The following is a 40678-nucleotide window of genomic DNA, read 5'->3' as shown; positions in this document are numbered from 1 at the left end:
TTCTTTATGTATCCGGCACTTTGCAGATGGCCTGAGAACAGCGAAGAAAATTTTTAGCGATTTCAGTATGATAAAAATCATCGCTTACCACTTTTTCAGATAGACCTTACCTCTAAATCCTCTTAGTCATTTTGGTTATTTATTATTTCCATCACTTCTTTAATTGTTATTATCCGCCTCGTTAACCTACATCCTCTGAAAGGTCTTTCCCGCGCGAAAACACACTGTAAAAGGCGCAGGGGGCCGGATTGATGACTTGCTTTTGCATAAGGGAATTCGTACCGCGATGACGACTCAGGCTCCTCCAACTTCACTGCTCCCGCTGACCCCCGAGCAAATGGCCCGCCTTCAATCGGCGATTGGTGATTACTCACCGACTCAGATGGCCTGGCTGTCCGGATATTTCTGGGGCAGGGTGAATCAGCAACCGGGCGCGGTTGCAGCGCCTTCTCCGGCACAGACTGCCGCGTCGGTAACCCTGATTTCCGCCTCGCAAACGGGTAATGCCCGCCGTGTTGCCGAGCAACTGCGTGATGACCTGATCGCCGCGAAAATTAACGTTAATCTGGTGAATGCCGGTGACTATAAATTCAAACAAATCGGCCAGGAAAAGCTGCTGCTGATTGTGGCCTCTACTCAGGGCGAAGGCGAGCAGGCGGAAGAAGCGGTCGCGCTGCATAAATTCCTGCAATCCAAAAAAGCGCCAAACATGAAAGACACTGCCTTTGCGGTGTTTGCGCTGGGTGATACCTCTTATGAATTCTTCTGTCAGGCGGGTAAAGACTTCGATACCCGTCTGGGCGAACTGGGGGCAGAACGCCTGTTAGACCGCGTTGATGCTGACGTTGAATATAAAGAAGCCGCCGAAAACTGGCGTAAACGTATTGTCGATGTGCTCAAACAGCGCGTACCGGCTGACACTGCGGCGCAGGCGGCTCCGACGCTGGCAGGCAGTGTGAATCAGGTCGACAGCAGCCCTTATACGAAAGAAGCGCCGCTGACCGCGACACTTTCCGTTAATCAGAAAATTACCGGCCGCGATTCTGACAAAGACGTTCGTCATCTGGAAATTGATCTCGGCGATTCCGGTCTGCGTTACCAGCCGGGCGATGCGCTGGGGATCTGGTTTGAAAACGATCCGCAACTGGTGCAGGAAATCGTTGAACTGCTGTGGCTGAAAGGCGATGAAATCGTTGAGGTGAACGATAAAAAACTGCCGCTTTCACAGGCCCTGCAACATCACATTGAACTGACCCAGAACACGACACCGATTATTGAAAAATACGCCGCGCTGTCCCGCGACGAACATCTGACCGGTTTTCTGGCCGATAAACCTGCGCTTCAGCAATACGCACAGACCGTACCGTTTGCTGACATGATCCGCCGCGCACCGACGGAGCTGGATGCACAGCAACTGGTGGATTTACTGCGTCCGCTGACACCGCGCCTGTATTCGATTGCCTCCTCGCAGGCTGAAACCGAAACAGAAGTGCATATTACCGTGGGGGTGGTGCGTTACGAAATCGACGGGCGTTCACGCTCCGGTGGCGCTTCAGGTTTCCTGGCCGATCGCCTGGAAGAAGACGGCGAAGTGAAAGTTTTCATCGAGCATAACGACAACTTCCGCCTGCCGGCGGATCCTGAAAAGCCGGTCATTATGATCGGGCCGGGCACCGGTATTGCGCCGTTCCGCGCTTTCATTCAGCAGCGAGATAACGACGGAGCTACCGGCAAAAACTGGTTATTCTTCGGTAACCCGCACTTTACCGATGATTTTCTCTATCAGGTTGAATGGCAACGTTACGTCAAGGACGGCCTGCTGACGAATATCTCCCTGGCATGGTCACGCGATCAGGCTGAAAAAGTATACGTACAGGACAAACTGCGTGAGCAGGGAGCCGAAGTCTGGCAATGGTTGCAGGAAGGCGCGCATGTGTATGTTTGTGGCGATGCCAACCGTATGGCGAAGGACGTCGAGCAGGCATTACTGGAAATCATTGCGCAATATGGCGAAATGGATTTGGAAACGGCCGACGAATATCTCAGTGAATTGCGCCTTGATCGCCGTTATCAGCGTGATGTGTACTAATGCCCTGCATCCTTCAAATTACAGGGGTGTTGGCTTCCTTCAATCACCCGAATCACTGACTTGAGTCAGCCCATCGGGATTCCTTCAGTTGCCGCCTACCTGCAACTCGAATGATTTTGGGCATAATGTTATGAGTGAAAAAATGATGAGCAATAAGTTGTGGAGTGAACTCAATCCCGGCCCCGGCCCGCTGATCGTCGATGCCCCGCTGGCTGACGCTGAACGTCTGAAGAAGGAAAGTAATTTCCTGCGCGGGACGATTGCCGATGATTTAAAAGACGGCCTGACCGGCGGCTTCAACGGTGACAACTTCCTGCTGATCCGCTTCCACGGCATGTATCAGCAGGATGACCGTGATATCCGTGCTGAACGCGCTGAACAGAAACTGGAACCGCGCCACGCCATGATGCTGCGTTGCCGCTTGCCGGGCGGAGTGATGACACCTGCGCAGTGGCTGGGGATCGACAAATTTGCCGAAGACAGCACGCTGTATGGCAGCATCCGTATTACTAACCGTCAGACATTCCAGTTCCACGGCATCCTGAAACCGAACGTTAAACCGGTGCATCAGTTGCTCAATAAACTCGGACTGGATGCGCTGGCGACCGCCAATGACGTTAACCGTAACGTATTGTGTACGTCTAATCCGGTGGAATCTGAACTGCATCAGGAAGCGTATCAGTGGGCGAAGAAAATTTCCGAGCATCTGCTGCCGCGCACCCGTGCTTACGCTGAAGTGTGGCTGGATCAGGAAAAAGTTGAAACCACCGATGAAGAGCCGATTCTGGGTGCGACTTATCTGCCACGTAAGTTCAAAACAACGGTCGTGATCCCGCCACAAAATGACGTGGATTTGCACGCCAACGACCTGAACTTCGTGGCGATTGCGGATAACGGTAAACTGGTCGGTTTCAATGTGCTGGTCGGCGGCGGGCTTTCTATCGCCCATGGTGATAAAGCCACTTATGCGCGTACGGCCAGCGAACTGGGCTTTATTCCGCTGGAGCACACGCTGGCCGTGGCCGAAGCCGTGGTGACCACGCAACGTGACTGGGGTAACCGCACCAACCGTAAAAATGCCAAAACCAAATACACGCTGGAACGCGTCGGCGTACCGGTATTCAAAGCCGAAGTTGAAAAACGCGCCGGTATTCAGTTTGCTGATATCCGCCCTTACGAATTCACCGGTCGCGGCGACCGTATCGGCTGGGTAAAAGGTATCGACAACCAATGGCATCTGACGCTGTTTATCGAAAATGGCCGTATTCTCGATTACCCGGGCAAGCCGCTGAAAACCGGACTGGCAGAAATTGCTAAGATCCATAAAGGGGATTTCAGGCTTACTGCTAATCAGAATCTGATCGTGGCCGGTGTGGCTGAAAAAGACAAAGATGCGATCGAAACTCTGGCACGTAATCACGGCCTGATCGACGACAGTGTCACTGAGCAACGTAAAAACTCGATGGCCTGTGTGTCTTATCCGACCTGTCCGCTGGCGATGGCGGAAGCGGAACGTTTCCTGCCTGAATTTGTCACCAAAGTGGAAGGCATCATGCACGGACACGGTGTGGGCGATGAACACATCGTTCTGCGCGTGACCGGTTGTCCGAACGGCTGTGGCCGTGCGCTGCTGGCGGAAATTGGTCTGGTAGGGAAGGCGTTGAACCGTTACAACCTGCACCTCGGCGGTAACCGTGCCGGAACACGTATTCCGCGTATGTATCGTGAAAATATTTCTGATGCAGAGATCCTGAGCATCATTGACGAACTGGTCGGTCGCTGGTCGAAAGAGCGCGAAACCGGTGAAGGCTTTGGTGACTTCGTGATCCGCGCCGGGATCATTAAGCCGGTGCTGGATCCGGCACGCGACTTTTATGACTAAGCGCGATAACCGACTGGAGGCAATATGAGTTTGCTGAATCTTACTCTGGCTGAACTGAATGACATGCCGAAGTCCGGACAATCTATGGCGCTGGCGGAAATTAACGTCAGCCTGGAGAAACTGTCCGCGCAGGAGCGTGTGCAATGGGCGCTGGAAAACATGCCCGGCGAATTCGCGCTGTCTTCCAGCTTCGGCATTCAGGCGGCGGTCTGTCTGCATTTAGTCACTCAGCAAAAACCGGACATTCCGGTGATCCTGACCGATACCGGTTATCTGTTTCCGGAGACGTATCAGTTTATTGATACGTTAACTGAACAGCTAAACCTGAACCTGCAGGTATTCCGCGCTGAACACTCGGCTGCCTGGCAGGAAGCGCGTTACGGCAAACTGTGGGAGCAGGGCGTTGAGGGTATCGAAAAATACAACCACATCAACAAAGTCGAGCCAATGAATCGGGCGATTCAGACGCTGGGTGTGCAGACCTGGTTCGCCGGTCTGCGTCGTGAGCAATCCGGCAGCCGTGCGCATCTGCCGGTGCTGGCGGTACAACGTGGGGTGTTTAAAATCCTGCCAATTATTGACTGGGATAACCGTCAGATTTTCCGTTATCTGCAAGACAACGGCCTGAGCTATCACCCGCTGTGGGATCAGGGCTATCTTTCCGTCGGTGACACGCATACGACGAAAAAATGGGAAGAAGGGATGAAGGAAGAGGATACGCGATTCTTCGGACTCAAACGCGAATGCGGCCTGCACGAATAAATCCCCGTCATACTTCGGGTTGCAGATGCGTTGGCTGCGTTCAGTCGCCCGAATCACTGACTCATGTCAGCTCATCGGGACTTCTTCGCTTGCCGCCTGCCTGCAACCCGAATTATTTAGGGGATTCCTGTTATTAGCGTCTCAATTACCCCTAGTTAATCAGGCGTGTTTTGCCGGTTTTGCCAGATCCTTCAGCAGCGGGAATAACACTTTTACCGTGTCGCGCGAGCGCTTCTCAATGCGGCCCGGCAACGCTTTATCGAGATATTGCAGACTATCAAACTGGCTCTGATAACGGGTGTTGCCCAGCGGGAAGTGGCGGGTGATCGCACGTTGCTGCACGCCGTCTTTCTTACCCAGCGCAAAGTTAGTCGCCGTCACATTCAGCAGCGGCAGGTGCGCGTCATCCAGCGCTTTTATGCCATCGCAGCAATGTGTGCCTTCATGGCTTTGTGCCGGAATACCCAGACTGCGGGCAATACTCAGCGCCTTAATCCGGGTCAGTTTCGCCACAGCCACTGAAGTATTCTCGCCGCTATTGAAATACAACCGGTCGCCGGTGATCAGCGAATCCATGTTGATCACCAGCAGCGTATTTTTCTTCTCTTCAGCGCTCATCCGGTTTACAAAGTCTTCCGCACCTTTAGCGCCGGTTTCTTCCGCGCTCAGTGCCACGAAACGCAGGCTATAGTGTGTCGGGATGGCCTGCATGCGTTCGGCCAGCTCAAGCATCACACCGACGCCGGAGGCGTTGTCATCGACACCCTGCAACGTCAGGCCGCCGAGATTGTGGTTGGTATCATTGTCACTTTGCGGCACATAGGTATCTAAATGCGCCATCACGATGATTTGTTGTGGTACTTCACCGGCACGAGCGGCAATCACCGACGTGGCGTGAATATTTTGCCAGTTCTTTTTCCCCGTATTGCTGGTGTAAAGATAACGGGTATCGAAGCCACGTAAATCGCTCTTATAGCCTAATTTGTTGAATTGCTGGTTCAGATAATCCGCCGCGATCAGCTCTGCCGGGCTGCCGGCCATGCGCCCGGGGAAATAAGTCGCGATATGGCGAATTTGCTGACTGGCGATCATACCCATCGCCGGAAGCGGGACGGATGACGCCATCGCATGACCCATACAGACACCGCTCAGGCTCAGCGCCAGCAGCGTCTGTTTCATGCGTGAAAAAGAAAACATAGCCAAAAATCCTTATTTGCCGGTCAATACGACCGGAAGGCAATCAAACAACAGGCCGCGTGTGGCGGTCTTTCTGGGGCATACAGTATGCGATTGTCTGCGCGATTAGACAATTTCCCGTTATCCCAAACCGCTCTTTTTGCCGGGCTATATTCCATTTAGTAACTAATCATTCTTTTTCGTCATTTCAGATCAATTATTGCCTGCACGTATAGTTTGTTTATTAATCCTGATAATCATTTAAGGCTTTCGTGGACTATCTACCAATATTTGCCGACCTAAAACAACGCCCTGTTCTGGTTGTTGGGGGTGGCGAAGTCGCTGCCCGCAAAATCGATCTTCTCCTGCGGGCGGGTGCGCAAGTACGGATAGTCGCACAGGCACTTTCTCCCGAGCTGGAACAACGCAGACAGGCCGCCGAAATTAGCTGGTCAGCACAGGCATTTTTGCCGGAACAGCTCGACGATGTCTTTCTGGTGATTGCCGCTACAGACGACGCTGCGCTGAATGCTGAAGTTTTTGAGCAAGCTAATCTGCGACATGTGCTGGCTAACGTGGTTGATGATCAGCCGAAATGCTCTTTCATTTTCCCTTCGATTGTCGACCGTTCGCCGATTGTGGTGGCGATTTCTTCCAGCGGTAAAGCACCGGTACTCGCCAGAATGCTGCGCGAGAAGCTGGAAACTCTGTTGCCGAACAGCCTGGGGCAAATGGCCGATATCGCCGGACGCTGGCGTGAAAATGTGAAAGCGCAGTTCAGCTCCATGCGTTCACGTCGTCGTTTTTGGGAGCATGCATTTGCCGGACGCTTTGCCAGCCTCGCTTCTGCGGGAAAGCTCGCAGAAGCAGAACGGGCACTGCAACAACAGTTAGAAAATGCGGAAGACATCTCGCATAGCGGACATGTCACGCTGGTCGGTGCCGGGCCCGGTGATGCAGGATTGCTCACCCTTCGCGGGCTGCAGGTGATGCAGCAGGCTGATGTGGTGCTTTACGACCACCTGGTCAGCGAAGAAGTGCTGGATTTAGTGCGCCGCGATGCGGACAAGATTTGTGTGGGTAAACGTGCGGGCAGCCATTCTGTTGCGCAGGAAGAAACCAACCGTCTGCTGGTCGAACTGGCGCAGCAGGGGAAAAAAGTCGTGCGCCTCAAAGGCGGTGATCCGTTTATTTTTGGACGCGGCGGCGAAGAATTACAGGCAGTGCAGTCGGCGGGTATTCCTTTCCAGGTTGTGCCTGGCGTAACCGCTGCTGCCGGCGCGACAGCTTATGCCGGGATCCCGCTGACGCACCGCGATTATGCACAGAGCGTGATCTTCGTGACAGGGCATTGCCGCCCGGAAAATAACGGCGTGCAGTGGGAGACTCTCGCGAAAGGCCAGCAGACATTGGCGATTTACATGGGCACGCTTAAAGCGGCAGAAATCAGCCAGCAATTGATCGCTCATGGTCGCGCAGCGCATACACCCGTTGCGGTCATCGGACGGGGAACACGTTCTGATCAGCAGGTGCTGACCGGAACACTCGATAATCTTGAACATCTGGCTCAACAGGCGCCGACGCCGGCGTTACTGGTGATTGGTGAAGTGGTGTCACTTCATCAGCAACTGGCCTGGTTTGGGCATCATCCTGAGACTGACGGCACCCAACGCCCGTCGGTTGTGAATTTGGCTTAAAGGATCTGTTATGGACGAAAAACGACTGACTCATTTGCGGCAACTGGAGGCGGAGAGTATCCATATCATCCGTGAAGTGGCTGCTGAATTCGCCAACCCGGTGATGATGTATTCCATCGGGAAAGATTCCTCGGTGATGCTGCATCTGGCACGCAAAGCCTTCTTCCCGGGAACCTTGCCCTTCCCGCTGCTGCATGTGGATACCGGCTGGAAATTCCGCGAAATGTATGAATTCCGCGACCGCACGGCGAAGAATTACGGCTTTGAGCTGCTGGTGCATAAAAACCCGGAAGGTGTGGCGATGGGCATCAACCCGTTCGTGCACGGCAGCGCGAAACATACGGATATCATGAAAACCGAAGGTCTGAAACAGGCGCTGAATAAATACGGCTTTGATGCCGCTTTCGGCGGCGCGCGCCGTGACGAAGAAAAATCCCGTGCCAAAGAACGTATCTATTCGTTCCGTGACCGCTTCCACCGCTGGGATCCCAAAAATCAGCGCCCTGAGTTGTGGCATAACTACAACGGCCAGATTAACAAAGGTGAAAGCATCCGCGTGTTTCCGCTCTCCAACTGGACTGAGCTGGATATCTGGCAGTACATCTATCTGGAAAATATTGAGATTGTTCCGTTATATCTGGCCGCGCCACGTCCGGTGCTGGAGCGTGACGGTATGTTACTGATGGTGGATGACGATCGTATCGATCTGCAACCGGGTGAAGTGATCGAGAAGAAAATGGTGCGTTTCCGCACATTGGGTTGCTGGCCGCTGACCGGGGCTGTTGAATCCGAAGCTCAGACGCTGCCGGAGATCATCGAAGAGATGTTGGTGTCGACCACCAGTGAACGCCAGGGACGCGCGATCGACCGTGATCAGGCCGGGTCGATGGAACTTAAAAAGCGTCAAGGGTATTTCTAAGGAGCCGCAGCTAATGAATAACGCAATTGCACAACAAATCGCGGAGCAGGGCGGCGTTGAAGCTTACCTGCACGCTCAGCAACACAAAAGCCTGCTGCGCTTTCTGACCTGCGGCAGCGTCGATGATGGCAAAAGTACCTTAATCGGACGCCTGCTGCATGACACCCGTCAGATCTACGAAGATCAGTTATCTTCACTACATAACGACAGCAAACGTCACGGAACACAGGGTGAAAAACTCGATCTGGCACTGCTGGTGGATGGCTTGCAGGCCGAACGCGAGCAGGGTATTACCATTGATGTGGCATACCGTTATTTCTCTACCGAGAAACGTAAATTCATCATTGCCGATACCCCGGGGCACGAACAGTACACCCGTAATATGGCGACCGGTGCATCGACTTGTGATCTGGCGATCCTGCTGATCGACGCCCGTAAAGGCGTGCTGGATCAAACCCGCCGTCACAGCTTTATTGCGACATTGCTCGGGATCCGTCATCTGGTGGTAGCCGTCAACAAAATGGATCTGGTGGATTACAGCGAAACGGTTTACGAGCAATTCAAACAGGATTATCTGGATTTCGCTCAGCAACTGCCGACCGATCTGGACATCAAATTTGTACCGCTTTCTGCCCTGGAAGGCGACAACGTCGCCACGCCGGGAGATAAAATGAGTTGGTACACCGGCCCGACTCTGCTCGACGTACTGGAAACGGTCAACGTTATTAACATCCGTGAACAGCAACCGATGCGCTTCCCGGTGCAGTATGTTAACCGCCCGAACCTCGATTTTCGCGGCTATGCGGGAACGCTGGCATCGGGTTCAGTGCGTGTTGGCCAGAAGGTGAAAGTGTTGCCATCGGGTGTGGAATCTACCGTGGCACGCATTGTGACCTTCGACGGTGATTTACAGGAAGCCTGGGCGGGTGATGCCATTACGCTGGTGCTGGCCGATGAACGTGATATCAGCCGTGGCGACACGCTGGTTGATGCGCAAGAAACGGTTAAACCGGTACAACATGCCAAAGTCGATGTTGTGTGGATGGCTGAGCAGCCACTGAGCGTCGGTCAAAGCTATGACATTAAAGTCGGGGGTAAGAAAGCCCGTGCGCGTGTTGAGAATATCGAATATCAGGTTGAAATTAACTCACTGACTCAGCGTGTGGTTGAAAATCTGCCACTTAATGGTATCGGACTGGTGGAACTGGCCTTCGACGAACCTCTGGTGCTGGATAGCTATCAGAGCAACGCGGTGACCGGCGGCATGATTTTTATCGATCGTCTGACCAACGTCACTGTCGGAGCCGGTCTGGTGCGTGAGGCGATTGAACAGGTGTATCAGGAGTCGGATAAATACAGCGCATTTGAGCTGGAACTGAACAGCCTGGTTTGCCGTCACTTCCCGCACTGGGGCGCACGCGATTTACTGGGTGGTAAATAAGATGGTGTCACCGGATGGCGCTTTACGTAAAGATGACAACGTTGTCTGGCATCCGCACGCGGTGACACGTGCGGATCGTGAAAAGCAGCAGGGTCATCGCGGTGCGGTGCTGTGGTTTACCGGGCTTTCGGGCTCAGGGAAATCCACCGTGGCCGGTGCGCTCGAGCAAGCGCTGCACCGGCAGGGGGTCAGCACTTATCTGCTCGATGGTGATAATGTCCGCCACGGGCTGTGCCGTGATCTGGGCTTTACCGATGACGACAGGCGCGAAAATATTCGTCGCGTGGGTGAGGTGGCAAAACTGATGGTGGATGCCGGGCTGGTCGTGCTGACGGCGTTCATTTCACCTCACCGCGCCGAGCGTGACATGGTGCGTGATTTGCTGGAAAACGGTCAGTTTGTTGAGATATTTGTGGATACGCCGCTGGCTATCTGTGAGGCACGTGATCCGAAAGGTTTATATAAAAAGGCCCGTGCGGGTGAACTGAAAAACTTCACCGGTATCGACGCAGAATATCAGCCGCCGGAGACCCCGGATGTGCATCTTGATGGTGAACAATTGGTAACACAATTGGTGCCTCAATTATTAGAAGTGATGCGCCAGCGCGCTATTATCAATCCCTGAATGTTACCGGCCAAACGCCACAGAGCGTGCCGGTTTACACTGAAATACAGGGATCAACTATGCAGGCGTTATTGAGCAGACTTGTCAGCCGGAACCGCGTCGATCGTACCGGGGAGATCAGCCTCCGGACACGTGCGCCGATCACGACAACAGACAGTGCAGATACCGAAGAACCGTCCTATTCCATGCAGGGTGGGTTTATCGGTTTTGTCTTCTACTGGCTGGCGTTTGCGATCCCTTTTCTGGTTTATGGTTCTAATACCCTTTTTTTCCTGCTTTACACCTGGCCGTTCTTCCTGGCGCTGATGCCCGTTTCCGTACTGATAGGCATTGCGTTAAGCATGTTCTTTCGCGGTGGCTGGTTCAAAACCTCGGCCGCCAGCGGCATCTGTGTGATTGGCATGTTTTGGACCGTCTTCTCATTCTTGTCTGGCTGGTGATTTTTTCTGGCGGTTTTCCCGGCAAATTCCCTTCACGATGTAACCCATTGTGTCATTCTCACCCATAATTGCGTGCGTAAGTCTGATTCTCACTGGCAATTACCTTGCCACAGTGGAGTCAGAGGGAAAGTTGTGGGATGATTGTCCAGCTTTTTTAGGGGGCGGGGATGGGCAAACTAACACTGCTATTACTGATTTTACTTGGCTGGCTACAGTATTCGCTGTGGCTGGGTAAGAATGGTATTCACGATTATGTACGTGTAAATGATGACGTTCAGGTGCAACAAGTTAATAACGGCAAACTGAAATCACGTAATGATCAACTTTTCGCAGAAATCGACGATTTAAACGGCGGTCAGGAAGCGATCGAAGAACGTGCACGCAACGAACTGGGCATGATTAAACCCGGCGAGACTTTCTATCGTCTGGTGCCTGACAATAAACGTGCGCCGGGCAGCACCGTTTCGCAAAACAACCTGAATCAATAGCCATGAGCCATACCGCAGTTTCCCTTCCAGAGGTCATCGCTGTGTTACCGGCTGCCGGTATTGGCAGCCGTATGCAGGCCGAATGCCCCAAACAATACCTTTCTGTCGGCGGTAAGACGCTGATAGAACATTCAATTTATGCACTGCTGCAAAGCGGCAGCGTCCGTCAGGTTATCGTGGCGCTTAGTCCGCACGACACGCAGTTCGCCCAACTTCCCATTGCCAGCGATCCGCGTATCCGCGTGGTGGCAGGCGGTGCTGAACGGGCTGAATCGGTTATGGCCGGGCTGGATGTTGCCGGAGATAACGGCTGGGTGCTGGTGCATGACGCTGCGCGCCCGTGCCTGCATCCTGATGATCTTAATAATCTGCTGGCGATTGCCACCACCAGCAAAATCGGCGGGATCCTCGCCGCGCCGGTGCGTGACACCATGAAGCGCGGTGAACCCGGTCTGGCAGCAATTGCACATACAGTGGATCGTCAGGATCTGTGGCATGCGCTGACGCCGCAGTTTTTTCCGCTCGAATTATTGAAAACCTGCCTGCGCCGTGCACTCAATGAAGGTGCGGTGGTCACAGATGAAGCCTCTGCAATGGAATATTGCGGTTTTCATCCTTTGCTGATCCCGGCACGGGCCGATAATATCAAAGTCACCAGACCAGAAGATCTGGCCCTGGCTGAATTCTATTTAACCCGCTTATCCCAGGAGGAAAACGCATAATGCGTATCGGTCACGGTTTTGATGTCCATAAGTTTGGCGGAGAAGGCCCGCTGGTGATCGGTGGTGTGCGTATCCCTTATCCGCTGGGTTTACTGGCGCATTCAGATGGCGATGTTGCCTTGCACGCGGCAACTGACGCGCTGCTTGGCGCGGCTGCGCTGGGAGATATCGGCAAGCTTTTCCCGGATACGGATCCTGCATTCAAAGGTGCTGACAGTCGCGAACTGCTGCGCGAAGCGTACCGCCGTATCCGAGCAAAAGGCTACAAGCTGGGCAATCTGGATATCACTATCATTGCACAGGCACCGAAAATGGCTCCGCACATCCCGCAGATGCGTGTGTTTCTGGCCGAAGATCTGCAATGTCATATGGATGACGTCAATGTAAAAGCCACGACCACCGAACAACTGGGCTTTACCGGCCGTGGCGAGGGTATTGCCTGCGAAGCCGTTGCCCTGCTGGTTAAGGAATGATGTTGTGGAAGATTACCGCATGATAGATATGTCCCGTCTCACCTGGTTACTGGGTGAGCCTGTCGCCAGCGGTCAGCTGAAAGCCAATCCCGAAGACTTTATCGTCGAAGAGGATCTGGGTTTTGAGCCGGACGGTGAAGGTGAACATCTGTTGGTGCGGATCCGCAAAAATGGCTGCAATACCCAATTCGTCGCGGAGCAACTGGCGCGTTTCGCCAAAGTGCATCCGCGCGACGTCAGTTATGCCGGTCTCAAGGATCGTCATGCGGTCACGGAACAATGGTTTTGCCTGCATTTGCCGGGCAAAGCTGACCCTGATTTAAGCCAGTTTGACCTCGAAGGCTGCGAAGTTGTCCGCGTCTCGCGCCATCGTAAAAAGATGCGTATCGGCACGCTGAAAGGCAACGCATTTACACTGGTGCTGCGACAGTTAAGCAATATTGCTGATGTTGAAGCACGTCTGGAAAAAATCACCCGGCAGGGCGTACCGAACTATTTCGGTACCCAGCGTTTTGGCCGTGGCGGCAATAATCTGGTGCAGGCGAAACGGTGGGCAACCAACGAAGCCCGTCCCAAAGAACGTGCGAAGCGCAGTTTCTATCTTTCCGCCAGCCGTAGCGCGATGTTCAACATTGTTGCCAGCCAGCGTCTGGCTGAAGGTTACGTGCGTGAGCCGATGTTGGGCGATGCCCTGCAACTCAGCGGCCGTGGCAGCTGGTTTGTTGCGAAAGCCGAAGAGTTCGTGTCGCTGTTACCGCGTGTTGAAAGCGGTGAATTAATGATCACGGCACCTTTACCGGGTGATGGCCCGCTGGGCACACTCGAAGATGCCGAAGTTTATGAACAGGCCTGTCTCAAGGATCAGGGAGATTTACTGTCGCTGCTCAAGCGCGAGCGAGTCGAACCGGCACGACGTGCCATCATGCTGCAACCGTTGCAGATGCAGTGGCAGCGCTGGGATGATGTCACTCTGGAACTCAAATTCTGGTTACCGGCCGGCAGTTATGCCACCAGCGTGGTGCGTGAACTGATGAATCTGGATGAAAGTGATGCGGATATTACTGAGTAACGACGACGGCGTACTGGCTCCCGGCATACAGGCGCTGGCGTCCGCGCTGCGTGAGTTTGCTGATGTGAAGCTGGTGGCCCCTGATCGTAACCGCAGCGGTGCATCTAATGCGTTGACGCTGGATGGCCCGTTGCGTATTCAGTCTTACCCTAACGGTGATACCGCCGTGATTAACGGTACGCCGACCGACTGTGTGTACCTTGGTGTGAATACGCTGATGCGCCCGAAGCCGGATATTGTGGTTTCTGGCATCAATGCAGGGCCAAATCTGGGCGACGATGTGATCTATTCCGGCACGGTTGCCGCCGCGATGGAAGGACGCCATCTGGGCTTTCCTGCGTTGGCGGTGTCGCTGGACGGACATCAGCATTATGACACGGCAGCAATCATCACCTGCCGGCTCCTCAGGGCACTGGCACGTGAGCCTTTGCGCACCGGCAAGATTTTGAACATTAACGTCCCGGATCTGCCACTTTCGCAGGTCAAAGGGATCAGGGTGACGCGTTGCGGTAGCCGTCATCCGGCCGAGCAGGTATTTTGTCAGCAGGACCCGCGGGGTCAGGACTTGTACTGGATAGGCCCGCCGGGAGATAAATTTGATATCGCACCTGATACTGATTTTGCTGCTGTAGCGCAAGGTTATGTTTCAGTGACGCCACTACAGGTGGATTTAACCGCCTATGCGGCTCAGGATGTCGTGGTCTCATGGTTGGAAAAGGCCGGGGTGAGCGCGAATGGTGAATAAACCGATGTACAACCTGCTGGAACAACTGCGCCTGCAGGGTATTCATGATGAAAAACTGTTGCATGCCATCGAGTCTGTGCCGCGTGAGCGTTTCGTGGATGAGGCCTTTCAGCATAAAGCTTACGAAAACACGGCGTTGCCTATCGGGTCCGGTCAGACCATTTCTCAGCCTTATACCGTGGCGAGAATGACCGAGTTATTGCGCCTTACGCCCTCGTCCCGCGTGCTGGAAATTGGCACCGGTTCAGGCTATCAGACGGCCATTCTGGCACATCTGGTTGAGCATGTTTTCTCGGTTGAGCGCATCAAAGGGTTGCAATGGCAGGCGAAAAGACGTCTCAAGCAACTCGATTTGCATAATGTTTCCACCCGTCATGGTGACGGCTGGCAGGGCTGGCCTTCGCGTGGCCCGTTTGATGCCATTATTGTCACCGCCGCACCTCCTGAAATACCTCAAGATCTGTTGCAACAACTCGATGATGGCGGTGTATTAATTCTGCCAGTGGGCGAAGAAAATCAGACATTGCAACGGGTCACCCGGCGTGGTGGTGAGTTTGTTGCAGAGACTATCGAAGCTGTTCGTTTTGTCCCGCTGGTGAAAGGCGAACTCGCCTGACACCGGCCATACGCCGGTACCTTCAGGACTAACTCCTTAAAATTTAAATACAACTGATATATGGTGCTGTACTGGCGATGTTGATAGCATCCACTACAGTTTTTTATGGCACTGCGGCATTCGGGCGAAGACCTGAATGAGTATGTTGCCTGCCCGCACCGTGTCCGGTGACACGAAAAGCGCCAGCTGGCGCGGTGTGCGCGGTTAAAGAGATATTCTGAGATTGCCGTAACGGGGGAAATATGAGCACGGGAAGCCCAATAAAAACACTAAGCCGCATTGCAATGTGTACTTTTATCAGTGCCTGGATGGCGGGATGTACGAACAATTCAACGACATCCGCACCCATCAGCAGCGTCAATGGCGGCGGTAACAGCGGCAATAGTAGTCAGAATACTCTGAATTCTGCTCCGCAAATGGCACCTGCCGTCGGACCCGGCGGACATATTGTTTACAACCGCAGCTATAACTCGATCCCTAAAGGAAGTTATAGCGGCAGCACCTACCAGGTGAAGCGCGGCGACACCCTGTTCTATATTGCCTGGATCACGGGCAATGACTTCCGCGACCTGGCCGCACGCAATAATATTCCTGCGCCATACAGCCTTGAAGTTGGCCAGACAATTCAGATCAATAACGTTTCTTCTGCGGCGAGCACCGGGGGTACGGTAGCGGTCGCAGATGCTACAAATGGTGGTGTTCCGAAAGCTCCAACCGGGGGCATGCTCACAGGTTCTGTGGTTGCATCTCAACCAACTACCACGTATTCTGATTCTTCTGGTAAACAGAATGTAGGCAGGATGTTGCCTTCATCAGGTGCAGTTACTACCACCACAACACCTGTTGCTGTAGCCAGCACTCCCGTCGCCACCTCAACAAATAATGGCGGTCCGGTTTCCTCCTGGAAATGGCCGACTGACGGGAAAATTATCGATAATTTCTCTGCTTCTGAAGGGGGAAATAAGGGGATCGATATTGCTGGTTCGCGTGGACAGTCTGTCGTAGCAACCGCCTCGGGGCGTGTGGTTTACGCGGGTAATGCTCTTCGCGGTTACGGTAATCTGATCATCATTAAACACAATGATGATTACCTGAGCGCCTATGCACATAACGATACAATGCTGGTCCGGGAACAACAAGAAGTGCAGGCGGGACAAAAAATAGCGACTATGGGTAGCACCGGAACCAGTTCAGTAAGATTGCATTTTGAAATTCGTTACAAGGGGAAATCCGTAAACCCGCTGCGTTATCTTCCGCAGCGATAAATCGGGGCAGAGCATCGATTCTGCCCTCGGGACCACGGGTAGGAGCAGCTTATGAGTCAGAATACGCTGAAAGTTAACGAGTTACATGATGATGTAGATTTCGATGAGAACAGCGCTGAAGCCTTTGACGAGAAAGCAATAGTCGAAGAGACTGCCGACAACGATGCTGAAGAAGAATTGTTGTCGCAGACTGTAAGCCAACGAGTGCTGGACGCCACTCAACTGTACCTCGGTGAAATCGGTTATTCCCCTCTGCTTACTGCAGAAGAGGAAGTTTATTTTGCACGACGCGCGTTGCGGGGAGATGTTCCTTCCCGCCGCCGTATGATTGAAAGTAATCTGCGTTTAGTGGTTAAAATTGCCCGCCGCTACAGTAATCGCGGTCTGGCACTGCTGGATCTGATCGAGGAAGGTAACCTGGGTCTGATCCGTGCGGTTGAAAAATTTGATCCTGAGCGCGGTTTCCGTTTCTCTACCTATGCAACATGGTGGATCCGTCAGACGATTGAACGGGCGATCATGAATCAAACCCGTACTATCCGTTTGCCCATTCACATCGTTAAAGAACTGAACGTTTACCTGCGTACTGCACGTGAACTTGCACATAAACTGGACCATGAACCGAGTGCTGAAGAGATTGCTGAGCAGCTCGACAAACCGGTACATGACGTCAGCCGTATGTTGCGCCTGAATGAACGCATTACTTCTGTGGATACTCCGTTGGGCGGTGACTCAGAGAAAGCGTTGTTAGATATTCTGGCGGATGAGAAAGACAACGGCCCGGAAGACACCACACAAGATGACGATATGAAACAAAGTATCGTTAAGTGGTTATTCGAGTTGAATGCAAAACAGCGTGAAGTTCTGGCGCGCCGTTTCGGCCTGTTAGGCTATGAAGCAGCGACGCTGGAAGATGTAGGCCGCGAGATTGGCCTGACACGTGAGCGTGTTCGTCAGATTCAGGTAGAAGGTTTGCGTCGCCTGCGTGAAATCCTGCAGGGGCAGGGACTGAGCATCGAAGCATTGTTCCGCGAATAACTTATTCGCCGGGCAGTGGTTGCATCATGTTCTATCCTGTAAGAACAACACATAAAAACGGTGGGTCAATCCCACCGTTTTTTTATGCTTCCTGTTCTGACCAGCGGATATCTACACCATATCTTTCAGACGATATATCCATTCCAGCGCCTGACGTGGCGACAGAGAATCTGCATCGAGAGATTCCAGCGCTTCAACCGCCGGAGACACTTCTTCCGTCAGTAATGCCAATTGCGGGCCATCGACTTTGCTGGCTGCAGCGTTGTTGGACAACGTTTCCAGCTCTTTCAGTTTCTGACGCGCACGCTTAATCACATCTCGCGGAACACCCGCCAGCGCCGCAACGGCCAGACCGTAACTCTTGCTGGCCGCGCCATCCTGTACGCTGTGCATAAAGGCGATCGTGTCGCCGTGTTCAATAGCATCCAGATGAACATTGACCGTGCCTTCCATTTTTTCCGGCAGGGTAGTCAGCTCGAAATAATGGGTGGCGAACAGCGTCATGGCTTTAATACGGCTGGCGAGATTTTCCGCACACGCCCATGCCAGCGACAAACCATCATACGTTGACGTCCCTCTCCCGATTTCATCCATCAATACCAGACTGTTTTCGGTGGCGTTATGGAGGATATTGGCGGTTTCGGTCATTTCCACCATAAAGGTAGAACGCCCCGAAGCCAGATCGTCCGCCGCACCGACACGGGTAAAAATGCGATCCACAGGCCCGATAACAGCGGTTTCTGCGGGCACATAGCTGCCGATATGCGCCATCAGGACGATCAGCGCCGCCTGACGCATATAGGTACTTTTACCGCCCATATTCGGACCGGTGATGATCAGCATGCGCCGTGCCGGAGACATATTCAGCGGGTTGGAAATAAACGGTTCGCTCAGTACCTGTTCAACCACAGGATGGCGGCCACCGGTAATATTAATGCCCGGTTTTTCACTCATCGTCGGACAGGCGTAATTCAATGTGTACGCACGTTCTGCCAGGTTGCTCAGAACATCCAGTTCCGCCAGTGCACTGGCGCTTTGCTGTAATGCGGACAGGTGTGGCATCAGTAGATCGAACAGCTCTTCGTACAGCGCTTTTTCCAGAGACAAGGCTTTGCCTTTTGAAGTCAGCACTTTGTCTTCGTACTCTTTCAACTCAGGAATGATGTAGCGCTCAGCGTTTTTGAGCGTCTGGCGACGGACATAGTGGATCGGCACCAGATGGCTCTGACCGCGGCTGACCTGAATGTAATAACCATGCACGCCGTTGAAACCGACTTTCAGCGTATCCAGCCCCAGTTTCTCGCGTTCGCGGATCTCTAATCTGTCGAGATAATCGGTCGCGCCGTCTGCCAGGGCTCGCCATTCATCCAGCTCGGCATTGTAGCCCGGTGCGATTACACCGCCATCACGTACCAGAACCGGCGGCGTTTCGATGATTGCGCGCTCGAGCAGTTCCACCAGTTCGGTGAACTCACCGGTTTGTCCGACCAGTGTTTTTACATGTGCGGCGTCGGTTTCCTGCAATATTTCCCGGATTTCCGGCAGTTGCTGCATCGCATGACGCATACGAGCCAGGTCACGCGGGCGGGCGCTGCGCAATGCGAGCCGTGCCAGTATACGTTCGAGGTCGCCGACCTGTCGCAGTACCGGTTGCAGATCTGCCGTGAGATCCTGCAATGCACCGATCGCCTGCTGGCGATGTGTCAGCAATTTGATATCGCGGCTTGGCATGTGGATCCAGCGTTTGAGCATGCGGCTGCCCATCGGCGTGACAGCCTGATCGAGCACGGCCGCCAGCGTATTTTCTATACCACCGGCCAGATTTTGCGTCAGTTCCAGGTTACGGCGGGTAGCCGCATCCATAATGATACCGTCCTGCTGGCGTTCCATCGTGACGCCCCGGATATGCGGCAGGGCAGTACGCTGGGTATCCTTAACGTATTGCAGCAGACAACCGGCAGCGCGCAGTGCCTGAGTGGCCTGCTCAACGCCGAAGCCGCTTAAATCGCGTGTGCCAAATTGCAGGTTCAGCTGCTGTTTGGCAGTTTCCAGCTCGAATTCCCACATCGGACGGCGGCGCAGGCCACGGCGGGAAGAAATCAGCGACATGGCTTCAAAGCTTTCCGGGTAGAGTAACTCCGCCGGATTGGTGCGTTGTAATTCGGCCGCCATGGTTTCCGGATCATCAGGCTGTGCGACGCGGAAACGTCCGGAACTGATATCCAGCGTGGCGTAACCAAACCCGCGTCCGTCCTGCCAGATCGCCGCCAGCAGGTTATCGTAACGCTCGCTCAGTAATGCTTCGTCACTGACGGTGCCTGGCGTGACGATGCGTACCACTTTGCGTTCAACCGGCCCTTTGCTCAGTGCCGGGTCGCCAATTTGTTCAGCAATCGCAACGGATTCACCGAGCTGGACCAGCTTCGCCAGGTAACCTTCTACTGCATGATAAGGCACACCTGCCATCGGGATCGGCTCACCGGCAGATGCACCGCGTTTGGTCAGGGAGATATCCATCAGTTGCGATGCGCGTTTCGCATCGTCATAAAACAGCTCGTAGAAGTCACCCATACGGTAAAACAGCAGAACATCCGGGTTCTCTGCTTTAAGGCGCAGGTATTGCTGCATCATTGGGGTGTGGGCATCCAGTCCGGTCATATTGTTTTGTTTTTCATTGAGTTGATTCAATTTTAAATCATCCTGTTGGCTCTTACCGCCTGGGGCAACGACTTTACAACGGATCCTAACGTGAGTAGAGCCAAAAAACTACGCTGCGTTCTGAACTTGCGTAACGTCACGCAACTTATCTGAAAATGTAACCTTTCTGCTGTGGTGTAAAGACGGTGATTTTCAGTTTTTTCGGCCTTGATAATGCTCTACCATATCCGCACCTCTTTTTTTGCATGGTTACGGATATCCGATGCGCCATCTGGCAGTCATTCTTCCCCTGGTTCTTATACTTTCTGCATGTAGCAGTCATAAAAGCGCACCTCAGCCTGCAGGTCCGCGAAATCCTTTTTCCGATGGAAGAAATGCCAGCGCGAGTACCGTGCCTGACGGTGGCTTTCTGCTCCAGCCGGAGCATACCGGTGCCGTCCAGACCGGCGATTTCGCCTATGATCCGGCCATGAACCAGTTTGTTGACAAAATGGTACGCGAGCATGGATTTGACCGTCAGCAACTGCATGACGTCCTGTCGCAGACTAAGCGTCTGGCCTTTGTCTTAAGACTGATGGATCAGCAGGCACCTTCCGGCCCGCCATCGACCGTGCCGAACGGGGCGTGGAATCGCTACCGCAGTAAATTCATTACGCCGGATAACGTGCAAAATGGCGTGGTGTTCTGGAATCAATATCAGGATGCGTTACAGCGTGCAGAGCAGGTTTACGGCGTGCCGCCGGAAATCATTGTGGGTATTATCGGTGTGGAAACCCGCTGGGGGCGCGTAATGGGTAAAACCCGTATTATTGATGCGCTGGCGACCTTATCCTTTGCCTATCCGCGTCGGGCTGAGTACTTTTCCGGCGAACTGGAAACCTTCCTGTTGATGTCGCGCCGTGAAGGCGACGATCCCCTGAGCCTGCGCGGTTCTTTCGCGGGCGCGATGGGCTATGGTCAGTTTATGCCTTCGTCTTATAAAGATTATGCCGTCGATTTTAATGGCGACGGTCATGCTAACCTGTGGGATCCCATTGATGCCATCGGCAGTGTCGCCAATTATTTCAAGGCCCATGGCTGGACGAAGGGCGCGCCGATTGCGGTACCGGCAGCGGGGCAGGCACCCTTGCTTGAAAATGGCTTTAAAACCAAGTATCCGTTATATACGTTGAAAGCGGCGGGGCTGAGCCCGTTGGGTTCACTGGGTAACTACCAGGAAGCCAGCCTGCTGCGCCTTGATATGGGCACTAATTATCAGTACTGGTACGGACTGCCGAACTTTTACACTATTACCCGTTATAACCACAGCGTTCATTATGCGATGGCGGTATGGCAGTTAGGTGAGGCAGTAAAAGCGGCACGTTAATGCCGGTTCGGGAATTGTTCATGGGGGCCGCAAAACGCGGCCCTTCTTTTTTGTTTTTATGCCAATTCGGAATACATCGCGCAAAACGCGTCGACATGACTCACAGACCTGAAGAGAAATGCTAACATCAGGTCAGTTTCAGATGACCTGCCAGGAGGGAATATGGACGAGAAACGTTTACATGAGCTGAGTGTGGAAATCGGCGCTGCGCTTAAAGCACACGGACTATGGATCACATGCGCAGAATCCTGCACTGGCGGGCTGATTGCTAAATCCATCACGGATATTGCTGGCAGTTCCGCCTGGTTTGATCGCGGATTTGTCACTTACAGCAATGCGGCCAAGCATGAATTGCTGGGTGTGCGCGAAAGCACGCTTGAACAATATGGTGCGGTGAGTGAGCAGGTGGTGCATGAAATGGCAGTGGGTGTTCTGCACGCAGCGGGCGCGGACGTTGCCGTTTCGGTAAGCGGTATTGCCGGTCCTGATGGCGGTTCCGAAGAAAAACCTGTCGGCACTGTCTGGTTTGGTTTTGCCGGTAAAAACGGGCATGTTCTGATGGTTAAACAGCATTTTTCCGGCGATCGCGAAGCGGTGCGTTTGCAAGCCGCTGTTTTTTCGCTACAAACAGCATTGGATGAGTTTATTAAAAATTAGTCTTGATACTGTATGAGCATACAGTATAATTACTGCCAATTACCTGTACATAAATTATATTCAATGATGCAGGCGGGATGTTCCCCTGTATCAGACGAGGAGTAAAAATGGCTATTGATGAGAACAAGCAAAAAGCGTTAGCTGCAGCACTGGGCCAGATCGAAAAGCAATTCGGTAAAGGCTCCATCATGCGTCTGGGGGAAGATCGCTCCATGGACGTCGAAACGATCTCTACCGGCTCTTTGTCTCTGGATATCGCGTTAGGTGCTGGCGGCTTGCCAATGGGCCGTATTGTTGAAATTTATGGTCCTGAATCGTCCGGTAAAACCACACTGACCTTGCAGGTTATCGCGGCTGCACAGCGTGAAGGCAAAACCTGTGCGTTCATCGATGCAGAACATGCGCTGGACCCTATCTACGCTAAAAAACTGGGTGTAGATATTGATAACCTGCTGTGTTCACAGCCAGATACCGGAGAGCAGGCGCTCGAAATCTGTGATGCGCTGACCCGTTCAGGTGCCGTTGACGTTATCATCGTTGACTCTGTGGCAGCACTGACACCAAAAGCTGAAATCGAAGGCGAAATTGGTGACTCTCATATGGGCCTTGCAGCACGTATGATGAGCCAGGCAATGCGTAAGCTTGCCGGTAACCTGAAAAACGCCAACACCCTGCTGATCTTCATCAACCAGATCCGTATGAAAATCGGCGTAATGTTCGGTAACCCGGAAACGACTACCGGCGGTAATGCCCTGAAATTCTACGCCTCTGTACGTCTGGATATCCGTCGTATTGGTGCTATCAAAGAAGGTGATGTGGTTGTCGGTAGCGAAACGCGTGTGAAAGTTGTAAAGAACAAAATCGCAGCGCCATTTAAGCAAGCTGAATTCCAGATCATGTACGGCGAAGGTATCAATATCAACGGCGAACTGATCGACCTGGGCGTGAAGCACAAACTGATCGAGAAAGCCGGTGCCTGGTACAGCTACAACGGTGAGAAGATTGGTCAGGGTAAAGCAAACTCTTGCAACTACCTTAAAGAAAACCCGAAAGTCGCTGCAGAGCTGGACAAAAAACTGCGTGATATGTTGCTGAGCGGTACCGGTGAGCTGAGTGCTGCGACCACTGCTGAAGATGCTGACGACAATATGGAAACCAGCGAAGAATTTTAATTTCGCGGTTGTCTGACAGAGACATTTGAAGGCAGGGGATAGTTATCCGTGACTTTCAGAAGTCGTTAAAATGCCAGTCTGGTTTCCAGACTGGCATTTTGCATATCAGGGGAAACCTTATGCACGATGAAAAAGCGCCCAATGAAAAAATTATCGACCTGAAAAAACTGCTGGAAGAAGTGGCGCAGAACAGTGAGTCCACGCTGTTTGAGCCCCCAAAAAAAGAGGGTGATGCGGCTAAAATCAACACGCTGATGAACCGCGCTATGCGTTTGCTTTCTCAGCGTGATCACGGTGAAGCCGAGTTGCGTCGTAAGTTGCTCACTCCACCGATGCCTTTTGTTAAACCTCAGAATAAGAAAAACAGTGGGTTATCGCGTAAAAAGCCGGAGCAAAGTGCATTTGCTGACGAAGAAGCGGTGAGAGGTAAACCTGAGCCACGGCCTGTGCCAGAAGCCATTTCGGAAGAACATGTGCAGGCGGTGATTGATTACTGCTATCAACATCATTGGCTCGATGATGCCAAATTTGCCAGCCGCTATATCTCTGGTCGCAGTCACAAAGGTTACGGTGCGGTGCGCATTCGTTCGGAATTACTGCAAAAAGGTGTCGATAAAGAAATCATCACCGTGGCGCTGGAAAATACTGATGTTGACTGGTGTGTTCTGGCACGGGATTTAGCAGTCAGGAAATTTGGTGAAAATTTACCGACCGACTGGAAGGAAAAATCGAAAGTTCTGCGTTATTTACTCTATCGGGGCTTCTTTCAGGAAGAAATACAGTCTATTTATCGCGATTTTGACGATTGACCGCATACGGTATTTTACTTCCCCGCGCAGAAATTTTATCTTATCCGCACTTTTTCGTTCGTGAGCTGTACAGATTGCTGTCATATACAGCGTTATCCGGCTCAAGAGCCGTTCTTCCAGCATGATTCCGGGACATTTATGAGCAAGAGCACCGCTGAGATCCGTCAAGCGTTTCTCGATTTCTTCCATAGTAAGGGACACAACATTGTTTCAAGCAGTTCGCTTGTCCCGACAAACGATCCGACACTGTTGTTTACCAATGCCGGGATGAACCAATTTAAAGACGTTTTCCTCGGTCTGGATAAGCGCGATTACAACCGCGCCACCACGTCTCAGCGTTGTGTACGTGCGGGCGGTAAGCATAATGACCTCGAAAATGTCGGCTATACCGCACGTCATCATACCTTCTTCGAGATGCTGGGTAACTTCAGCTTCGGTGATTACTTTAAGCACGATGCCATCAACTACGCCTGGGAATTACTGACCGGCGAAAAGTGGTTCAACCTGCCGAAAGAGAAGCTGTGGGTCACCGTCTATGAGACTGATGACGAAGCTTTCGACATCTGGGAGAAAGAAGTCGGCGTTCCAAAAGAACGTATTATCCGCATTGGCGATAATAAAGGCGGTGCATTCGCTTCTGATAACTTCTGGCAGATGGGCGATACCGGTCCGTGCGGCCCTTGTACTGAGATATTCTATGATCATGGCGATCACATCTGGGGCGGCCCTCCGGGTTCTGCTGAAGAAGATGGCGACCGTTATATAGAAATCTGGAACCTGGTGTTCATGCAGTTCAACCGTCAGGCTGACGGCACGATGTTGCCTCTGCCAAAACCATCTGTAGATACCGGGATGGGGCTTGAGCGTATCACGGCGGTTATGCAGCATGTGAACTCCAACTACGATATCGACCTGTTCCAGAAACTGATCGCGGCAGTGGCAGACGTCACTGGCGCGACCGATCTGACCAACAAATCACTGCGCGTTATTGCTGACCATATCCGTTCATGTGCATTCCTGATTGCGGACGGTGTGATCCCATCGAATGAAAACCGTGGCTATGTGCTGCGTCGTATCATTCGTCGTGCAATCCGTCACGGCAATATGCTGGGCGCGAAGGACACTTTCTTCTACAAACTGGTTGCTCCGCTGATTGAAGTTATGGGTCCGGCTGCGACGGAACTTAAAGAACAGCAGGCGATGGTTGAGCAACTGCTGAAAACCGAAGAAGAACAGTTTGCCCGTACCCTGGAACGTGGACTGGCGTTGCTGGACGAAGAATTGTCCGCATTGGAAGGCGACACTCTGGACGGCGAAATTGCTTTCCGTTTGTATGACACCTTTGGTTTCCCGCTGGATCTGACTGCTGACGTGTGCCGGGAGCGTAATCTGAAAGTGGATGAGGCCGGTTTCGAAAAAGCGATGGACGTTCAACGCCGCCGTGCGCGTGAGTCCAGTGGTTTCAGCGCGGACTATAACAGCATGGTGCGTGTTGATGGCGTCACTCAGTTCTCCGGTTACGAACATCTGCAGCGCCATTCCAAAGTCGTGGCGTTGTTTGTCGATGGTCAGCCCGTGAATGATATTCAGGCTGGCGTTAATGCTATTGTGGTTTTGGATGATACGCCGTTTTACGGTGAGTCTGGTGGCCAGGTGGGTGATAAAGGCGTTCTGAAAACGGCTGCTGGCATCTTCTCTGTTTCTGATACCCAGAAATATGGTAAAGCGATCGGCCATCAGGGCGCACTGAACGCGGGTAAACTGAGTGTCGGCGACAGTGTCGAAGCAGAAGTTGATGCCGCACGCCGTGACCGCATCCGTCTGAACCACTCTGCAACGCACTTGCTGCATGCTGCGCTGCGTCAGGTGCTGGGCAGGCATGTGGCTCAGAAAGGCTCTCTGGTTAACGATAACTATCTGCGTTTCGACTTCTCGCATTTTGAAGCAATGAAACCAGAAGAAATCCGTCAGGTAGAAGATCTGGTGAATGCTCAGATCCGTCGCAATTTGCCTATCCAGACCACCATCATGGATCTGGACGAAGCGAAAGAAAAAGGGGCAATGGCGCTGTTTGGTGAGAAGTATGAAGACAGCGTTCGTGTACTGAGCATGGGGGATTTCTCTACCGAATTGTGTGGCGGTACGCACGCCAGCCGTACTGGCGATATCGGTTTGTTCCGTATTCAGAGTGAATCCGGTACTGCAGCTGGTGTTCGTCGTATTGAAGGGATTACCGGTGAAAACGCGATTAATGCACTGCATCAGCAAAGCGATTTGCTCCAGGATGTGGCGCATTTGGTGAAAGGCGATGTGAACAGCATCACCGATAAAATCCGTTCTTTGATTGAACGTTCACGTGTACTGGAAAAAGAACTTCAGCAGGTGAAAGGTCAGCAAGCCGCGCAGGAAAGTGCCTCACTGTCCAGCCAGGCGAAAGAAGTGAAAGGGGTTAAGCTGTTGGTTCGTCAACTGGATAACGTAGAGCCTAAAATTCTGCGTACGATGGTTGATGACCTGAAAAATCAGCTGGGATCAGTGATTATCGTTCTGGCAACCATTGCTGATGATAAAGTCAGCCTGATTGCTGGTGTCACGAAAGATCTGACCGATCGTGTTAAAGCCGGTGAGCTGATTGCTTCTGTGGCACAGCAGGTCGGTGGAAAGGGCGGCGGTCGTCCAGATATGGCTCAGGCAGGCGGCAGTGATTTGCAGGCATTACCTGCCGCTCTGGCGACGGTTGAAGCCTGGGTTGAAGCTAAGCTGTAATAAGAAATAAATAGCTAACCATGAAAACGCCATAATCTATTGTGCTGTATGGCGTTTTCAGTCTTAATGGCGCTGTAAGCTTCGCGATTAAAGTCGCGACAATGATGATATCGGCTAAACTTAAAGTACACATGGCTGAAGTTGCAGGCTGCTTACATTTTATGTAGGGGTCATGGCTTACGTTTTACCCGCTTATGATCGATAATGGCCGGGAAACTGAGAGACCCGACTCTTTTAATTATTCAAGGAGCAAAGAATGCTTATTCTAACTCGCCGAGTTGGTGAAACCCTCATGATTGGCGATGAGGTTACTGTTACCGTTTTAGGTGTTAAAGGTAATCAGGTGCGCATTGGTGTGAATGCGCCGAAAGAGGTCTCTGTTCACCGTGAAGAGATTTATCAGCGTATTCAGGCTGAAAAGTCTCAACAGTCGAGTTACTGATTTACGAGGCGTCTCGCTAATGGCGAGGCGCTGAACCTCTTTTATGTGCCTTATCACTTATCCCTCCTTCGTTTCCCTGCATTTTCTTTTTTAATTTCTTCGTGTGTTTTATCTCCCGTGTTGTCTTTTCCTGAAAATGAAGGCGTTTTTTTCGCGTTCACGGTCATTTTTTGCATTCAAACTGCTCAGGTTGCGCGTGAAATGTCCAAACGGGTGATTGTTAGGAAAAAAGGGTTTGACTTATAAGGGCCAGAAAGTAATATGTGCGCCACGCAGTGCCGATGAGCTTGAACAAAGTTAGTCAGCACACTCGAAAGAGGCGTATGGTGAGGTGGCCGAGAGGCTGAAGGCGCTCCCCTGCTAAGGGAGTATGCGGTCAAAAGCTGCATCCGGGGTTCGAATCCCCGCCTCACCGCCATTTAAAATGCACCCATAGCTCAGCTGGATAGAGTACTCGGCTACGAACCGAGCGGTCGGAAGTTCGAATCTTCCTGGGTGCACCATACTTTCCTGAACGTATGTTGATTTGCAATCAAATGAGCGTGACGGGCAAACGCAAAAGCGGATGCAGTAAGGAAAATGGTCAGGTAAATCTGCAGTAAGAATCAAAATGCACCCATAGCTCAGCTGGATAGAGTACTCGGCTACGAACCGAGCGGTCGGAAGTTCGAATCTTCCTGGGTGCACCATATTTTGTGTATGTTGAAGCGATGATAAGATTTTACATTGTTCTCAACATGCAGATAGCACGAAGGAAGATAACGTTGCTGAAGCAACGGCCCGCAGGGCGAGGCGATAGCCGAGTAATCTTCCTGGGTGCACCATTCTTTCTCTAAGTATTTCCCGAAAAAAAATCAGTATTACCCCCCTGCACCCATAGCTCAGCTGGATAGAGTACTCGGCTACGAACCGAGCGGTCGGAAGTTCGAATCTTCCTGGGTGCACCATATTCTAAACATGTTTGAGCGACGGCTTTCGTATAGAGTCCTCCGGCATGAAGGTAGCACGAAGGAAAATAACGTTGCTTTAGCAACGGCCCGCAGAGCGAGGCCCTGCCGAGTAATCTTCCTCGGTGCACCAGATTAGAAAACCCGCTTCGGCGGGTTTTTTGCTTTTTACATTTCGCAGCTGTTTCTCCCTCTTCTTTTTCATTTTTCTGGCCTTTCTGACGTGTTCGTATGTGCTGTGTACGTGGACAAAATGCGACTTTCTACAGACTTTGCGATAAAGTAGTTTTCCAGTTTTTTCGTGATCACGGAGCATCCCGATGTACGATCGATACGAAGGGCTAATATTTGATATGGATGGCACCATATTGGATACCGAACCTACGCACCGTAAGGCATGGCATCAGGTATTGACCAAATACAATATGCAGTTTGATGTCGCATCCATGGTTGCTCTGAATGGTTCTCCGACCTGGCACATCGCCAGGTTTGTTATAGACAGTAATAATGTTGAGATGGATCCCCATCTTCTTGCAGCTGAGAAAACGGCTGCAGTGCAGGAAATGTTACTCGATACCGTGCGGCCTTTACCGCTAATTGATGTCGTCAAATCCTATCATGGGCGCCGGCCAATGGCGGTAGGAACGGGCAGCGAGCACTGGATGGCGGATGCATTGTTACGACATTTAGGATTGCGCGATTACTTTGATGCGATTGTAGGTGCCAACGATGTGAAGAACCACAAACCGGCACCGGACACGTTTTTGCGCTGTGCGGAGCTGATCGGCGTGCCTCCTGAAAAATGTGTCGTCTTTGAAGATGCAGATTTCGGTATTGAGGCAGCAAAACGCGCCAATATGGATTTTGTGGACGTACGTAAGCTGTGAGTAGCGCCCTGGCGCTGGCTTCCTTATTCGGCAGCAGCTTTTTAAGCGCCACATTACTGCCTGGAAATTCAGAAGTTTTATTAGTGGCTTTATTGTCAGCTGGCAGCGCAATGCCAGCTGCACTGGTTTTGTCTGCATCTGTTGGCAATACCTTAGGCGGCATAACCAACGTCATCATCGGACGCTTTCTGCCACAGCTTAAGCCTCAGCGTGGACTCAATATTGCACAAGGCTGGCTGAAGCGCTTCGGACCCCCGGCATTATTGCTAAGTTGGTTACCGGTGATGGGTGATGTGTTGTGTGTATTAGCAGGTTGGCTGCGAATGCCGTGGGGGCCTGTAGTCTTTTTCATGTTTATCGGAAAAGCGGTGCGTTACATACTTTTGACTTTTGTAACGCTGGAGGGGCTCTCATGGTTCGGTTAGATTGGCATCAGCTATCAATTATGGTCACATCTATGCAGATTCAGTATGCTTGCAAATTAATGGTTTCACCGAACGGGAGGTCAATTTGATCCCGGATGTATCTCAGGCGCTTTCCTGGCTGGAAGCCCACCCTCAGGCATTAAAAGGTATTCGTCGTGGTATCGAGCGTGAAACGCTTCGGGTTAATCCTGATGGTTCATTAGCGACGACGGGACACCCGGAATCTTTAGGTTCAGCTCTGACGCATCGCTGGATCACCACCGATTTTGCTGAAGCCTTATTAGAATTCATTACGCCCGTCGATGACAATATTGAACATCTGATGGCGTTTCTGCGTGATATTCATCGTCACGTGGCCCGTGAGCTTGGTGACGAGCGTATGTGGCCGTTCAGCATGCCGTGCTTTATCGAATCAGGGCAGGATATTGAACTGGCACAATATGGCGCCTCGAATGTCGGGCGTTTCAAGACGCTTTATCGCGAAGGCCTGAAAAACCGTTATGGCGCACTGATGCAGGTAATTTCCGGCATCCATTACAATTTTTCGTTGCCAATGACGTTTTGGCAGGAGCGGTTGGGTGTTACCGATACCGAAAGCGGGAAAGAGGCCATCTCTGCAGGTTATTTCAAACTCATCCGAAACTATTACCGTTTTGGTTGGGTGATCCCGTATCTGTTTGGTGCGTCGCCTGCAATCTGTTCCTCATTCCTGAAAGGCCGTGTAACGGATCTGCCTTTTGAATATACCGAAGGCGGTTTGTGTTATCTGCCTTATGCGACATCGTTGCGCCTGAGTGATTTAGGGTATACGAATAAGTCGCAGAGCAATCTGGGTATCACTTTTAATGATCTGAACACCTATGTTCAGGGTGTGAAGAAAGCGATCCGCACACCGTCTGCTGAATATGCGGAAATGGGGGTGAAAAAGGACGGCAAGTATCTCCAGCTGAACACCAATGTGTTACAGATTGAGAACGAACTTTATGCGCCAATCCGGCCTAAGCGCGTCACCAAATCGGGTGAAACCCCTTCGGATGCGCTGATGCGCAGCGGGATTGAATACATTGAAGTCCGTTCGCTGGACGTTAATCCGTTCTCGCCAGTCGGTATCGATGCAACCCAGGCGCGTTTCCTGGATCTGTTTTTGGTATGGTGTGCTTTAGCCGATGCGCCGGAAATGAACAGTGATGAGTTGCTTTGTACGCGCAAAAACTGGAACCGCGTCATCCTTGAAGGGCGTAAACCGGGTCAGACAATTGGTATTGGGTGTAACGATGAACGTCAGCCATTAGCCAGCGTCGGCAAAGCATTGTTTGCTGATCTGAATCGGGTGGCTCAGGTCATGGATAATCAAAACGGTGATCATCTTTACCAGGATGTGTGTAAAGAGTTAGCTGCTGCGTTTGATGATCCTGAACTGACTTATTCTGCCCGCATCCTCAAAGATCTGAAACAGCAGGGCCTCGGTAACCTCGGGCTGGACTTGGCGGAAAAATATCGGCAGATGCTGGTGAGTGAACCGCTGGAAGTGTTGGATGAAAGTGCCCTGCTGGCTGAGCAGGATGGTTCATGGCAGCGTCAGCGCAACCTGGAAGCCAGTGATAAGCTAAGCTTTGAAGAATACCTGGCTGCAAATGCAGGCAGTAGTGATAAGTAGAAAAGAAAAAGGCCACAATTAATGTGGCCAAATAAACATCTCTGTTTACAGGGATGATGATAACAAATGCGCGTCTTTCACTAATTAAGACCCGCATGCTGGGAAAAGGTTTCCTGAGTTCGCAAAAAAAATTAATTTATTTAGGAGAGGTGACGATATGCCACTGTTGGATAGCTTTACCGTAGACCATACCCGTATGGCAGCACCTGCTGTTCGCGTCGCAAAAACCATGAATACCCCGCACGGGGATACCATCACTGTGTTCGATCTGCGTTTCTGCCGCCCGAACATTGAAGTGATGCCGGAACGTGGTATCCATACGCTTGAGCACCTGTTTGCGGGTTTCATGCGTAATCATCTGAACGGTAACGGTGTGGAAATCATTGATATTTCTCCGATGGGTTGCCGTACCGGTTTTTACATGAGCCTGATCGGTGTGCCGGAAGAGCAACGGGTTGCTGACGCCTGGAAAGCAGCAATGGCTGACGTTCTGAAAGTGAAAGAACAGCGCCAGATCCCAGAGCTGAATGAATACCAGTGCGGGACTTACGAAATGCATTCCCTGCAGGAAGCCCAGGAAATCGCACAACACATTATCGATCATGATGTTGTCGTGAACCGTAACGATGATCTGGCTCTGCCAAAAGAGAAATTGTCTGAACTGCACATCTAGTTTTTAGTTGGTGTTGATGACAAAAAAGACGCAAAGTTCGCGTCTTTTTTATGTCTGAAATTCAGAAGGTTAGTGCTGATTTACAGTGCTTTGCAACGGTTGTAATGGCCGGACCTGCACCTGTTTAATCATGTTGTCATGTACATCCAGGATCTCAACTTCATAATCTTCAATGCGCAGGCTGGTTCCGATTGTCGGGATCTCTTCCAGTACTTCCAGCAGCATGCCGTTGATCGTTCTTGCTTCTTCGGCGGGAAGATGCCAGTTAAAGGCTTTATTCAGTTCCCGCACGTTCGCACTGCCTTCAATCAGCACTGAACCATCGCTTTGTGGCGTGACTTCTTCAGCCAGCGTCGGTGACATTGAGGTTGTGAAATCGCCGACGATTTCTTCGAGGATATCCTCAACCGTGACCAGCCCCTGAATATCACCGTATTCATCAACCACGATGCCCACTTTCTTTTTATTCCGCTGGAATTTTACCAACTGAATGTTCAGCGGGGTGCCTTCCGGAATGTAGTAAATCTCATCAGCGGCGCGCAGCAGATTTTCTTTGGTAAACTCTTTTTTCTCGGTCATCAGGCGATAAGCTTCGCGCAAACGCAACATCCCAATTGCGTCGTCGAGTGAGTCCCGATAAAGCACAATACGGCCATGAGGCGAGTGAGTAAGCTGACGAATAATCGACTTCCAGTCGTCGTTGATATCAATACCAACGATTTCATTGCGCGGCACCATGATGTCATCAACAGAAACTTTCTCCAGATCAAGCACGGAAAGCAGCATGTCCTGATTTCGGCGCGAGATATTGGAGCGAGACTCGTTCACGATGGTACGCAGTTCTTCTTTACTGACGGCATCACTGAGGCTGGTGGTGGTTTTGATGCCGAACATTCTCATCAGCAAACGCGAGAGACTGTTAAGGATCCACACCAGCGGCATCATAATGGTCTGCAGCGGACGCAACAAAATGCTGCTCGGGAAGGCGATACGTTCAGGATTCAGTGCGGCAAATGTTTTAGGCAGCACTTCTGCAAACAGCAGAACGACAAATGTCAGGACGCCCGTGGCAATTGCCACACCGGCATCGCCGTACAGACGGATACCCACAATGGTTGCCAGAGCGGAAGCAAGGATGTTGACCAGATTGTTGCCGATAAGTACCAGGCTTATCAGCTGATCCGGGCGTTTTAACAGCTTTTCGACGCGCCGCGCCGCGCGGTTACCTTGTTTAGCCAGGTGACGTAACCGGTAACGGTTGAGTGTCATCATACCGGTTTCGGAGGCTGAAAAATAAGCCGAAACCACCACCATGATGATCAATGTGATGATCAGGGTTGTTGTTGAGACGTGCTCCAACGGGTATTCCTTTTAATTAATGAACCATGATTTGCTGGATCAGGCGACTGCCAAAATAGGCAAGGGTCAATAGGATGGCGCCCGCCATGCTGAACCATACCACGCGACGGCCACGCCAGCCTTCGTGATAATGGCCCCACAGCAGGACGATATAAACGAACCATGCCAGTATCGATAAGACGGCCTTGTCGATATTCTCCGGGCTGAACAGGTTGTTCAGATACAGTAATCCGGTGCACAGCGTCAGTGTCAGTAAAATCACGCCAATCTGGGTGATGTGAAAAAGTTTGCGTTCAATACTCATCAGCGGCGGCATATCAGCCGTAAACGTCAGGCGTTTATTCTTCAGCTGATAATCCAGCCATGCCAGCTGCAACGCATAAAGAGCGGCAATCATCAGCGTAGCATAAGAGAATAATGCCAGGCCGATATGTACCAGTAAGCCTTTGCTTTCCTCAAGGTGCGTGATGAACTCACCCGGAAGAAACGTCACGAACGCCAGATTGATCAGCGAAAAACTGTAAACAATAGGCAAAACGAACCAGCCGCGATTGCGCGAGGCGACGATGGTCATTACCGTTCCGATGATTAAACTGACTACCGAGCCGATATTGACCAGGCTGAGGTTCTGGCCGGTGCTGACATCAAAAATACGCTGCTGCAACGCCACGGCGTGGCAAACCAGTGCCACCACAACAGACATCAGTGCTAAGCGCCGGTATGCGCTGTTCTTCCGGATGATGCTCGGAATAATCAGTGCAAGGCTGAACAGATAGGCCAACATGGCGACGAGAGCAAAAACTGACATAGCGTTTCGGTTGCATCGAAAAGTGAATGAGAACCGCAGTATAACGTTACCCGCGTCACGCTCCAACCTATCTGAGATGCCAAAGCAGAGATCGTCCGCACTTCGTGTTATAATCCCGCAATTACGTCGCAAAAGCGGCCTGTCATTACGTTGAGCAAGAGACGATGTTTGAGAATTTAAGCGATCGATTGTCGCGCACACTGCGCAATATCAGCGGCCGCGGGCGGCTGACCGAAGAGAATATCAAAGAGACATTACGTGAAGTGCGTATGGCGTTACTGGAAGCGGACGTTGCGCTGCCGGTCGTACGTGACTTCATCAACCGGGTGAAGGAAAGCGCTGTTGGCCATGAGGTCAATAAGAGCCTGACGCCGGGTCAGGAATTCGTCAAAATTGTCCAGAAAGAACTGGAAACCGCGATGGGTGAGGCTAACACCGAACTCAACTTAGCGGCACAGCCTCCGGCTGTGGTGCTGATGGCAGGTTTACAAGGTGCCGGTAAAACAACCAGCGTCGGTAAGCTGGCGAAGTTCCTGAAAGAAAAGAAAAAGAAAAAAGTACTGGTCGTGTCCGCCGACGTTTATCGCCCTGCGGCGATCAAGCAGCTGGAAACCCTGGCGCAACAAGTTGAAGTGGATTTCTTCGCGTCTGACGCGCAGGAAAAACCGGTTGATATCGTTAACCGTGCCCTGCAGCAGGCGAAACTGAAATTCTACGACGTGTTGATTGTCGATACTGCCGGTCGTTTACACGTCGACGAAGCGATGATGGACGAAATCAAACAGGTACATGCCGCGATTAATCCGGTGGAAACCTTGTTTGTTGTCGATGCCATGACCGGTCAGGATGCTGCGAATACCGCAAAAGCGTTCAACGAAGCGCTGCCGCTGACCGGTGTGATCCTGACGAAAGTGGATGGTGATGCCCGTGGCGGTGCTGCGCTGTCGATTCGTCATATCACCGGCAAACCGATCAAATTCCTGGGTATGGGTGAAAAAACCGATGCACTGGAGCCGTTCCATCCGGATCGTATTGCCTCCCGTATTCTGGGCATGGGCGACGTTCTCTCTCTTATCGAAGACATTGAGAGTAAAGTTGACCGCGCGCAGGCAGAAAAACTGGCCAGCAAACTCAAAAAAGGCGACGGCTTTGACCTGACCGATTTCCTCGAGCAGCTCAAGCAAATGCGTAATATGGGTGGCATGGCGAGTATGATGAGCAAACTGCCGGGTGTCGGTCAGTTGCCGGATAACGTCAAATCCCAGATGGATGACAAAGTGCTGGTGCGGATGGAAGCGATCATCAATTCGATGACGCTGAAAGAGCGCGCTAAGCCAGAGATTATTAAAGGCTCCCGCAAGCGTCGTATCGCGATGGGTTCCGGCATGCAGGTGCAGGACGTCAACCGCTTACTTAAGCAGTTCGACGATATGCAGCGCATGATGAAGAAAATGAAGAGTGGCGGCATGGCGAAAATGATGCGTGGCATGAAAGGTATGATGCCACCGGGTTTCCCTGGCCGTTAATCGACGTCACTGCCTATATATCAGCCATATAGGCGGCTCATGCAAAATGGTGGCTAAGGTTTCTACGCTTTAGATTGCTTTTTGCGCCAAAATGAGTAAAATTTTCGGGCTTTTTATATTGCAACCAGACCCCGTTCCCCGATGGGGTCTGGTTGTTTTATTAACTAAAGAGGATGTTATGGTAACAATTCGTTTAGCACGTGGCGGCGCAAAAAAGCGTCCGTTTTATCAAGTAGTAGTGACCGACAGCCGCAACGCTCGTGACGGTCGTTTCATCGAACGCGTAGGTTTCTTCAACCCATTGGCTTCTGGCCAGGCTGAAGCACTGCGTATGGATCTGGACCGTGTTGCCCATTGGGTTGGTCTGGGTGCTACCGTTTCTGATCGCGTTTCTGCGCTGATCAAAGACGCTAAGAAAGCAGCTTAATCTGTCGCGGTGGTGGCAATGAGCAAGCAATCCAATCCAGTGGTACCCGCTGAGCCGTTAGTCCTTGGCAAAATGGGTTCAACATACGGCATTCGTGGTTGGCTCAGAGTGTTTTCATCCACCGAAGACGCTGAAAGCATCTTTGACTACCAGCCCTGGTTTATCCAGCGTGCCGGTAAATGGCAAGTTGTCGAGCTGGAAGGCTGGAAACGCCATACTCAGGACCTGATTATCAAAGTCAAAGGCGTTGATGATCGGGATGCGGCGAATCTTCTGACCAATTGCGAAATTGTTGTCGATTCAAAGCAACTGCCTCCACTGGAAGACGGTGACTACTACTGGAAAGACCTTTTTGGTTGCCAGGTAGTGACAACTTCCGGTTACGAACTGGGCAAAATCATCGATATGATGGAAACCGGTTCTAACGATGTGATGGTAGTTAAAGCCAACCTGAAAGATGCCTTCGGACTCAAGGAGCGGTTGATTCCGTTCCTCGATGGGCAGGTTATCAAGAAAGTCGATCTCACTACTCGCACTGTTGAAGTAGATTGGGATCCTGGTTTTTGACCTCCGTAGTGTTTACTCATGTAAACAAGGTCTGGTTGAGCGGTCAAACATTTGGAAGGGGTAGGCTATGTGGATCGGTATAATTAGCCTGTTTCCTGAAATGTTCCGCGCAATTACGGATTACGGGGTAACTGGCCGGGCAGTTAAGAATGGCCTGTTGAGCGTAAATTGCTGGAGTCCACGTGATTTCGCATACGATCGACATCGTACCGTGGATGAGCGCCCTTACGGCGGTGGTCCCGGAATGCTGATGATGGTGCAACCCTTACGGGAAGCCATTCATGCAGCAAAAGCAGCGGCAGGCGAAGGTGTGAAAGTGATTTATCTTTCACCTCAGGGGCGCAAGCTGGATCAAACCGGTGTTTGCGAACTGGCGGCTCATCAGAAAATTATTCTGGTTTGTGGCCGTTATGAAGGGATCGATGAGCGCATAATCAAAACCGAAATTGATGAAGAATGGTCAATTGGCGATTATGTTCTTAGCGGTGGAGAGTTGCCGGCAATGACTCTGATTGATTCAGTTTCCCGTTTTATACCGGGTGTTCTGGGTCGTCAGGCTTCAGCAGAAGAAGATTCTTTCGCTGACGGATTGTTGGATTGTCCCCATTATACCCGCCCTGAAGTGTTGGAAGGCATGGAGGTACCGCCAGTTTTACTGTCGGGAAATCATGCTGATATACGTCGCTGGCGCCTGAAACAGTCGCTGGGTCGAACCTGGCTTAGAAGACCTGAACTTCTGGAAAACCTAGCTCTGACTGACGAGCAAGAGGTGTTGCTAAGAGAGTTCCAAAAGGAACATCGGCTTAGTCAACAAAACTATGAAGGGAACGCCAAAGCATAACGCGAGGCCGTCCCGATATATCAGTTTACCTAGGGTAAGAGACATATTATGAGCAATATCATTAAACAAATCGAACAAGAGCAGATGAAGCAAGACGTACCTGCATTCCGTCCAGGTGATTCTCTGGAGATTAAGGTATGGGTCGTTGAAGGTTCTAAAAAGCGTCTGCAGGCATTCGAGGGCGTGGTTATCGCTATTCGTAACCGCGGTCTGCACTCTGCATTCACTGTTCGCAAAATTTCTAACGGCGAAGGTGTTGAGCGTGTATTCCAGACTCACTCCCCGGTAATCGACAGCATTACTGTTAAACGCCGTGGCGCCGTTCGTAAAGCTAAACTGTACTACCTGCGTGAGCGTACTGGTAAGTCTGCTCGTATTAAAGAGCGTCTTAACTAAGGTATCGCTAACGCGACATCTACTAGTTAATATAGAACAAGGGGTTAGCCATCGGCTAACCCCTTTTTTTTGCATCAATGACCACATATTGACTACGCAGCAGAAGGCTGGCTACCCGGCTTTGAGATAACCCTGGCGACCGATTCATGCGTAGCAAACGTGCAACTGCATTCAATATTCTGGCACTGATGATAGCGTTCTTTTGTTGATTCACTCAGATAACGGCTTGAGCGTGTATGGGCGACCTTTCCACAAAGCGGACAATGCATCATAAAAACCTCCGGCATGACAGGTAAGCGATGAGGTCATTATGAAACCCATGACTCGCAAAAGCAAGTTAATATTATGAAATTGAAGATTTATAGGTCGTATATGCAACATAAGGCTTCAGATTCAACATGGTAGCAAAACCTTTCTCATTGATTTCGTGCAGAGCTGAATCAATGAGCCGCTGTTGCAACTGAATCGGTTTTTGCATGTTGTGCCTCCTGACACTGTTTGATGGCTTCAATTTGTAAGCCGCAATCCATCAGCGCAGATTCCAGCTGAAGAATATCGGCACTCAGGTCCTGGTTAGTGGCGGGATGACTGGCCGGTATCGGGCAGGAACTCACTGCCGGACAGCCAACGTAAATAATCGCTGGCGGAGCTGAAGGCGGGGCGCTGGTGCAGCCGGCTAATATCAGCAGGCAACCCGTTGTCAGCCCACTGACGGGTTTGCGAATTTTCATAGAGGCTCCTCAGCCTTTGTTGTTCACGGGCTTGCATCACCTGTTGAGCGGCGCTCAGGTTTTTGCGTAATGACAGTTCCGCCTGTTCACGCTGACGCATTTGTTGGTTTAACAGGATGATCAACTGCTCCCGTTGATGTAACTGTGTGCTCAGGGCATCACGTTGCTGACGGCTCTTATCGAGGTCGTGCTGTAATGAGCGGTTGGAAAGTATCAACATGGCAACCAGCAAAGTCATTGCGGCCAGAACGGCCAGAAATATGCGCATTCATATCCCTTTCAGGCAGAGGGCACGTTCGGCGTTTCGCCTGCGTTCCAGACCCCGGTTGCGTTCGCCATTGACGAAAACCCACCGTGGCAGCTGATCACAGGCTTGTCGCCATTGCCATTTGTTGATGAAAAACGCCAGTGTTGATCTACACGCGGCACCGGTACCGACGTTAAAACTGAAGGACACCACAGCATCAAAAACCGGTTGAGGCATCGTGACCGGCATGCATTTTTTGATGGCACGCTCGGTTTGCTGAATATCGGCCAGCAGGTTTTCAGCGGCCTGATGTTCAGTTATTTCCCGTGCCGGTTTAACGCCTGCCGTATGGCCAATACCGCTGGTCCATACCCCGGCGCTGCACTGATAGGGTTGCAGCTGACAACCTTCAAAGTCGGTGATCAGCCGCAATCCTTCTTCCGACACCTGCAATGACAGGTAGCCCGGCAATGCCGCCATCAGCCCTAACACGACGGCAACGCTGCAGCGTTTAAGAGTTGAGGTTTTCATAGTCGTCTTTGCTCAGGCTTTTACGTGCCAGCAACTGGTAGCTTTTGCGCCGGTAGTACCAGTTGATCAAAAACGTGCCGACACCCACTGCTGAGCCGATCAGAAAGGCAACATCTTGCGAGGTCAGACTGGCAAGCCAGGTCAGCGAGGTGGCTATAAAATAGGCACAGCCTGAACTGATGCGTTCTGTATTCAGTCCCATAATTTGAGAACCTCCTGTACGGGTTGTTCTGCTATGTCTGGCATATCGACGGCTGTGCCATGGGGTAATAACGGGCCTAAATCCGCGATGCCAGTATTGGCGGCATACACTTTTTCGACGACGGACACCGTGCGGTTGTAATAGCGCCAGCATAGGGAATCGAGGGTATCGCCCTGTTGTGCATAGATTTTCATGGGTTTTCTCCGCAAGTGAATGAAATCGTCAGGGGGTGAGTTCAGTCTGCGTAATAGCACGCCGGGAGACAATCTGAGAGGGGTGTGAAACGGCTGGCACAACAGATAAGCAGGCAGTGAAGACAGGGAGAGGGCGGGGCGCTTACTCCGGAGGGAAACCGGTCGGGCAAGCGCCAGCAATGTTGATGACTACCGCTGCGGAGTCTGGCAATCAGTGGGTGTCGTCAGCGCTCCCGTTGCAATACACAGCGTCCTGATTTTCGTCAGTCAGCGCCTGGCTGGCCAGCTCTGAGATCAGTGACATCACGACCAGAAATTCTTTTGGATTGCATTGCGCCGTCTGCGAAATGTCTGCGATCAATTGTATCCTGGACAACGTTAGCTGTTGTTTAGTCAGGTTTTCCATTTTCTCCCCTCGCCAGATACTGTGTTTATATACAGTATTCTTTAATTGATGTAATACGTCAACAGTCAGGGTATTTCAAAATTTATAATTCATTGAATTTATGAATGAATTTTTATTGGCGTGGTTTTTGTATCAATTCAGACCGTCATCATTAGGTCGGGAGGCGGTTAAACGTTTCTTCTTCCATGAGTAGCTTTTGCGAGATTTGACGATTCAGATTGTTTCTCGCGTTGACCTGTTTAATACGCGGCCACAAGCGTTGTGTGAAAACTGTCATCAGGAAATGAAACGCAGCGCGACCCCTTTTGTTTCCAGCAAAAAGGTATATCGCTGATATAAAAGTGTTCGCAGGCAACGGGGCAGCGTTGCCAGCTGAGAAAGGGCCATTTGCTGGCGCTGACAAAAATCACGAGTCAGGGGCTTTTCCAGCGGACTGCTGAGCGCGGCACGCGGGGCAACTCCACCACCAGCCGCCCGGAAAACCTTGCCCGGCTCTCCGGTTAAGCGCGGGCGGCGGTAAAGCAATTGTTCTGTCTG

44 protein-coding genes, 4 tRNA genes and 1 pseudogene are annotated in these 40678 nt (G+C 51.7%); 35 read left to right on the top strand and 14 right to left on the bottom strand.

Annotated features, from left to right (window positions below; translation table 11 throughout):
- The first annotated feature begins 286 nt into the window (after positions 1 to 286).
- The 3 genes from cysJ (at position 287) to J1785_RS23420 (ending at position 4733) form a co-directional block, all read left to right on the top strand.
- The gene (gene cysJ / locus J1785_RS23430) at positions 287 to 2089 is read left to right on the top strand and encodes an NADPH-dependent assimilatory sulfite reductase flavoprotein subunit (protein ID WP_217220897.1); all 1803 of its coding nucleotides are present in this window, start codon (positions 287 to 289) and stop codon (positions 2087 to 2089) included.
- Positions 2090 to 2234: 145 nt separating this feature from the next.
- A complete protein-coding gene (cysI, locus tag J1785_RS23425) occupies positions 2235 to 3971 on the top strand; it encodes an assimilatory sulfite reductase (NADPH) hemoprotein subunit (protein WP_129954634.1) in 1737 nt (578 codons plus the stop codon).
- A gap of 24 nt (positions 3972 to 3995) precedes the next feature.
- Positions 3996 to 4733 carry a phosphoadenylyl-sulfate reductase gene (locus J1785_RS23420; protein WP_129954579.1) on the top strand — a complete coding sequence of 246 codons (738 nt, stop codon included), beginning with the start codon at positions 3996 to 3998 and terminating at the stop codon, positions 4731 to 4733.
- A gap of 159 nt (positions 4734 to 4892) precedes the next feature.
- On the opposite strand, the gene J1785_RS23415 is transcribed toward J1785_RS23420, so the two are convergent.
- Positions 4893 to 5930 (bottom strand): aminopeptidase, encoded by a 1038-nt coding sequence (locus tag J1785_RS23415; RefSeq protein WP_217220896.1) that lies wholly within the window; start codon positions 5928 to 5930, stop codon positions 4893 to 4895.
- A 251-nt stretch (positions 5931 to 6181) separates the two neighbouring features.
- Here J1785_RS23415 and cysG point away from each other — a divergent pair, with 251 nt between their 5' ends.
- The 13 genes from cysG to rpoS all read left to right on the top strand — a co-directional run bounded on the left by cysG (position 6182) and on the right by rpoS (position 17447).
- Positions 6182 to 7606: a siroheme synthase CysG gene (gene cysG / locus J1785_RS23410; protein ID WP_217220895.1), complete on the top strand. Its 1425-nt coding sequence runs from the start codon at positions 6182 to 6184 to the stop codon at positions 7604 to 7606.
- Between the two features lie 10 nt (positions 7607 to 7616).
- Positions 7617 to 8525 carry a sulfate adenylyltransferase subunit CysD gene (gene cysD, locus J1785_RS23405; RefSeq protein ID WP_101078459.1) on the top strand — a complete coding sequence of 303 codons (909 nt, stop codon included), beginning with the start codon at positions 7617 to 7619 and terminating at the stop codon, positions 8523 to 8525.
- A 13-nt stretch (positions 8526 to 8538) separates the two neighbouring features.
- Complete coding sequence (gene cysN / locus J1785_RS23400) at positions 8539 to 9966, top strand: sulfate adenylyltransferase subunit CysN (RefSeq protein WP_217220893.1); 1428 nt, start codon at positions 8539 to 8541, stop codon at positions 9964 to 9966.
- A gap of 1 nt (position 9967) precedes the next feature.
- Complete coding sequence (gene cysC / locus J1785_RS23395; RefSeq protein ID WP_129954587.1) at positions 9968 to 10591, top strand: adenylyl-sulfate kinase; 624 nt, start codon at positions 9968 to 9970, stop codon at positions 10589 to 10591.
- A 59-nt stretch (positions 10592 to 10650) separates the two neighbouring features.
- Positions 10651 to 11031 carry a DUF3561 family protein gene (locus J1785_RS23390; RefSeq protein ID WP_129954589.1) on the top strand — a complete coding sequence of 127 codons (381 nt, stop codon included), beginning with the start codon at positions 10651 to 10653 and terminating at the stop codon, positions 11029 to 11031.
- Between the two features lie 167 nt (positions 11032 to 11198).
- Positions 11199 to 11519, top strand: coding sequence for a cell division protein FtsB (gene ftsB, locus J1785_RS23385; RefSeq protein ID WP_013574012.1), 321 nt, complete (start codon positions 11199 to 11201; stop codon positions 11517 to 11519).
- Between the two features lie 2 nt (positions 11520 to 11521).
- A complete protein-coding gene (ispD, locus tag J1785_RS23380; RefSeq protein ID WP_129991591.1) occupies positions 11522 to 12241 on the top strand; it encodes a 2-C-methyl-D-erythritol 4-phosphate cytidylyltransferase in 720 nt (239 codons plus the stop codon).
- Entirely contained in the window at positions 12241 to 12714 is a 474-nt protein-coding gene (gene ispF, locus J1785_RS23375) for a 2-C-methyl-D-erythritol 2,4-cyclodiphosphate synthase (protein ID WP_129954593.1), read from the top strand. The genes ispD and ispF overlap by 1 nt, the downstream gene beginning before the upstream one ends.
- 22 nt (positions 12715 to 12736) lie before the next feature.
- A complete protein-coding gene (gene truD, locus J1785_RS23370) occupies positions 12737 to 13783 on the top strand; it encodes a tRNA pseudouridine(13) synthase TruD (protein ID WP_217220901.1) in 1047 nt (348 codons plus the stop codon).
- Positions 13764 to 14528, top strand: coding sequence for a 5'/3'-nucleotidase SurE (gene surE, locus J1785_RS23365; RefSeq protein ID WP_165383757.1), 765 nt, complete (start codon positions 13764 to 13766; stop codon positions 14526 to 14528). The genes truD and surE overlap by 20 nt, the downstream gene beginning before the upstream one ends.
- Positions 14518 to 15144 (top strand): protein-L-isoaspartate(D-aspartate) O-methyltransferase, encoded by a 627-nt coding sequence (locus J1785_RS23360; RefSeq protein WP_129954595.1) that lies wholly within the window; start codon positions 14518 to 14520, stop codon positions 15142 to 15144. The genes surE and J1785_RS23360 overlap by 11 nt, the downstream gene beginning before the upstream one ends.
- 242 nt (positions 15145 to 15386) lie before the next feature.
- Entirely contained in the window at positions 15387 to 16409 is a 1023-nt protein-coding gene (gene nlpD, locus J1785_RS23355; protein WP_129954596.1) for a murein hydrolase activator NlpD, read from the top strand.
- A 51-nt stretch (positions 16410 to 16460) separates the two neighbouring features.
- A complete protein-coding gene (rpoS, locus tag J1785_RS23350; RefSeq protein ID WP_013574019.1) occupies positions 16461 to 17447 on the top strand; it encodes an RNA polymerase sigma factor RpoS in 987 nt (328 codons plus the stop codon).
- Between the two features lie 111 nt (positions 17448 to 17558).
- On the opposite strand, the gene mutS is transcribed toward rpoS, so the two are convergent.
- On the bottom strand, positions 17559 to 20105 hold the full coding sequence (gene mutS / locus J1785_RS23345; protein WP_217220899.1) for a DNA mismatch repair protein MutS: 2547 nt from the start codon (positions 20103 to 20105) through the stop codon (positions 17559 to 17561).
- Between the two features lie 262 nt (positions 20106 to 20367).
- On the opposite strand from mutS, the gene mltB reads away from it, so the two are divergent.
- The 6 genes from mltB (at position 20368) to csrA (ending at position 27317) form a co-directional block, all read left to right on the top strand.
- Positions 20368 to 21471, top strand: coding sequence for a lytic murein transglycosylase B (mltB, locus tag J1785_RS23340; RefSeq protein WP_129954597.1), 1104 nt, complete (start codon positions 20368 to 20370; stop codon positions 21469 to 21471).
- 162 nt (positions 21472 to 21633) lie between these two features.
- On the top strand, positions 21634 to 22128 hold the full coding sequence (gene pncC, locus J1785_RS23335) for a nicotinamide-nucleotide amidase (RefSeq protein WP_129954598.1): 495 nt from the start codon (positions 21634 to 21636) through the stop codon (positions 22126 to 22128).
- Between the two features lie 107 nt (positions 22129 to 22235).
- Positions 22236 to 23300 (top strand): recombinase RecA, encoded by a 1065-nt coding sequence (recA, locus tag J1785_RS23330; protein ID WP_095923507.1) that lies wholly within the window; start codon positions 22236 to 22238, stop codon positions 23298 to 23300.
- A gap of 254 nt (positions 23301 to 23554) precedes the next feature.
- Positions 23555 to 24109: a recombination regulator RecX gene (recX, locus tag J1785_RS23325; RefSeq protein WP_238483350.1), complete on the top strand. Its 555-nt coding sequence runs from the start codon at positions 23555 to 23557 to the stop codon at positions 24107 to 24109.
- Between the two features lie 138 nt (positions 24110 to 24247).
- Positions 24248 to 26875: an alanine--tRNA ligase gene (alaS, locus tag J1785_RS23320; protein ID WP_217220890.1), complete on the top strand. Its 2628-nt coding sequence runs from the start codon at positions 24248 to 24250 to the stop codon at positions 26873 to 26875.
- A gap of 256 nt (positions 26876 to 27131) precedes the next feature.
- The gene (gene csrA, locus J1785_RS23315) at positions 27132 to 27317 is read left to right on the top strand and encodes a carbon storage regulator CsrA (RefSeq protein WP_000906486.1); all 186 of its coding nucleotides are present in this window, start codon (positions 27132 to 27134) and stop codon (positions 27315 to 27317) included.
- Positions 27318 to 27370: 53 nt separating this feature from the next.
- Here csrA and J1785_RS26905 read toward each other — a convergent pair whose 3' ends face one another.
- On the bottom strand, positions 27371 to 27493 hold the full coding sequence (locus J1785_RS26905) for a hypothetical protein (RefSeq protein ID WP_274388859.1): 123 nt from the start codon (positions 27491 to 27493) through the stop codon (positions 27371 to 27373).
- Between the two features lie 149 nt (positions 27494 to 27642).
- On the opposite strand from J1785_RS26905, the gene J1785_RS23310 reads away from it, so the two are divergent.
- From J1785_RS23310 to luxS, 8 genes are all read left to right on the top strand, one after another.
- Positions 27643 to 27735: transfer RNA gene (locus J1785_RS23310), tRNA-Ser, on the top strand.
- An 8-nt stretch (positions 27736 to 27743) separates the two neighbouring features.
- Positions 27744 to 27820: transfer RNA gene (locus J1785_RS23305), tRNA-Arg, on the top strand.
- A gap of 109 nt (positions 27821 to 27929) precedes the next feature.
- Positions 27930 to 28006: transfer RNA gene (locus J1785_RS23300), tRNA-Arg, on the top strand.
- A 181-nt stretch (positions 28007 to 28187) separates the two neighbouring features.
- Positions 28188 to 28264: transfer RNA gene (locus J1785_RS23295), tRNA-Arg, on the top strand.
- Between the two features lie 320 nt (positions 28265 to 28584).
- On the top strand, positions 28585 to 29151 hold the full coding sequence (yqaB, locus tag J1785_RS23290) for a fructose-1-phosphate/6-phosphogluconate phosphatase (RefSeq protein ID WP_129954601.1): 567 nt from the start codon (positions 28585 to 28587) through the stop codon (positions 29149 to 29151).
- The gene (locus J1785_RS23285) at positions 29148 to 29576 is read left to right on the top strand and encodes a YqaA family protein (protein ID WP_129954602.1); all 429 of its coding nucleotides are present in this window, start codon (positions 29148 to 29150) and stop codon (positions 29574 to 29576) included. The genes yqaB and J1785_RS23285 overlap by 4 nt, the downstream gene beginning before the upstream one ends.
- Positions 29577 to 29661: 85 nt before the next feature.
- The gene (gene gshA / locus J1785_RS23280) at positions 29662 to 31233 is read left to right on the top strand and encodes a glutamate--cysteine ligase (protein WP_129954603.1); all 1572 of its coding nucleotides are present in this window, start codon (positions 29662 to 29664) and stop codon (positions 31231 to 31233) included.
- 157 nt (positions 31234 to 31390) lie between these two features.
- Positions 31391 to 31906 (top strand): S-ribosylhomocysteine lyase, encoded by a 516-nt coding sequence (gene luxS, locus J1785_RS23275; protein ID WP_129991587.1) that lies wholly within the window; start codon positions 31391 to 31393, stop codon positions 31904 to 31906.
- A gap of 69 nt (positions 31907 to 31975) precedes the next feature.
- Here the strand turns inward: luxS and J1785_RS23270 are convergent, their stop codons facing one another.
- Together J1785_RS23270 and J1785_RS23265 are read right to left on the bottom strand one after the other, a co-directional pair.
- On the bottom strand, positions 31976 to 33265 hold the full coding sequence (locus J1785_RS23270; protein WP_217220888.1) for an HlyC/CorC family transporter: 1290 nt from the start codon (positions 33263 to 33265) through the stop codon (positions 31976 to 31978).
- Between the two features lie 16 nt (positions 33266 to 33281).
- Positions 33282 to 34073 (bottom strand): cytochrome C assembly family protein, encoded by a 792-nt coding sequence (locus J1785_RS23265; RefSeq protein ID WP_129954606.1) that lies wholly within the window; start codon positions 34071 to 34073, stop codon positions 33282 to 33284.
- Between the two features lie 164 nt (positions 34074 to 34237).
- Between J1785_RS23265 and ffh the strand changes: the two genes are divergently transcribed.
- The 5 genes from ffh to rplS all read left to right on the top strand — a co-directional run bounded on the left by ffh (position 34238) and on the right by rplS (position 37830).
- Positions 34238 to 35599, top strand: a complete 1362-nt coding sequence (gene ffh, locus J1785_RS23260; protein ID WP_129954607.1) for a signal recognition particle protein — start codon at positions 34238 to 34240, stop codon at positions 35597 to 35599.
- A gap of 178 nt (positions 35600 to 35777) precedes the next feature.
- On the top strand, positions 35778 to 36026 hold the full coding sequence (gene rpsP, locus J1785_RS23255) for a 30S ribosomal protein S16 (RefSeq protein ID WP_015689395.1): 249 nt from the start codon (positions 35778 to 35780) through the stop codon (positions 36024 to 36026).
- Positions 36027 to 36044: 18 nt separating this feature from the next.
- Entirely contained in the window at positions 36045 to 36593 is a 549-nt protein-coding gene (rimM, locus tag J1785_RS23250) for a ribosome maturation factor RimM (RefSeq protein WP_129954608.1), read from the top strand.
- Between the two features lie 67 nt (positions 36594 to 36660).
- On the top strand, positions 36661 to 37434 hold the full coding sequence (gene trmD / locus J1785_RS23245) for a tRNA (guanosine(37)-N1)-methyltransferase TrmD (protein ID WP_013574037.1): 774 nt from the start codon (positions 36661 to 36663) through the stop codon (positions 37432 to 37434).
- A gap of 48 nt (positions 37435 to 37482) precedes the next feature.
- Positions 37483 to 37830 carry a 50S ribosomal protein L19 gene (rplS, locus tag J1785_RS23240; protein ID WP_013574038.1) on the top strand — a complete coding sequence of 116 codons (348 nt, stop codon included), beginning with the start codon at positions 37483 to 37485 and terminating at the stop codon, positions 37828 to 37830.
- A 92-nt stretch (positions 37831 to 37922) separates the two neighbouring features.
- Here rplS and J1785_RS23235 read toward each other — a convergent pair whose 3' ends face one another.
- The 9 genes and pseudogenes from J1785_RS23235 to J1785_RS23200 form a co-directional block, all read right to left on the bottom strand.
- Entirely contained in the window at positions 37923 to 38102 is a 180-nt protein-coding gene (locus tag J1785_RS23235) for an ogr/Delta-like zinc finger family protein (RefSeq protein WP_129954609.1), read from the bottom strand.
- Between the two features lie 71 nt (positions 38103 to 38173).
- A complete protein-coding gene (locus J1785_RS26900) occupies positions 38174 to 38308 on the bottom strand; it encodes a hypothetical protein (protein WP_268839009.1) in 135 nt (44 codons plus the stop codon).
- A complete protein-coding gene (gene lysC, locus J1785_RS23225) occupies positions 38271 to 38513 on the bottom strand; it encodes an Rz1-like lysis system protein LysC (RefSeq protein ID WP_266060980.1) in 243 nt (80 codons plus the stop codon). Before lysC ends, J1785_RS26900 begins: the two co-directional genes overlap by 38 nt.
- Entirely contained in the window at positions 38404 to 38829 is a 426-nt protein-coding gene (gene lysB, locus J1785_RS26835; RefSeq protein WP_129991577.1) for an Rz-like lysis system protein LysB, read from the bottom strand. Before lysB ends, lysC begins: the two co-directional genes overlap by 110 nt.
- Positions 38830 to 39339, bottom strand: a complete 510-nt coding sequence (locus J1785_RS23220; protein WP_217138223.1) for a lysozyme — start codon at positions 39337 to 39339, stop codon at positions 38830 to 38832.
- Positions 39320 to 39541, bottom strand: a complete 222-nt coding sequence (locus J1785_RS23215; RefSeq protein WP_015695945.1) for an HP1 family phage holin — start codon at positions 39539 to 39541, stop codon at positions 39320 to 39322. The genes J1785_RS23220 and J1785_RS23215 overlap by 20 nt, the downstream gene beginning before the upstream one ends.
- Complete coding sequence (locus tag J1785_RS23210; RefSeq protein ID WP_217220884.1) at positions 39532 to 39735, bottom strand: tail protein X; 204 nt, start codon at positions 39733 to 39735, stop codon at positions 39532 to 39534. The genes J1785_RS23215 and J1785_RS23210 overlap by 10 nt, the downstream gene beginning before the upstream one ends.
- A gap of 211 nt (positions 39736 to 39946) precedes the next feature.
- On the bottom strand, positions 39947 to 40141 hold the full coding sequence (locus J1785_RS23205; protein WP_129991574.1) for a hypothetical protein: 195 nt from the start codon (positions 40139 to 40141) through the stop codon (positions 39947 to 39949).
- Between the two features lie 276 nt (positions 40142 to 40417).
- Positions 40418 to 40678: pseudogene (locus J1785_RS23200) on the bottom strand (hypothetical protein); the annotation flags it as partial.

The organism is Rahnella perminowiae (assembly GCF_019049755.1).
Taxonomy (GTDB): domain Bacteria; phylum Pseudomonadota; class Gammaproteobacteria; order Enterobacterales; family Enterobacteriaceae; genus Rahnella; species Rahnella perminowiae.
Note: the sequence above shows the minus strand (reverse complement) of the source record. Positions and strands in the feature narration are given on the sequence as shown.

Excerpts from the sequence above, each read along its gene's own strand:
- cysJ (WP_217220897.1), top strand. The coding sequence starts at position 287 with ATGACGACTCAGGCTCCTCCAACTTCACTGCTCCCGCTGACCCCCGAG.
- cysI (WP_129954634.1), top strand. The coding sequence starts at position 2,235 with ATGAGCAATAAGTTGTGGAGTGAACTCAATCCCGGCCCCGGCCCGCTG.
- J1785_RS23420 (WP_129954579.1), top strand. The coding sequence starts at position 3,996 with ATGAGTTTGCTGAATCTTACTCTGGCTGAACTGAATGACATGCCGAAG.
- J1785_RS23415 (WP_217220896.1), bottom strand. The coding sequence starts at position 5,930 with ATGTTTTCTTTTTCACGCATGAAACAGACGCTGCTGGCGCTGAGCCTG.
- cysD (WP_101078459.1), top strand. The coding sequence starts at position 7,617 with ATGGACGAAAAACGACTGACTCATTTGCGGCAACTGGAGGCGGAGAGT.
- cysN (WP_217220893.1), top strand. The coding sequence starts at position 8,539 with ATGAATAACGCAATTGCACAACAAATCGCGGAGCAGGGCGGCGTTGAA.
- cysC (WP_129954587.1), top strand. The coding sequence starts at position 9,968 with ATGGTGTCACCGGATGGCGCTTTACGTAAAGATGACAACGTTGTCTGG.
- J1785_RS23390 (WP_129954589.1), top strand. The coding sequence starts at position 10,651 with ATGCAGGCGTTATTGAGCAGACTTGTCAGCCGGAACCGCGTCGATCGT.
- ftsB (WP_013574012.1), top strand. The coding sequence starts at position 11,199 with ATGGGCAAACTAACACTGCTATTACTGATTTTACTTGGCTGGCTACAG.
- ispD (WP_129991591.1), top strand. The coding sequence starts at position 11,522 with ATGAGCCATACCGCAGTTTCCCTTCCAGAGGTCATCGCTGTGTTACCG.
- ispF (WP_129954593.1), top strand. The coding sequence starts at position 12,241 with ATGCGTATCGGTCACGGTTTTGATGTCCATAAGTTTGGCGGAGAAGGC.
- surE (WP_165383757.1), top strand. The coding sequence starts at position 13,764 with ATGCGGATATTACTGAGTAACGACGACGGCGTACTGGCTCCCGGCATA.
- J1785_RS23360 (WP_129954595.1), top strand. The coding sequence starts at position 14,518 with ATGGTGAATAAACCGATGTACAACCTGCTGGAACAACTGCGCCTGCAG.
- nlpD (WP_129954596.1), top strand. The coding sequence starts at position 15,387 with ATGAGCACGGGAAGCCCAATAAAAACACTAAGCCGCATTGCAATGTGT.
- rpoS (WP_013574019.1), top strand. The coding sequence starts at position 16,461 with ATGAGTCAGAATACGCTGAAAGTTAACGAGTTACATGATGATGTAGAT.
- mutS (WP_217220899.1), bottom strand. The coding sequence starts at position 20,105 with ATGACCGGACTGGATGCCCACACCCCAATGATGCAGCAATACCTGCGC.
- mltB (WP_129954597.1), top strand. The coding sequence starts at position 20,368 with ATGCGCCATCTGGCAGTCATTCTTCCCCTGGTTCTTATACTTTCTGCA.
- pncC (WP_129954598.1), top strand. The coding sequence starts at position 21,634 with ATGGACGAGAAACGTTTACATGAGCTGAGTGTGGAAATCGGCGCTGCG.
- recA (WP_095923507.1), top strand. The coding sequence starts at position 22,236 with ATGGCTATTGATGAGAACAAGCAAAAAGCGTTAGCTGCAGCACTGGGC.
- recX (WP_238483350.1), top strand. The coding sequence starts at position 23,555 with ATGAACCGCGCTATGCGTTTGCTTTCTCAGCGTGATCACGGTGAAGCC.
- alaS (WP_217220890.1), top strand. The coding sequence starts at position 24,248 with ATGAGCAAGAGCACCGCTGAGATCCGTCAAGCGTTTCTCGATTTCTTC.
- csrA (WP_000906486.1), top strand. The coding sequence starts at position 27,132 with ATGCTTATTCTAACTCGCCGAGTTGGTGAAACCCTCATGATTGGCGAT.
- J1785_RS26905 (WP_274388859.1), bottom strand. The coding sequence starts at position 27,493 with ATGCAAAAAATGACCGTGAACGCGAAAAAAACGCCTTCATTTTCAGGA.
- yqaB (WP_129954601.1), top strand. The coding sequence starts at position 28,585 with ATGTACGATCGATACGAAGGGCTAATATTTGATATGGATGGCACCATA.
- luxS (WP_129991587.1), top strand. The coding sequence starts at position 31,391 with ATGCCACTGTTGGATAGCTTTACCGTAGACCATACCCGTATGGCAGCA.
- J1785_RS23265 (WP_129954606.1), bottom strand. The coding sequence starts at position 34,073 with ATGTCAGTTTTTGCTCTCGTCGCCATGTTGGCCTATCTGTTCAGCCTT.
- ffh (WP_129954607.1), top strand. The coding sequence starts at position 34,238 with ATGTTTGAGAATTTAAGCGATCGATTGTCGCGCACACTGCGCAATATC.
- rpsP (WP_015689395.1), top strand. The coding sequence starts at position 35,778 with ATGGTAACAATTCGTTTAGCACGTGGCGGCGCAAAAAAGCGTCCGTTT.
- rimM (WP_129954608.1), top strand. The coding sequence starts at position 36,045 with ATGAGCAAGCAATCCAATCCAGTGGTACCCGCTGAGCCGTTAGTCCTT.
- trmD (WP_013574037.1), top strand. The coding sequence starts at position 36,661 with ATGTGGATCGGTATAATTAGCCTGTTTCCTGAAATGTTCCGCGCAATT.
- rplS (WP_013574038.1), top strand. The coding sequence starts at position 37,483 with ATGAGCAATATCATTAAACAAATCGAACAAGAGCAGATGAAGCAAGAC.
- J1785_RS23235 (WP_129954609.1), bottom strand. The coding sequence starts at position 38,102 with ATGATGCATTGTCCGCTTTGTGGAAAGGTCGCCCATACACGCTCAAGC.
- J1785_RS26900 (WP_268839009.1), bottom strand. The coding sequence starts at position 38,308 with ATGCAAAAACCGATTCAGTTGCAACAGCGGCTCATTGATTCAGCTCTG.
- lysB (WP_129991577.1), bottom strand. The coding sequence starts at position 38,829 with ATGCGCATATTTCTGGCCGTTCTGGCCGCAATGACTTTGCTGGTTGCC.
- J1785_RS23220 (WP_217138223.1), bottom strand. The coding sequence starts at position 39,339 with ATGAAAACCTCAACTCTTAAACGCTGCAGCGTTGCCGTCGTGTTAGGG.
- J1785_RS23215 (WP_015695945.1), bottom strand. The coding sequence starts at position 39,541 with ATGGGACTGAATACAGAACGCATCAGTTCAGGCTGTGCCTATTTTATA.
- J1785_RS23210 (WP_217220884.1), bottom strand. The coding sequence starts at position 39,735 with ATGAAAATCTATGCACAACAGGGCGATACCCTCGATTCCCTATGCTGG.
- J1785_RS23205 (WP_129991574.1), bottom strand. The coding sequence starts at position 40,141 with ATGGAAAACCTGACTAAACAACAGCTAACGTTGTCCAGGATACAATTG.